Here is a 57,671-nt window from a genome sequence, read left to right as displayed (position 1 = left end):
CAAAGCCTTGCGGATAACCGGTTTCATCTCACCGTTGCGGCGCTCCATGTTGAGCATCATGGTAATGGGCACTCCGCCGGCCTCCCACTCTTCTGCCGGAGCAGAGAGGTTCCGGACGATAGCCATGTAGCCTGTCTTGCCATTGGCAATGAGGTTGGCTGCACTCACACCCAGAGCATAGCAGTAGTCGGCATCAAAATTAGATGGAGCCGCACAGCGACCTTCGTAGCCAAAGAAATGATGCAGGGTGGCAAACGAACCGTTATACTTGCCTTCAGCCTTCCACTTCTCAAGCTTGTCGGCCACCATGTCAGACAGCAACTTCTCGGTTTCGATAAGCGATACCTGAACGTTGCCGTGGGGGTCGCGCTCGAGTGAGAGCTGATGAGCCACAGAGTTGGGCAGCGTCTCGAAGGTTGCTGCATTCTCCTTGGAGAGATGTTCAAGAATATAGGCACGCTGGGCATCCTCGTCCAAATCCCTGTAGTCGGCACCATGGGCGGCCAACAAGTCGTTCAACTCGTCGATCAGGCGACCGATGGCCGGAACAAACTCGATGAGTCCTTCCGGAACAAGCACCACACCATAGTTGTTACCATCCTCGGCACGCTTGGCCACAACTGCAGCAAGCTGTTCCACAACCTGGTTCAGCGTCATGTCTTTAGCCTCAATCTCCTCGGAAATCAGACAAACGTTAGGCTGGGTTTGCAAAGCACATTCCAATGCGATGTGCGAAGCTGAGCGACCCATCACCTTGATAAAGTGCCAGTATTTGCGCGCAGAATTGGCATCGCGCTCAATGTTACCAATCAGTTCCGAGTAGACTTTCGTAGCCGTATCGAAACCGAAGCTGGTCTCTATCTGTTCGTTCTTCAGGTCGCCGTCAATGGTCTTGGGACAGCCGATAACCTGTATTCCGTATTTCTTAGCAGCGTAATATTCTGCCAGCACACAGGCGTTGGTGTTGGAATCGTCACCACCGATGATAATCAAAGCCTTGATATTCAGTTTCTCCAAAATCTCGCGACCCTTCTCGAACTGATCCTCTTTCTCCAGCTTGGTACGGCCGGATCCGATCATGTCAAAGCCACCCGTGTTGCGGTAGCTTTCCACATATTCCTCTGTGAGTTCCTTGTAATCGTGTTCAATCAGTCCACTGGGGCCCATGAGGAACCCATACACCTTGTTCTCAGGATTCTGAGCCTTGACAGCATCAAAAATACCGCATATCACATTGTGACCACCGGGAGCCTGTCCGCCGGACAAGATAACTCCCACGTTCATCTTCATGCCGATACGTTCCTCGCCCGGAACAAAATGAATAACGGGCAAACCGTATGTGTGGGGAAACAATTTCTTGATTTCATCCTGATCTCCCACACTCTGTGTTGTTTCACCCTCTCTTACCTTGACCGCTCCTACAAGAGCCTTGGGCAGCTTTGGCTGATAATGCGCACGCGCTTTCTGCAAAAGACTTGCTTTCATTTTCTATTGATTTTAAACATTAAAAATTTGCTATTTGCAAAATTACACTATTTTTTTAACGAAATGAAGAAAAACAGGCAGAAAACCTTTTTATGATTATTTTTTTAATATTATTGTTGCATTTATCTTTTTTTTTATAACTTTGAACGAAATATCCAGTGTGGAGCTATGATGCTTTGAAAAGAGAAAGACTTCAAGGCAACAAGGCGCAAATCACACGATATATCGAATGAGAATAGGGAGGGTTTTCGGGAACCCCGTCAAGTCAAATTAAATTACAGTAGCTCTATGGCTAAGAAAAGAGATCTGAAACAGAAAATTAACTACATCTGCGGCGAATTGTTTGCCGAAGTTATTGCTGCGTCGCTATACGGAACGGCAAACAACCCGGAAAACACGGAGTCGCTCCTGTCTACAATTATCCTAACGCGCAATGACTTTATCAAGCGCATCTCACATCCGGAACCTGGCATGTCGGCCAAGGAATACTACAAGCAGCTTATCAAGGATTTCGACGACAGGGTGTCTGAGATCATCGACCAGATAGTGAGCTTGGAATGATCAAACAATTCTGCAATTGGCTTTTATACAAGCAGTTGGGGTGGACGAAACACATTACAGTAAACCATCCCGACAAGTTCATTATTTGTCTGGCCCCCCACACCAGCAACTGGGACTTTCTCATTGGTCAGCTTTACATACGGGCTGAGGGACTGAAAATCAATTTCCTGATGAAGAAAGAGTGGTTTTTCTGGCCACTGGGACCAATTCTCAGATCCATGGGGGGCATACCTGTGTATCGGGCAAAGCACACCAGTATGACAGATACTCTGGCCGAGGCGGCAGCACAACGCAAGAGTTTTAAGCTGTGCATCACGCCGGAAGGTACCCGGTCGTTCAACCCGGAATGGAAAAAAGGATTCTATTTCATTGCGCTCAAGGCTCAAATTCCCATTTTGCTCTACGGCGTAGACTATGAAAAGAAGCTCATCGAATGTACCAGAAGTTTTGTTCCGACAGGCGATTTTGAAAAGGAAATGCGCGACACGAAATTGTATTTTAAGGATTTCAAGGGCAAGTACCCTGATAAATTTACGATTGGAGAGATATAGACAGCATGCGAAGAATAATACTGGCTTCTTGCTTTTTGGCTTGCACAACAGGTATGACAGCCCAGCTCCCCACCTTGAATCATAAGGCGGAGAAAGCGGTTGACCACTATCTGCAAACCTATTCTGCCAAGAATACAGAATTTGTGCAGCAACCAAGACTGCAAAAACTCATCATCAACAACCGAACACGGACAGTGGTTGTGAATACCACGGAATATTTTGCACAGCAGGAGTTTACCAACAAACGTGTTGGCAAGATATATAAAAAGGTTAAGAAGGCGCTACCCAAGCCTTATAATCACTACACCATTCAAATTGTGACCAACGGCATGCCCATTGAGCACTATGTACCCGGCTACATGAGACATCCTGCCGACGGACGTGCGCTCTGGGGCAAGACGGAATACAAGGGGAAACCATGGGTGAGCAACGTGTCGAGTCCGGCACGTATTACCAACGGACTGTACAACCGACACCTCACCGTATGGAATTCGCACGGTCGCTACTACGACAACAAGAAAGGCTTTTGGAAATGGCAACGCCCCAACCTCTTTGGTACAAATGAAGATTTGTTCACCCAGACTATCGTTGTGCCCTATCTCATTCCGATGCTTGAGCATGCGGGAGCCGTGGTGTTCACACCACGCGAAAGAGATTTGCAAACCGATGAATACATCATTGATGCCGACGGTTCGCTGGGCAACAACAAGCGGGGCTATGACGAGTATGCCGAAGGAAGACAGTGGAGCTCCACGGGCATACCGGGATTTGCACCGCACTACGGACATTACGTGGACAACGAGAATCCATTTACGGCCGGTTCGGCTCGCATGATCAAGAGCACGAAGAAGGCCGGCAAGGCCTACGTGAAATGGCAACCCAACTTCAGGAAAGAGGGGCGCTATGCTGTATATGTGAGTTATCAGACACTGAACAAGAGCATAGAGGACGCTCAATACACCGTGTTCCACAAAGGGCAGGCAACGGAGTTCCGGGTGAACCAACAGATGGGAGGTGGTACTTGGGTATATCTCGGTACATTCGAATTTGACCGGGGCGACAATATATATAACTGCGTGATGCTTACCAACCAGAGTAAGCACAGGGGTGTTGTAACCGCGGATGCCGTTCGCTTTGGCGGAGGCATGGGCAACATAGAACGAGGCGGATTCGTCAGTGGCTACCCGCGTGCGCTGGAGGGCTCACGCTATTATGCACAATGGTCGGGTGCTCCCTACACGGTATATGGTGGCAGGGGAGGCATGGACGACTATGCCGACGACATCAACACGCGTTCGCGCATGCTCAACTGGTTGGCCGGTGGCTCGACCTACGTTCCCAACCTTGGCGGTAAAAAAGTGCCCATGGAGCTGTCATTGGCCCTGCACAGCGATGCCGGATTTGCAACGAACGGACAAGACTTGGTAGGGTCGCTTGCCATTTGCACAACAGACTTCAACGATGGGCGCCTCGATGCGGGCATCTCACGCATGGCCTCCAAGAATTTTGCGGAGCAGCTGTTGTCCGGCGTGACACGCGATATCACCTTTGAATATGGAAAATGGGCAAGACGGTACCTGTGGGATCGAAACTATTCGGAGACGCGGCTGCCGGAAGTTCCTTCGGCCATACTTGAAACCATGTCACACCAAAACTTCCCGGATATGGTCATGGGACAGGACCCCAACTTCAAATTCTCGTTTGCGCGTTCTGTCTACAAAACCATCGTGCGGTATGTGAACGACATGCACGGGAGAGCTGCCGTTATCCAACCCCTTCCCCCCGAAAACATGAGGGTGGAACTGACAGGGAGCGATGAGGCCAAGGTGTCGTGGACCATGCAGGAAGACAAGCAAGAGCCGACGGCTCGTCCCACCTATTATATATTATATACGGCAACGGGAACCAGTGGATTTGACAATGGACGAAAGGTTAACGGAACATCAGCAACTGTAAAGCTGGAACCAGGGGTGCAATACAATTTCAAGGTCACGGCAGGCAACCGGGGCGGAGAAAGTTTTGCGTCGGAAGTGGTTTCTGTCGTGTCACAGCCCGGAGCGACAAAGACAGTTCTCGTGATCAATGGGTTTCACAGATTGTCGGCACCGGCTGTCATCAACAACAGTCTCCAGCAGGGCTTTGACTTAGACGCAGACCTTGGGGTGTCAAGAGGAGTTACGGCGGGCTGGTGCGGCAGGCAACTCAACTTCAACCGCTCGAAAATGGGGATAGAAAACGAGACCGGACTGGGCTATTCTGGTAACGAATTGGCCGGAACTGTCATTGCCGGCAACGACTTCAACTATATCAAGACACATACTGAAGCCATTGCATCGGCCGGGAAATACAATGTGGCCAGCTGTTCATCCAAAGCAGTGGAGACAGAAATGGTACAATTGGAAAAATATGCAGCCATAGACGTGATACTCGGACTGGAGCGTTACAGTCCGCAAAGTCTGAAATTCTACAAGGCTTTTCCATCGACTTTCAAGACCAAACTTAGTGCCTATGCACAAGGCGGTGGGCGCATCGTGGCCAGCGGAGCCTATATCGGAACCGACATGATGGTAGGTGATGATGCTGCGTGGCTGGCCCGGACGCTGAAAACAAACTATGCCGCAGCGGTGAAAACCGACACCATCAACGGCATTAGCGGACTGGGCATGAACTTCGACATTCATCGGAGACTCAATGCCGACCATTATGCTGCAACACATACCGATGTGCTGCAACCCGCGCCCGAAGCCATCTGCACTATGCAATACAGCAACGGTTATTCCGCAGCCACAGCCTACAACGGCAGTGATTACAAGACGTTCGTGATGGGATTCCCATTTGAATGTATCACAGACCGCGGAACACGCAACAGGCTCATGCAGGGAATCATGAACTATATTCTGAAATAAGAACACCAAATCAAGAAACCAATATGAAAATACAAGCCAATCCATCAGGTACAAGAAGTATTGAAGTAAGCGAGGAACATCTGCGCACAATTGACAAATATTCACTCCTGCGCAACCTCATCGACAGCAACGGCATTATTGACGAGTCTGTGCTCGACAAGCTGAAGTTTAATGTGCGCTCGATGCTCGGGTCGGAGACAGGCAAGGACAAGGCCTTGCTCGATCTTTGTCTTGATGTCATTTATCACAGCAACATGAAAGCTTTCGGACTTCATCAACTCGTGTTGCTTTACATTGAGTGGAAAAGCAAACAAGTAGCCGGTCAGGATGAAAGCCGGCAGGAGGTGAACAACTAACAGATGCCGCAATATCAACTGACCGATTTCCTACCCACCACACGCAAGGAATGCAAGCTGCGCGGATGGGACGAGCTTGATGTCATCATCTTCTCAGGCGATGCATACGTAGACCACCCCTCGTTCGGGGCTGCCGTTATCGGACGCATGCTTGAGCATCAGGGCTATCGTGTAGCGATTGTTCCACAACCCGACTGGCATGGTGACTTCCGCGACTTCAAGAAGCTGGGGCGGCCGCGACTATTCTTCGGGGTCTCCCCCGGGGCCATGGACTCTATGGTCAACCACTACACGGCCAACCGCCGTCTGAGACACGATGACGCCTACAGTCCCGATGCACGACACGACTTGCGTCCCGACTATCCATCCATCACTTACACCAAGATACTGAAACAACTCTTCCCCGATGTGCCCGTGGCATTGGGGGGCATCGAGGCTTCGCTACGTCGGCTTACCCATTATGACTATTGGAAAGACGAGTTGCGAAAGTGTATACTCTGCGACAGTGGAGCAGACATGATTCTATATGGCATGGGCGAAAAGAACACGCTGCAGTTGTGCCATGAATTAGAGGCGGGGAAATCGATGAAAGACATTCGCGACATTCCACAAACTGTTTATCTGTGTAAGGAGAGAGAGATACCCGATGGTATCAGTGACAGCGACATCGTGCTTCATTCGCATGAGGAATGCTTGCGGAACAAAAAGGCCGAGGCAGAGAATTTCAGGCATATTGAGGAAGAATCCAACAAGATTCATGCCCAAAGGCTGCTTCAAGCCGTGGACAATGTATATGCAGTGGTCAATCCGCCCTATCCACCCATGACCACGGAAGAGCTTGATGCTGCCTTCGACCTGCCCTATACACGTCTACCCCACCCCAAGTACAAGGATAAAACCATTCCGGCATACGAGATGATCAAGTTCTCCATCAACATGCACCGAGGCTGTTTTGGGGGCTGCTCATTCTGCACCATATCAGCCCATCAGGGGAAGTTTGTCTCCTGTCGCTCCAAGCAGAGTATTCTGAGGGAGGCTCGGCAGATTATCGACATGCCCGGTTTCAAGGGGTATATCTCCGACCTTGGCGGTCCCTCGGCCAACATGTATGGTATGCGGGGAAAGAACTTGAAAATCTGCGAGAAATGCAAACGTCCGTCGTGCATCAATCCGGCTATCTGTCCCAACCTCAACACCGATCACTCCGACTTGCTCGAGATATACCGGGCTGTGGATGCCTTGCCCGGCGTGAAGAAGAGTTTCATCGGGAGCGGAGTAAGATATGACCTTATCCTGCATAAGAGCAAGGATGAGAAGGTGAATCAGGCAGCCGGTAAGTATGCTCACGAACTGATCAAAAACCATGTGAGTGGACGACTCAAGGTGGCTCCGGAGCACACATCACAGCATGTGCTCGCATATATGCGCAAACCTGCATTCGACCAGTTCTACGAGTTCAAGCGTATATTTGACAAGGTAAACAAAGAAGAAGGGCTCAACCAGCAGATTATCCCCTACTTCATCAGCAGTCATCCCGGGTGCCGGGAAGAGGATATGGCAGAGCTGGCCGTGATCACCAAGAACCTGAACTTCCATTTGGAGCAGGTGCAAGACTTCACACCCACCCCGATGACCGTAAGCACGGAAACATGGTACAGCGGACACGACCCATACACGATGGAGCCGGTGTTCTGTGCCAAAACGCCACGTGAGAAATTGGCACAGCGGCAATATTTCTTCTGGTATAAGCCCGAGGAACGACGTAACATCGAGCAAAGCCTGAAAAAAATCGGGCGGCCAGACCTTATCAAAAAATTATACGATGGACAGCGGTTCCGAGGGAAGGTGAACTATGATGATAAGGCCATAGGTAGCACGCCCAAGCCAGAAAGGCAAGCAGGCGGGCGAAGAAACAGGAGACAGGAGCAACCCAAAGGCCGGCAAGACAAATACGATTCAGCCAAAGGGCAAAAATCATTTAATCCTAATTTTCAAAGCAGGGGACGCGGAAAACGGAGAAAGTAGTATGGAACTCATCATCCAATACAAATGAAAATCATCGAACAACAGCTTAGGGGAAAGCATTCGCAAGAGAAATGTGAGGATGGAATCGTTGTAACGCCCGACTTCGTTGCGGTGATAGACGGGAGCACAAGCAAAACCCGACACCGCATCAATCCGGATATGGAAAACGGTCGATATGGCATGATGCTTATCGCGGAGTTTATTCGAAAAGTAAGCCCTGAGGTTTCGTTGGACGAGTTTTGCCGGGGAGTAACTGCACATATCTTTAATAAGTATCCAACAGATAGTCAGGGGAGCCCGACCACTATCCCACCCCAAGATCGCCTTTGCGCCAGCGCCATTGTCTACAGTCGTCACCTTCATCAAATATGGATGATTGGCGATTGCCAATGTTTGATAAACGGCAGGCTGTATGAAAACCACAAACCCTATGAGGAACAATTGGCAACCGTGCGCGCGCAAGTTTTCGAGCGTTGTTGTCACGAGCACCAGGACATGATCGACGGCAGGACCATTGTCCACGACTACGCACGCGATATGATCTTGCCCGACCTTATTGAAGCCATGCAAAATCAAAACAAGACATATGCCGTGATTGACGGCTACCCCATCTTTAGGGATGGCATAAAAAAGATAGAAATTGAAGATGCCGATTGCGAAGTCGTACAGGCATCTGATGGCTATCCGTTTCTCATGCCAACCTTAGATGAGAGTGAGGAGGCTTTGCGTCTGCAACTGACCACGGATCCTTTTAATATCAAGACATTCAAGGCCACCAAGGGCTTGATGAAGGGAAACTGTTCTTTTGACGATAGGGCATATATTCGTTTTCGCTGTTGAGAGACGGCCTGTTTAATAAGTTTTGTTTTAAAATCAGAGGGATAGAATATGCGATATTTTGTTTGGATAAGTTTTGATGGCACGGCCTATCATGGTTGGCAGATTCAGCCCAACGGCATGTCGGTACAAGAAAAACTACAGCAAGGACTGACCACCCTGCTCCGGCAACCCATTGAGGTGACGGGGGCAGGACGAACAGATGCCGGCGTGCACGCACGACGAATGGCTGCACATTTTGACATAGACCGCGAGTTGAACTGTGAACAGTTGGCCTACAGACTCAATCGAATCCTGCCCAGAGACATCAGTTGTGAAAAGGTGGTGCGGGTGAACGATGAGATGCATGCAAGGTTTTCAGCCACCAAGCGTACATATCGGTATTTTATTCATACGCAACGCAATCCGTTTGAACGTTTTTTCTCGGTAGAGATGAATTGGCAACTCGACTTTGAACAGATGAATCAAGCTGCAGCAATCTTGCTCGAGACAGACGATTTCAAGGCCTTCTGCAAGGCTCATGCTGACAATAAAACCACCCTGTGCAAAGTCACAACGGCTCGTTGGGTGCAAACCGGCCCTGCAACGTATTACTTTGAAATATCAGCCAACAGATTCTTACGCAACATGGTCAGAGCTGTGGTTGGAACATTGATTGACGTCGGACGTCATAACATAACGCTTCAGCAATTTAGCGAAATCGTAGAAAAGGGAAGTCGTTCGGATGCCGGTCAGTCCATGCCACCACATGGACTGTTCTTATGGGATATAGAATATGAAGCGTAGCGTATAAAGAAAAACGATTCATCCGACATTTCGAGTGATACGACACTCATGTAGTGCATATTCTTCCCTTTTCATTCTTCATTCTTCATTCTACACTTTATAAAATATTATTACCGTTTCCGGCCAATTTCTTTCGTCGCATCTGGGCAGAAATGCGCCATGTTTTTGCGGATAACTTTATTCCTGAAAAATATCAAAAACACAAGACCGATGCGGTTACAGCCTTGTGGCACCGCGATTCGAGCTTTTCGATTGCGCGACCGAACCTTTGTCGTATCGTGATTAGAGTTTAACCGCAGTGGCGTTTGACATCTAATCGTAGACGACAAAAATCGAATCGTAAAATCATATTTGTTAAAACTCTGATTGTCAATACACTACAAATTATCTCAAATTTTTCGAATTTCAAACCGATGGATTGTTTTTTTTTAAATTCGCAAAATATAGAGAGATGATTGTAAGAAAAAATATTAGTATCTGTTGTCTCTGGACTCATCTTGGACATCTGTTGATGAGAACAAAACTGCATGAATGAACGACGAATCATTTTAGTTGATGTAATAGGACACAGGAGGCACCCTCGTCAGGAATAATCTTGCATCTGGTGTTAAATTAGGGTTATCACTCCTAATGTCGGATGAACCAGAATGAAGAGGGAAGAGGGAAGAATGAAGAATGAAGAGGGAAGAATGAAGAATTAAGAGGGAAGAATGAAGAATTAAGAGGGAAGAATATGCATTACATGATTGTCGTATCACTCGAAAAGTCGGATGAACAAAAAAAAATAACTCAAAATGATTCGGTTTTAAAATAAATATTGTAACTTTACCACCAATTAATTACTCGATTAACTAACAACTCTACTTTTGATATGAAGAAAATCAATAACCTATTGCTTGGAGCAGGACTGGGAGTCTTGGCTTTAGCATCTTGTAATGGCGGCAAAGAAGCCGCTTCCCTAACAGTATCCGGACTAAATCCTACAGCATTTGACACCACGCTCAATGGGAAGAGTGTGGAGCTGGTTACACTTAAAAATGCCAATGGCATGGAAGTGTGCCTCACGAACTATGGTGGTCGTGTGGTGTCTATCAGTGTGCCTGACAAAGAAGGAAAACTTACCGATGTGGTCTTAGGCTATGACAACATCAAGCAGTATGCAGACACCCTGAACTCTCCTTCCGACTACGGTTCAAGTGTTGGGCGCTATGCCAACCGCATCAAGGGTGCCAAGATTACTGTGGATGGCCAAGAATACAAACTCCGTGCAAATGATAATGAGAACTGTCTCCATGGAGGTGGGAATTCAGGATGGCTGAACAAAGTATATGATATCCAGGAAAAGACAGACAGCACCGTTATATTCGCCATAGAGGCTCCCGACGGCGAGAATGGTTTCCCCGGTAACGTTAAGGCCACTGCCACATATTGGGTAAAGGCTGACAACACGCTTGACATCTGCTTTAGTGCCATCACAGACAAGGAAACTGTAGTGAACATGACCAACCACAGCTATTTTAACTTGGGCGGTGACTTGTCCAAGACAGCTGATGACCAGGTGATGTATGTCAATGCTGACAAATTTACACCGTCTGATGCCCAGTATATCCCAACTGGTGAAATTAAAGATGTAACAGGCACCCCGATGGACTTCCGCAAGGAGCACGCATTGTCGGAAACCATTAATGATACAAGTTTCGATCAAATCAAAAATGCCACTGGCTATGATCACAATTGGTGCCTGAATACTTTCAAAGATGGTAAGGGCGACGACACGCAAGTAGCTGCAAGTCTTTACTCCCCCACCACCGGCATTTTCCTCGAAGTGTTTACCAATGAGCCAGGATTGCAGGTTTATACCGGCAACTTTCAGGGAACCGGCATCCCCGGCAAGCATGGAGTGCTCTATCCCAAGCATGCCAGTGTATGCTTCGAAAGCCAGAAGTATCCGGACAGCCCCACAAAGTTTGTGGCTAAAACTCCAGGATGGGAAATTTCCAACCCATTCCTGAAACCGGGAGAAACTTACTCGAGCCATTTGGTTTATAAATTCTCGGTGAAGTAAAGTTATCAGAAACAACTCAATCAACTACAATAAATTATATTTAGCAATGAACAGTATTTCTGAGGCTTTAGCCTCATCAGGCTTTAAAACAATCGACTTTGTAATCCTAATAGCCTATCTTATTCTGCTTGTAAGCTTGGGACTGTTCCTGAGTCGCAATAAAGATGGTAAGGAGAAAACAGCAAACGACTATTTCCTTGCCGGCAACACATTGACATGGTGGGCCGTGGGCGCTTCGCTCATTGCAGCCAACATCTCGGCAGAACAGTTTATCGGAATGTCCGGAACCGGATTCCGCGACGGCATCGCCATTGCAGCCTATGAAGTGATGGCAGCCATTACATTGGTTGTAATCGGAAAATTCCTCCTGCCTGTGATGCTCAATCGGAAGATCTTCACCATTCCACAGTTCCTTCGCGAACGATATAATGATGGTGTGGGCTTGGCCTTCTCTATTCTATGGCTGTTCCTCTATGTCTTTGTCAACCTCACTTCTGTGGCATGGCTCGGTGCCTTGGCCATTGAACAAATTCTTGGACTCCAAGGTCTTGCCGTCTCTGTTGGCCCCATGACCATCTCGATAAGAATGATTATTATTCTCTTCTTGTTTGTCGTTGCAGGAATTTATTCCATTTATGGTGGTTTGGCTTCCGTGGCCTGGACCGATGTCATGCAAGTCACATTCCTCATTGGAGGTGGTTTAATTACAGCATACGTAGCCCTCTCTGAGATGGGAGGCGTATTCGGAACAGACGCACTCGGAGCTTTGGGCAAAGTCTATACTGACTTGACAACGGGAACACATGCACAGGACGTACATTTCCACTTGGTGATTCAAGAGAGTCATAATGCCAGTGCCTTTGCCAATGTTCCAGGTATCGCTGCTGTCGTCGGTGGTGTTTGGCTCACCAACTTGGGCTACTGGGGATTCAACCAATATATTATCCAGAAGGGACTTGCTGCCAAGAGCGTGGACGAGGCACAGAAAGGTCTCGTTTTTGCGGGCTTCCTGAAAATCCTCATCCCTTTCATCGTGGTTCTTCCCGGTATATGTGCCTATTACATCTCTCAAGATCCTCAAGCATTTGAGAATATGAACTTGGCCGGAAAAATAAACGTTGCAGACGATGCCTACCCTTGGCTGATTCGCAACTTCACTCCTACCGGTATCAAGGGGTTGAGCTTTGCCGCACTTGCCGCAGCAATTATATCCTCTCTGGCTTCGATGTTCAATTCCACCTCCACACTGTTCACGATGGACATCTACAAGAAATATATTAACAAGAATGCCAAGGACAAGGCATTGGTTAATGTTGGTCGTATGGTGTCTGTATCGGCTTTGGTTATCGCACTGATTGCTGTTGAACCGTTGTTGGGCGGACTCGACCAAGCCTTCCAATACATTCAGGAATATAGTGGATTTATCTATCCGGGTATCATCACCGTATTTGGACTCGGATTGCTTTGGAAAAGAGCATCTTCCACGGCAGCAGTATGGACAGCTATACTCACCATCCCAATGGGCGTACTATTCAAAGTCACCATGCCGGATGTAGCCTTCCAGTTCCGTGCCGGATATATATTCATCATTCTGGTTACTTTCTTCATCATTGTTTCTTACTTCAGCAAGAAGACGGAAAGTGCAGAACTTCCTTCACAGGAAGACCGTGCCATGATGTTGCGTTGGGGCAAAATCCTGGGTATCTCGGGTATAGTGATGATTATTGCAGCTGCAATTGTTACCATTCTTGGCATGATGAACCCAGCGGCTAATCCGGACAGCAACTTGATTGCCTATCTCAATGATATCGGCTTCCAGGCCTTCTTCTTCTTTGGAGTACTTGTCGGCCACTGTGGTATCTGGCTTTACAGCAACTCCAAGGACAAAGTGAAGGATCCCAAGGCACTGCCTATCAATCTCAACCTTTTCTCCACAACTAAGGGTTACACATATGGCACGATTGGAATTGCTGTGATCACCATGCTGCTTTATGTTATTCTGTGGTAAACATAACAACCTGTGAAATTGAATTAACTATACATCGGGAGACGCCACAACGACCACAAATGTGGCACTCCCCATGTTCTTACACTAAAACATTTAAATAGAATATGACTGGATATTATGGTGAACACTCCAAGGTTTGGGTTTCAGTAGACTGCATAGTTTTCGGCTTTGAGGAGAATTGTTTAAAAGTTTTGATCGGAAGACGAGAGATGGATCCTGGTCGTGGTGAGTGGTCATTGTACGGCGGCTTTGTAGGTTCTGACGAAAGTCTGCACAATGCTGCCAACCGTGTACTCAAAAATCTAACCGGGTTGGATAATTTGTACATGAAGCAAGTAGGTGCTTTCGGCGAAATAGACCGCGACCCCGGTGAACGCGTGATCTCCATAGCCTACTGTGCGCTTATCAACGTAAAAGACTACGACGATGCCTTGCGTCAAAAGCATCATTTGGAATGGGTTGCTCTTGAAAATTTGCCCAAGCTCTACTCCGACCACAACAAAATGGTGACCGATGCCATTACTTTGCTTCGTCGGCGACTCAAGACAGAGCCCCTAAGCTTCAACCTCTTGCCCGAGTTGTTCACGCTGACTCAACTTCAACATGTGTACGAAGCTATCATTAACGAAGAAATAGACAAGCGCAACTTCCGCAAGCGCATCAAGCAAATTGAATATATTGAGAAAACAGAGTATATCGATAAACTCACCTCTAAGCGTGGTGCAGCTCTATACAGATTCAACCGGAAAGCCTACGAAGAGGATCCCTCCTTCAGGCTGTAATTCCAAGCCGGTGTGCTTTGAACCATGTTTATATAACCCATTAAAAAGTCCTTTTTAGGTTGTCGTCATCGAGAAGTCCATATGAAGATTAACGGACAGACTAAAAAAGGCATCATAACTATGTTAGAAGAATTAAAAGAAACAGTATTCCATGCCAACCTCGACTTGGTGAAGCATCATCTCGTTCTCTTTACTTGGGGAAACGTATCAGCTATTAACCGAGAAAAGGGACTTGTTGTCATCAAGCCTTCGGGTGTTGATTACGACACCATGAAAGCCAGCGACATGGTAGTGGTCGACTTGGAGACAGGAAAGGTTGTGGAAGGCGACCTGAATCCCTCGTCGGACACCCCCACCCACTTGGTACTCTACCGAAATTTCCCGGAAATAGGCGGTGTGGTACACACACACTCCACCTACGCAACGGCATGGGCTCAGGCAGGAATCGACATCCCCAATATCGGTACTACACATGCCGACTATTTCCACGATTCCATTCCATGCACGGATGCCATGACCAAGGAGCAAATGGGTGAATACGAACTCAATACCGGCATCGTCATTGTGGACAAGTTCAAGAAAGACGGACTCAACCCTGTGCACACTCCGGGCGTGTTGGTTAAAAACCACGGCCCATTCACATGGGGCAAGGATGCCAATGAGGCTGTATATCATGCCGTTGTTGCCGAACAGGTGGCCAAGATGGCATTCATATCCTTCTCCGTGAATCCCCGGACAACGATGAATCCCTTGCTCATAGAAAAACATTTCTCACGCAAACATGGCCCGAACGCTTACTATGGCCAAAAGAAAAAAGCATGAATCTCTCCCTGCAAGGAGATTTTCGAAACAGACATTTAAACATTAACCAATCTACCCCTAAGGCTGCTCACAACAGAGAGCCACGATGGGACAATAAACTTATTTAACTATGATTGAAGCATTCAAAGATTATGAAATTTGGTTTGTAACAGGTGCACAGCTCCTTTACGGAGGTGATGCAGTTGTGCAGGTAAACGGACATTCAAAGGAAATGGTGGAGGGTATGAACAACTCAGGGTCTCTCCCCATCAAAGTGGTATATGCAGGAACGGCCAACAGTTCTGTGGAAGTAGCCGACATCATGTCTCGCGCCAATAATGACAAGAAATGTGTTGGCGTCATCTGCTGGATGCATACATTCTCGCCGGCAAAGATGTGGATCAAGGGAATGCAAATACTCCGCAAGCCATTACTCCACTTCCATACACAGTATAATGAAAAGATTCCGTTCGAAACCATCGACATGGACTTCATGAACTTGAATCAAAGTGCACATGGCGACCGCGAATATGCCCATATCCTCACCCGTCTGCGCAAACCCCGCAAGACGGTTATCGGCTATTGGAAAGACAAGAAGACCTTGGAGCGCATTGCCGTCTGGTCTCGCGTTTGTGCCGGTGTTGCCGATGCACAAGACTGTCTCATCATTCGTTTCGGTGACCAAATGAACAACGTAGCCGTTACAGATGGCGACAAGGTTGCCTTCGAGCAGGTTCTTGGATACCATGTAGACTATGTGCAGTTCTCCACCGTCCTCACTTTCTTCAACAAGGTCAAGGATGAGGATGTTACCGCCCTCGTCAAGGATGTCTATTTCAAGGAATACAGCGTTACCGACGACTTGAAGGATGAAAATTCAGAAGGCTACAGAAAAATTTGGAATGCAGCCAAGACCGAACTCACTCTTCGTGCCGTACTGAAACATTATGGTGCCAAAGGCTTCACGACGAACTTTGACGACCTCGGCGACGAGAATGTAGAAGAAACCGGCCATGGTTTTGACCAGATACCCGGACTTGCCTCACAGCGTCTCATGAGCGAGGGCTACGGCTTTGGTGCCGAAGGCGACTGGAAAGACGCAGCCTTGCTCCGCACAACCTGGTTCATGAGTCAGGGTCTTGAAGGTGGAACCTCGTTCGTTGAGGACTATACGCTAAACTTTGATGGCGACAACACTTCCATCATGGAGTCACACATGCTGGAAATCAACCCCGACATCGCAGAAGAGAAACCGCGTCTGGAGGTGCACTTCCTCGGCATTGGCATTCGGAAGACCCCAACCGCACGCTTGGTGTTTACCGCTAAGCAGGGACATGGCATCGCTGCAACCATTGTCGATCTTGGAAACCGTTTCCGACTGATAACCAACGATGTCAACTTAATCAAGAGCAAGCCTCTGCCCAAGCTTCCCGTTGCCTCTGCCCTGTGGATTCCCGAGCCCACTTTCGAGGTTGGCGTGGGATGCTGGATGAATGCCGGCGGCACCCACCACTCCTGTCTCAGCATGTCGCTGACCAGCGAGTATTGGCGTGATTTTGCAGAGATTGCTGACATTGAGGCCTGCATCATCAACAAGGATACCGACTATGAGCAGTTCCGCAAGGAGCTTCGTTGGAACGAGATATACTACATGCTCAACAAGTCTTTAAGATAACATCATAGGTGCGGGGGAAAGCCGTTGGCTTTCTCCCACCCCTGTTTTTTCACACTACCTAAAATAATTAAGGATAAGACTATGGATGCAAAAACAACCATCGAGACTGGCAGAGCTGTGCTGGGCATTGAGTTTGGCTCCACCCGTATCAAGGCTGTCCTGATCGACCAGGAAAACAAACCCATTGCACAAGGAAACCATACTTGGGAAAACCAATTGGTGGACGGACTTTGGACCTATAGCATCGAGGCGATCTGGGCAGGACTTCAAGATTGCTATGCTGCCCTTCGTGCAGATGTCAGAAAACAATACAACACCGAACTCGAAAACCTTGCTGCCATCGGGGTCAGTGCCATGATGCACGGCTACATGGCTTTCAACAAGAAGCAGGAAATTCTCGTCCCCTTCCGCACTTGGCGCAACACCAACACCGGCAAGGCCGCCGAAGAACTCTCCGAACTCTTCGCGTTCAACATTCCGTTGCGTTGGAGCATATCACATTTATATCAGGCTATTCTGAATGGCGAGAATCATGTCAAAGACATCGATTACCTCACCACGCTTGCCGGTTATATTCACTGGCAGCTCACAGGAGAGAAGGTACTGGGCATTGGCGATGCTTCGGGTATGATTCCAATCGACCCCGAGACCAAAAACTATGATGCAACCATGGTCGAAAAGTTCGATAACCTCGTTGAACCCAAGGGATACGGGTGGAAGTTGAACGACATTCTTCCCAAGGTTTTGGTTGCCGGTGAAAATGCCGGAACATTAACCGAGGACGGAGCCAAACGTCTTGATGTTTCCGGACATCTCAAGGCCGGCACACCCGTCTGTCCACCCGAGGGCGATGCCGGTACAGGCATGACCGCTACCAATGCTGTGAAACAGCGCACCGGCAACGTCTCTGCCGGAACATCTTCATTCTCCATGATTGTACTGGAGAAAAACCTGTCCCGACCTTATCGTGTTATTGATGTCGTCACTACGCCCGACGGCAGTGCCGTGGCCATGGTACACTGCAACAATTGCACATCGGAAATCAACGACTGGGTAAATCTATTCAAGCAGTTTCAGGAACTGATGGGCTGCAAGGTCGACCTCAACAAGTTATACACCAACCTCTTCGAAGCAGCCCTGAACGGGGATGCCGACTGTGGAGGCTTGCTGTCCTACAACTATGTATCGGGAGAACCTGTTACAGATATGGACGAGGGACGCCCGCTCTTTATCCGCGCTGCCAACGACAAATTTAACTTGGCAAACTTCATGCGCAGCCAACTCTATGCTGCCATCGCCGTACTGAAGATCGGCAACGACGTGTTGTTCAAGGAAGAGAAAGTCAATGTCGACCGCATCACCGGCCACGGCGGCTACTTCAAGACTGCAGGAGTAGGTCAACGTTTCCTGGCCGCAGCCCTCAACTCTCCCATTTCGGTCATGGAGACTGCCGGCGAGGGCGGTGCATGGGGAATAGCCCTGCTCGCCTCCTACTTGGTCAACAAGGACGACGGACAATCCCTGCCCGACTTCCTCGACCATCATGTCTTTGAGGGTAACACGGGGGTGGAAGTTAAACCCACCGCCGAAGATGTTGCAGGGTTCAACAAATATATCGAAAGTTACACGAAAGGCCTTGCCATCGAAAAGGCAGCCGTTCGGTTTAAGAATGCCAATTAATATTTATGCAAATGAAGAATCTTATCACAACGTTCATCTTGTCCGCAGCAGCCTTTCTGCCGGCGAATGCCCAAGACGCTACTGCCACGATTCATGTCAACGAAGGAAAGAACAAGATCAACAAGGAAATCTACGGTCAGTTTGCCGAACACCTCGGTACGTGTATATACGGTGGACTGTGGGTTGGTCCACAGTCCAACATCCCCAACACCCAAGGCTATCGCAATGATGTTCTTCAGGCGCTCAAAGCCCTGAAGATACCCGTGCTGCGCTGGCCCGGTGGCTGCTTTGCCGACGAATATCACTGGATGGACGGTATCGGCCCTGCCGAGAAGCGACCCAAAATGCAAAACAACAACTGGGGAGGCACCATTGAGGACAATTCCTTTGGCACACATGAATTCCTAAACCTTTGCGAACTTCTTGGCACGCAGCCCTATATCAGCGGAAATATTGGCAGCGGTTCGGTTGAGGAATTGGCCAAATGGGTGGAATACATGACCAGCGACGGTGAAACGCCCATGGCCAAGCTGCGTCGGCAGAATGGACGCGAGAAAGCATGGAAAGTGAAATACCTCGGTGTGGGCAACGAGAGTTGGGGATGCGGTGGCAACATGCGCCCCGAATACTATGCCGACCTCTTCCGCCGCTACGCTGTGTATTGCCGGAATTACGACGGCAACCACCTCTACAAGATTGCGTCGGGCGCAAGCGACTACGACTACAACTGGACACAGGTCCTGATGGACAACGTGGGACACCACATGAACGGACTTTCCCTCCACTATTACACCGTGAAAAGCTGGAGTAGCAGCAAAGGCTCTGCCACCAATTTCAATGAAAAGGAATACTATTGGACCATCGGAAAATGTCTCCAAATAGAGGATGTCATCAAGAAACACAGCGACATCATGGACAAGAAAGACCCGGACAAACGTATTGGTCTGCTTGTTGACGAATGGGGAACATGGTGGGACGAGGAACCGGGAACCATCCGCGGGCATCTCTACCAGCAGAATACCATGCGCGATGCTATGGTGGCTGCACTCTCACTCAACGTTTTCCAAAGACACGCTGACCGCATCAAGATGGCCAACATCGCACAGATCGCCAACGTTCTGCAAAGCATGATTCTAACCGATACCAAGGGACAGGGCCACATGGTACTCACCCCCACCTACTATGTTTTCAAAATGTATCAGGACTTCCAGGAAGCCACCCATTTGCCAATGGATGTCAAGGTGGACTCGATGAGCGTAGAGGGTGGACACATGCACAACATGACTGACGGCAAGATACCCATGGTATCTATTTCGGCAGCGAAGAAAGCCGACGGCTCTGTCTTCGTGTCCTTGGCAAACACCAGTTTAGACAAAACCCAGGAAGTGGTGCTGAACCTTGATGGCGCTCAAGCAAAAACTGCCGTTGGCAACATATTGACAAGCAAGAAGGTTGACGATTACAACGACTTCGACAATCCGAACAAAATACAACTGGCCGATTTCAAGGGCGCCAAGGTGAAAAAGAACAAGGTAACCGTCAAACTTCCGGCCATGTCTATCGTCACCCTAAACATCAGGTAGTCGCCCTGCTTCACACGCAAAATGCGAGACAAACTCGCCGGAGAAGTCAGACTTCTGAACCTTGACATATCACATAATCAAAAACCAATTAACAGTATAAAAATGAACGATATTAAAATAATGAACCGTGCAGCCGACAACATTCGCATTCTGGCTGCTTCTATGGTTGAAAAAGCTAAATCAGGTCACCCCGGTGGTGCAATGGGAGGAGCCGACTTTATCAATGTGCTCTTCTCTGAATACCTTGTCTACGATCCCGAAGATCCCAAGTGGACCGGCCGCGACCGCTTCTTCCTCGACCCGGGACACATGAGCCCCATGCTCTATGCCGGTCTGACGCTTCGCGGCTTCTTCTCCATGGACGACCTGAAGCAGTTCCGCCAGTGGGATTCTATCACGCCCGGACACCCGGAGCTTGACATTATGCATGGCATCGAAAACTCGTCAGGCCCTCTCGGTCAGGGACATGCCATGGCCGCCGGTGCTGCGATTGCTGAGAAATTCTTAGAGGCACGCTTGGGCAAGACCATGATGCAGCATAAGATCTATGCCTATATCAGCGACGGTGGTGTTCAGGAGGAAATCTCCCAAGGTGTAGGCCGCATTGCCGGCAACCTTGGTTTGAACAACCTCATCATGTTCTATGACTCCAACGACATCCAGCTGTCTACAGAGACCAAGGTTGTCATGAACGAAAACACCAAGGCAAAATACGAAGCTTGGAACTGGCATGTCATTGAAATCAACGGCAACGACGTAGCCGAAATCCGCAAGGCTCTGGATGCCGCACTCAAGGAAGAATCGCGTCCTACCCTCATCATCGGCAAAACGATAATGGCCAAGGGTGCCCTGATGGCCGACGGCGCAAGCTACGAAGGCAACCTCAAGACTCATGGCGCACCGCTTGGTGGCGACGCCTATATCAAGACCGTCACAAGTCTTGGTGGCAATCATGAGGATGCCTTTGTCATTTTCGACGAAGTCGAGGATCTCTATTGTGCCCGTCGTGAAGAACTCAAAAAGATTGTTGCCGCCCGCAAGGCTGAAGAGGCAGAATGGCGCAAGAACAATGCCGAAAAGTCGGCACTGATGGACGAGTGGTTCTCGGGCAAGGCTCCCAAGATTGACTGGAGCAAAGTGACACAGAAGCCGAACGATGCCACACGTTCTGCAAGCGCTGCTTGTCTCGGCGTATTGGCTGAGCAGGTACCCAATATGATTTGTGCCTCTGCCGACCTTTCCAACTCCGACAAGACCGACGGATTCCTAAAGAAAACCCACAACCTGACAAGAGGAGACTTCAGCGGTGCATTCTTCCAAGCCGGCGTGAGCGAGCTGACCATGGCTGATATGTGTATCGGCATGATGCTCCATGGTGGAGTGATTGCTGCCTGCGGCACCTTCTTCGTGTTCTCCGACTATATGAAGCCTGCCGTTCGTCTGGCTGCCCTGATGCAGGTTCCCGTCAAGTTTATCTGGACCCATGATGCGTTCCGTGTAGGCGAGGATGGCCCGACCCATGAACCCGTTGAGCAGGAGGCACAAATCCGCCTGATGGAGAAGATGAAAAACCATGCCGGTCAAGACAGTGTACGCGTGTTCCGCCCTGCCGACGCAGAGGAAACAACGGTTTGCTGGAAGCTCGCCATGGAAAACACAGATACTCCTACAGCCCTGATCTTCTCACGCCAGGCTATTGCCAACCTTCCTGAAGGCAACGACTATGAGCAGGCCGCCAAGGGCGCCTACATCGTGGCTGGATCCGATGAAAATCCCGATGTCATCCTCGTGGCAAGCGGTTCAGAGGTGTCCACGCTGGAGTCCGGCACCGAGGCTTTGCGCAAGGACGGCATCAAGGTGCGCGTTGTCAGTGCCCCGTCAGAGGGATTGTTCCGTTCACAGAGCGAAGCCTACCAGGAGAGTGTACTGCCGTTTGCCGTTAAGAAGTTCGGCATGACGGCCGGCTTGCCCGTCACGTTAGAGGGCTTGGTGGGCATCGGCCCCAACAGCAAGATTTTCGGCATGCCAAGTTTTGGTTTCTCGGCTCCTTACAAGGTGCTTGACGAAAAACTTGGATATACCGGAGAGAATGTGTACAACCAAGTAAAAGATTTTTTGAAGAAATAAATTCATGTGGGCAGGAGCATACACACCCCATACTCCTGCCCGTAAACAATACCCAACCATGGAAGTCAAAACAATAGGATTGGCAAGCGATCATGCTGGCTTTGCCTTGAAACAATTTGTGAAAGACTATCTCGACGAGAAAGGCATACCCTACAAGGATTTTGGAGCTTACACCGACGAGAGTTGCGACTATGCTGACTTTGCCCATCCATTGGCGCGAGCCGTCGAGGCCAACGAAGTGTATCCGGGTATTGCCATTTGTGGCTCCGGCGAAGGAATCAGCATCACGCTTAACAAGCATCAGGGAATACGTGCGGCCTTGGCATGGATTCCAGACATTGCCCATCTCGCACGCCAACACAACAATGCCAACGTGCTTGTTATGCCCGGTCGTTTCATCGACAACGACACGGCACGCAAAGTGATGGACGAGTTCCTCTCCACCGATTTTGATGGTGGCCGTCATCAACGCCGCATCGATAAAATACCGATGGATTCTTGTCAGAAAAAGGATTGATTCTATCTATTCGGCATCAGGTGTGCCAAGTATGATTGATTGGAGACGGGCGCTTCACTCGTCTCCTTTTTTGTCATTGCAGATTTATATTTCCAGTTAAGACAAACTGTACTTATCGGTGATACACAAAACTTGAAGCGGGTGCCTTGTTGTGACTTGACGCGGTACCCCACGGAGATAATCACATCGAGGTTGTAGTACTTTAAAGACTTGTTTGAATTTGCAATGTGCAATTTTTGCACATTATTATTTTCATCGAGTTCTCCTTCCTCGAAAATGTTATTCCAACGAAGCCTAAACGCTGTTGGGTCAGGTTACATGTTTATTTACAAAAATACAACATTGTCATGTTGTATCCAAAACAACAAATGGATATTTTGGGCAAATCTGGTAAATTAGTTTCAACAAGCCATGTACATGATTCTTTTGTTTTTTTGCTAACTTTGCTCTCGTATCAGCCCAACCGACAAAACCCACTTAAAAAATGAACAAATATTCTGTCATCCTATGCCTTGGCTCTAATGTTGACCAAGCTGACCATATCGACTATGCCCGAAGAATTTTATCCGAAAGGTTCGACAACGTGCGTTTAACACGCAACCTGTGGACCGAACCTGTCGGGCCATCGCCGGCCCGATATCTCAACTGTTTGGCAGCTTTTGACACCAAACTTTCTTACTCAGACCTGAACAGCATGCTCAAAGGCATTGAACGGGAAATGGGGCGCAACGCGGAAGATAAGGCCGAGCATCTGGTGAAGATCGATATCGACATCCTGAAATATGACCACACCCCGTATCACTTGCAGGACTGGGAACGCAGCTATGTAAAACAACTCATGAAAGAGATAAGAGGGAACTATAATTCGTAATTCATAATTCAAAATTCACAATTTGGCTGCGCGTTGAGCAAGTTGATGCAAAGGAAACGGTGGATGGTTAATTGTGAAAAATGAAGAGTGAAAAGTGAAGAGATAAGAGTGAAGAATCACCGCGCAGCTAATTGTGAATTTTGAATTATGAATTTTGAATTGTAATTACATTTGTTGCTCCATATTTCGTTTATTTGGAAAACAATTCCCCCGTGCTCTGAAATTTGAGAAATTTGCGTAATTCGTAGTTTGCTATTAATCAGCCGTTTAGCAGAGTAATCTTTGAGAGCCTCATTTTTACTTCCATGGTTGCATATGGAATCGCAACGCGGTTAGGTCCCCGTTGCACGGCGACAAGGCCCGCGTCGCACCGCCACCAAGTTCTAATCGCATGGCCACGAGACTGCAATCGCAAAGCCTTCAGTATTTTTCGCTCATGCCGTCACTTTTTGGTCATGAAAACATGGCGCATTTCTCGCTGGATGATCAAAAAACAAACACTGAAATTTGGTAATTCTATTTTACATGATCAGCCCTTGAAAGAAGAACACTGCAAATGCTTGGCCCAATAAAAAAGCCCCTCAATCGAGGAGCTTTTCTTTTTATCGGCCATAGCCATGGCAAAACATAGTGTCCAAATTATTTCACCACAACCTTACGAACCGCTGTCTTGCCTTGGGCATCGACTGTCTTCACGATGTAGAGTCCCTTAGGCATGGTATCGAGTGACGTGCCGACCTGAATGCCGTCGAGCGTATAGACCGCAACTACCCGGGCATCGTTTCCGGCCACAGTGTTGATGCCAGTGGCAATCTGCATGGTCACAGGGGCCGACGGGGAAGACTCACCAAGCGAGCTGACCGCAGTCACAGTGTAGACATTGTCACCCTTGGCCGGAGCTTCATCAACGAAAGATGGAGTCTTTGTCGTGCCGAGCAACTTCCCGTTGCGGTAGACATTGTAGCCCGTGAGTTGCAGCGCACCGGCACCATAGATTTCGATGTTGTCGACCATCCAGTCGTAAGACAGACCCAACGGGTTTGCCGGATCGAGAGGCTTGTCGAACGCGTGGAAGCGAATCCTCATGCGGTCGGAAGCATATTCGGTCAGGTCGAACACCACCTCCATATATTTGTTTCTCACCTCACTGCCACCGAGACTGCGCACCTCGGCCAACACTTTCCATGTTGCACCGTCGTCCGAACTTACCTCCACATTATATTCCTGTGGGTTTTTCGCAGCGTAGAGCCCCATGCCCTTGTGACACGACTGGAACACGAGCGTGGTGGCATTGTTGAGCGTGGGCGACGTGAGTGTCTCGTCCTGATGCGCGTCATCCCATGCCGACCACAGTGCGGCACTGTAATTGCCCTCATAGGCCTTGTAAGCATTAGATTTCGGTTGCCAGTGCCAACCACGGGTACCTAAGTTTTTCAGTTCCCAGCCGTTGGGGTTGGCCGTGTTCTCGAAGTCCTCGGTGAGAATCTTTTTGCCCACCGGCACAGGACTCCAGGTAAGGCTGACGCCCTGACTGCTCTGCTCGGCCTTGAGTCCACTTGGTTCAGAGAGCACGCTCGACTTCTGAACAACGGAAAACTGTTTCGACAGTCCGCTGCCTCCCTTGTCTGAAATGGTGATGACGGCCGTGCGGCTCTGTGTGGCCGTATTGTTGCTGTTGGCCACAAGCGAGAGTGTTGCCGAACCGGCTGTCCCCTCTGTCATTGACGGCGTGATCCATTCGGGCACACCGCTCACCGTCCAGTCCACATCGGATGCCACCGTAATGCTGCCCGCACTGCCCTCTGCTCCGCCAAGCGTAATGGCCGTCTCGGACAAGACAATGCGGTTGCCGGTCTCTTCGAGGGTGAACGAGATTGTCTCGCCACAGGCCGACACATTGCTGATGGCAAAGTTAGCCTCCGTTCCATCGGAATAAAACGGCTTCAGTTCCGCAGTGCCGCCAAACTTGGTGCGGCCGCTCTCCTGGCTGAAAGCAGCCTTGTTGATATCGCCGTCGGCTGTCATGGTTCCGCCGGGACGGAACACATAGGTCTCGTCGAACACCGTCTTGCCGTTATAGTTCACGTTGCCGCCCGTGGCTTTCGGGTTAATGCGGTACACAATCAATCCGCTCTCGGGAATGGCAGTGTCGAACAGTCCCTTCTTTCTGTACTCCACCACAAAATACTCGTCGTTGCCGACAGGCTGAATCTTGTAGGCAATGTTCTCACGTGTCGGACCGTTCACAGGGTTCAGGGTGTAGGTGCCCGGCTTGGAGATTGTGGGAATTTCGTCCACCCACTTACAATATTTCATTTTGGTGAAGACAGTCATCTGCTGGGGCTCGTTGCCCTGGTTGGACATCAGGTCCCACGAACCCACGGGATTGTTATTGTCGTTGACATGATAGAGGTCGTAGGTTCCCAACGAATGGGAGCTTTCATGACAAATCAAACCCAGACTGAGAGGCAATGGCCGGAACCCGGAACCATAGCCATTGGCCTCGTCGAACACCATGAGATAGCCCACGAAGCGCTTGCCGCGGATATAAATCTCCTTGCCGGGGCCGGTGATCAGATCCATACGCTTGGGCCAGAACAGTTTTTTGGCACTGATGTCTGAGTTGCCGCTGAACACGATAGCGAGATTGTCGACAAACCCATCGCCGTCGGCATCGATCACCATGTCTTCCGGAATATTCTCGTCTAAGTAGCCTGCCACCTCCTTGGCCAAAGCCTGCAGGCGGGCGGCAGCCTCGATATCAGTCTTATAGCCGTAATCGTTGATGTTGGCAACATATGGCTCGTACCACTCACGTGGGAACTTCGAGCGATACGACATCACCTTGTCACCCTTCGGAGTCGGAAAGAACTGACTGCGCCAGGAGAGTTGTCCGTAGGACGACACCTTGAAATAGTTGAACATCGAGACAGCGCCCTCTCTATCATCGTTGAATATCTGCTGATATTCGGAGAAAGGCTTGTTGAACACATCGTCCGCGCTTTCATCATTAAAGCGAACAAAACACACCAAATTGGATAAATCGCCCTTGTTTGTCGTTCCTGCCGTCAACCTCGCAGAGGGCAGTAAAAACAGTAAGGCGAAAAAGAACAGAAAGTAAGTTTTCTTCATAAATAGTTGTTTAGAATATGATAAAATTTTCACTACACTTACATAATCGTGATAAAATTATCATTTATTTTTCAAAATCCGTACTTTATTTCGAAATATTTAATATATTTGCAGAAATCATTCAGTGATTATTCATTTATTACCTTTTTAAAAACATTGAATATGAGAAAACTATTACTTTCATTCGCAGCCATGGTATGTTGCATCAGCGCTTCGGCCCAAGACACACCCAGCATCACCCTCAAAGCGCCAGTAAACATCAAACCGCTCAAACTGGGCATTGCCACCAGTGTTGACGTAGACAACCTCATGATAGACTGGGGTGACGGCAACATGCAAAAAGCTCCCGCCATCGCCGCCGATGATGGCTGGCAGACGACCACTCCGGTTTACGGCTTCGCTGTGGGCACTGGCGAAGTGAAAATTTACTGCGACAAAATCACCGTATTCGATTGCGGCTACAGTAAGTACGTAAAACTGCCCACCGGTGAAACGGAGGGTGCTAAAATAACCGATCTGGATGTGTCCAACCTGCCCACCCTGCAATATCTTTATGCGCCTACCAACGAACTGACGACCATTGATCTCTCCAAGAACACAGAATTGGTGGAAGTGGAGTTGAGCAACAATATGTTTGAAAATATTGACCTTTCAGGCAATACCAAACTAAAAACCCTCACGTTAACCAACAACAAGATCTCCTCCATAGACCTGAGCAAGAACACAGAGCTTACCAAAATCAATATTAACCAGAATCCTATCCATGTTGTGGATTTCACAGCCAACAACAACTTGAAATCCATCTATGTGCTGAACTGTGGTTTGACTGACGTGAAGTTTGGCAACAACAGCACTCCGAGATTGTATCTCAGCCTGAACAACAACAAACTCGCCACATTGGATGTCTCCATGCTGACCGGACTCGAGACGCTGAATGTAAACAATAACCAGCTCACCAAAGTGATATTCAGCGCATCCACCGCCAGGCTTAAGACTTTCAACGTCATGAACAACCGGTTTACGCTCGCCACCCTTCCCGTGCCCGGCAACGTTTCCCGTTTCAACTACGCTCCGCAGCAACCCATAGAGGTGGAAAAGACGTATAAAACCGGTGACGTGCTCGACCTCTCGGCACAAAACAACATCAAGGGTATTCTCGATGCTCCCGTGCCTACCCAATACACGCTTAAACCCTTATCAGGGGATGATCTTGTAGAAGGAACTGACTACACTATCAATGAGGGTAAGATTACCTTCCTCACCACGTCGACCGACTCGGTGTATGTGAGTATGTCTACCGAGGCTTTCCCAAAGTTCAGTAGCGTCAAGGCCATGAAAACCACACCGTTTGTTATCACCACCACACAGGGCATCAAGACCCTGGGCGAGGATGCCGTGACGGTAACGGCCAACAATGGCGTGCTCTGCGTGAAGGGCATGAATGGCGCAACGGTGACCGTATTCGATGTTACCGGCAAGACTACAGCCACGCTGAAAGTCAATGGCAACGAGGCTTCTGTCCGGCTGCCACGTGGTCTCTACCTTGTTAAGACTGGAGACAAGACCGTGAAGGTGATGCTGTAAGGCATCGCCGGATGATCTTTAACATCGTATGATTCCCGTCAGGGAACGAACTGTTTTATAATTGAGTAGGAGATAAACACAAATTGTGGGTGTTCATCTCCTACTCGATTACGTTTGGTCGGGGCGTGCTTTCGATGTGAAAGTATAAAAATTTCATTCAGATACAAAAAATGCAAGAATATTTATTACCTTTGCAACAGATTATATAAAGTGGAGAAAGTATATGTTGATGACCGTTTCTACAGGCGGAAACTTGTTACCTTTTCTAATGATATGATGATTCAGAAAAAGTTAAATATAGTATGAAGTATTTTTTATCTGCAATGATATTGATGACCCTCACAATGGGTTATACACAACCGACGTTTGCAAAGAAAAAGAAGAAAGCGCTCAAGTCCCTGATGCAAAACAAAGACTCGCTGTCTAAGAACGACTATTCCAAGATTGTGAAAGACGGTGTGAAGAAAAAGGGACTGTTCACCGTTATCTATAAAGCCAAGGACAAAAAGCTCTACTTTGAGATTCCCGATTCGGCTTTCAGCAAGGTCTATATGCTCTCCAATCGCATTGCCTCGACGAGCAACACCAAAGACTATGTGGCCGGACAGATGGTGAACCGACCAATGGTGATCAAACTGAGCAAGGACGAACGCTCGGTGTATATGCATCTGGTACAGTCGAACAACATTGTTGACTCCGACGATCCCATATCGGCTTCGTTCGACCGCAACTTCGTAAACCCCATTCTCAAAGGCTTTAAGATTGTGGCCGAGAATGGAAAGAACGTGGTTATTGACGTAAGCGCCTTCTTCGGAACCAACGAGGCATCGCTCAGTCCCATCAAGAAAGATAGTCCCATAGCCAAACTTCTCGGCGGTGGCAACTCGCTCAAGGGCACCTACGTGGCTGATGCTTCGGGCCTGAACGAGGTAAAGGCTTTCGAGAAAAACATCGAAATCAAAACCACACTCTCGTTTACCCTCACAGGCGGATTGGTGTCGGAGCCTTATTCCGTACAGATGCACCGATCATTCTTCGTGCTGCCCGACGATCCGATGCCCAAGCGGTATCAGGACAACCGTGTTGGGTATTTCTCGGAACTGCAAAACATCTACAGCTCGAACAAGGATCGCGTGACCCAGCGCGAGTTTATTGACCGTTGGCGACTTGAGCCGAAAGATGAGGATCGCGCCAGCTACTTCAGTGGTAAATTGGTGGAGCCAAAGAAGAAAATCGTGTTCTACGTAGACTCAGCCTTTCCTGAGAAATGGCGTGAGACGATTAAGGAGGGTATCTTGGTATGGAATACAGCTTTCGAGGCTGCCGGGTTTAAAAATGCCGTGGAAGTGCGCGACTACCCCGCCAATGATTCTGTATTCGACCCCGACGACATGCGCTACAACTGTTTCAAATATGCCACCACGTCCGTTCCCAATGCTATGGGACCCAGCCACTGCGATCCCCGCACGGGCGAGATACTGTGTGCTGACGTGCTGTGGTATCACAATATCTTGTCACTGCTCCACAACTGGCGATTTATCCAGACAGGTGCCGTGGATCCCCGCGTGCGCAAGAGTGTGTTTGATGATGACGAGATGCGCGAGTCGATTAAGTATGCAGCCTCACACGAGATAGGCCACACGCTTGGACTGATGCACAACATGGGTGCCAGCTACGCTTTTCCCGTAGACTCCCTGCGCAGCCCGTCGTTCACGCAAAAATACGGCACGACACCAAGCATTATGGACTACGCGCGCAACAACTATGTGGCTCAGCCGGGCGACATGGAACGAGGCGTGCACTTGCTGCCGCCTGCCATCGGCGTATACGACATTTATGCCATCAACTGGGGCTATCGTCTGATCGAGGGCGCAAAGACTCCTAAGGACGAAAAGAAGATACTCGACCAATGGATTGCAGCCAAGGCAGGCGACCCGATGTATGAATTTGGCGCTCAGCAGTTCCTGGGTATCATCGACCCCACTGACCTCACCGAGGACCTCGGAGACGATCACGTGAAGGCTGGCAACTTGGGTATCAGCAATATGAAAATCGTGATGAAGAATCTCCTCGACTGGACGATGGAAAAGGGAGAGCGCTACGACCATACGGAGAGTGTATATAAAGAGGTAACCCGACAATACAGTCGTTACATTGGTCATGTTATCCCGCTCGTAGGAGGTATTGAATATAAAGAGGTAAGACAGGGAGACAACCAAGCGGCTGCTCGACGATTCATTCCCCGCAAACAACAGAAGGAAGCGATGCTATGGCTCCTCAACCAAGCCCGTACCTACGACTCATGGCTCACACCGGCCAACGTCATTAATAAGCTGGAGGTAGACATGAACGTCAATGACAAGATACGGAAAACCATCGTAGGCTCTTTGCTCAACGGAGCTACGCTCTATCGCATCAAAGACGGTGGACTTTACAACCCCTCCCTCAACTATCCCATTGATAACTATCTCAATGATTTAACCAATGCACTGTTCATCGCACCTAAGGGCGGACGACTGAGCATTGCCGAACAGAAACTACAGACAGCTGCCATTGAGCAAATGATTAAGGCTTCGGGATTGGAGAAAAGCTCAGCGAAGAGCTCTTCGTCTTCAAAGTTGGCCATCGACGAGTTCTGGAACGACGTTATGTCTCCTACCTCGGCATGTGGGCACAACCATGGGAATCAAAGTTTCTCACGCATTAACCTGGGCTCCGCCGCCCTCCCACAGAGTGAACTTGGAGCCATCATGTTTGGTCGTCTAAAGGTCGTGCTGGCCAAATACCGTGCCTACCGCGGCAGTGCCACTGGCAGCACACGCGATTTCTACAACTATCAGATATTCCTTATCGAACGACTGTTGTCTAACAAATAATTCATTCCAACATGAGAACCCATAAGATTGTAGCATCACTCCTCATCCTCCTGGCTCTTGCCATCAACGCCCTTGCACAGTCGGGCAACATGGTCAAGGGAACAGTGGTCGACAACGGCGGAGAACCGGTTATCGGCGCACAGGTAAGATGGAAAGATACGAAGATAATCACAGTGACGAATATTGATGGTGAGTTTTCCATCCCCCGCGATACCAAAGTCAAAACGTTGGTCATTTCCTACATTGGCTACAAGACGCAGGAACTGACCGTGAAGGGCTCCACCGTGCAGGTGACAATGGAAGACGATGCCCAAAGTCTCGACGAATTAGTGGTGGTGGGCTATGGCATACAGAAGAAGTCGTCTATCACCGGATCGGTTGAAACCGTGAAGGCCGAAGACCTGCTCATGGTGCCCACAACCAACCTCGACCAGTCTCTCCAAGGTCAGGTAGCCGGATTGCAGGTGATGCAGTCTACCGGAGACCCGAGTACGGCACGCGAGGCTGCCATGAGTATCCGTGGTATCAACAGTGCCCCATTGCTTGTTATCGATGGTGTGCCTCGTTTTGGCACCAATACCTCTGACGGTGAGACTCGCCTGTCGGATCTTAACCCCGACGACATTGAGAGCATCACAGTGCTCAAGGATGCCGCTGCAGCAGCCGTTTACGGTGCCCGTGCGGCAAATGGCGTAATTCTCGTGCAAACCAAGCGCGCCAAAGACAATGGCAAAATCAAGATAGACTATCGCGGACAGTACAACCTCCAGCAGGCTACGCGTCTGCCCGAGTTCCTCGATGCCTACGAGTTTGCCAAATTGCGCAATACAGCTGTCGCCAACTCCCCGGCCACAACGGTGGAACCCTATACTGACGAGCAGCTTGAGCAGATACGCACCCACTCCAACCCCAATGTTTACGGGAACGAGAGTATTCTCGACTATCTTGACAAGACCGGATTTTCTACCACACACAGTATGTCGGCATCAGGTGGTAATGAGTTTGTGAGGTATTATTTATCATTTGGCTATGCCGACAGCAAAGGACTCTACAGTGGGGTTAAGCGCGACCGACTGAACTACAGTGGGAAGCTTGACGCGACCCTCGCCAAGGGACTCACACTCTCGCTCGACTACATTGGCTCAAACTCTACGAGCAAAAACAGCAGCTACACCACCGTTGATGCGGCCTACGCCTTCTCCCCCGTGCAAGTACTGCGCTTTACCGATGGCAGCTTAGCCAGCGCCAACGGCAATAACCCGCTCATCAATATCTATGGATTAGGAGGCTATATCAAGGACAACAGCCGAAACTCTACCATTAATGCACGGCTTACCTACGAAGTGCCGTTCCTCAAAGGACTTTCCGTATACGCAAGCGGTACGTTCGACGACAACCACCGCATCGAAACGAAGTTCGACAAACCTGTAACGCTGTACTTGTATGACGAGAAGGCCAATACATTCTCCGCAGACCGTAACACGCTATACCCTTCAGCCAAGGTAACACAGGGACAGACCGATCGATTCTTCACAAGTCAGCTCTATGAATTAGGGCTCAACTTTAACAAGACCTTTGCAAAGAAACACGATGTCGGTGCTACGCTGGTCGCCAACTATCAGAGGCTGCACAACCAAGTAATGGAAGGTGTGAACCTTGATAAGAGTAGTTTCCCGGAGACCATTGGTGTGGCAAAAGATGCCAAACTCAACGGCGACGAAAGCATCAACGAGCGTGCGTCGCTCATTGGGCGTCTGAGTTACGGCTATGGCTACAAGTATTTTGCCGAGTTTAGTTTTCGCCTTGATGGCTCCACCAACTTTTCCCCCGACAACCGCTGGGGATTCTTCCCCTCACTGTCGGCCTCTTGGGTACTCTCCAATGAGGAATTCTTCAAGAAATGGAATCAGAAGGCTCTTTCCAACGTGAAGTTCCGTGCCTCTACCGGATGGCTCGGCAACGACGGATGGGTAGGTTCCTACTCTTATCTGACCAACTATATGGAGACGTCCAACTATGGCTACAGTTTCGGAGGCTCCTACCGTCCGGGGCTCGTACTCAACGGATTTCCCAACGCAGACCTAACATGGGGCAAGACCCACGATTACAACTTCGGCACCGACCTGGGGTTCTGGGATGGTCGCATTGGTCTGACCTTTGAATATTACATTCGCTATGAGACTGACAAGATAACCGCAGCCCCCGAATATCTCTTCCCGCCATCGACGGGTGCCAACGGCAGCGTGCCCAGCATGAACTTCAGCAAACTCAAAGCTTGGGGCTGGGATCTCACACTCTCACACCGTAACACGATCCGGAAGTTTAAGTACAACATTGCCGCCTCATTAGCCAAGAACAATGACGAATACCTTGACTTCGGAGACGAGAGTGCACAGCTGCCCAACCTCCGACGCAAGGGTATGAGCAGCATGGTGTGGACCATGTACCAGGCCGACGGACTCTTCCAATCGGAAGAAGAGATCAGAAATCACAAGCTCGACCAAGACGGTCAGGGCAACGTTACACTCGCTCCGGGCGATATCAGATACGTCGATCTGAATGACGATGGTAAGCTCGACAGTAACGACAAGACCTATGTGAAGAACTCGTCGCTGCCCGACTTCGACTTCAGCGTACGTCTCGGCGCCTCCTACAAGGGATTCTTCATCAATGCCATGTTCCAAGGTGAAAGCGGATACAAGCAAAACCTGCGCGACATGTACACCTTGGACAACGGTACACTGCAGAAGTTCCAACGCTATCACCTCACCGACTCGTGGACTCCTGAAAATCCCAACGCCAAGTATCCTCGTATCAAGTTTGCAACCACCAATGACAACAACCGATTGCCATCCACATTCTGGATACAGAACTGTAACTTCCTCCGCTTAAAAATGCTCAACATGGGCTACCAGTTCCCTGCATCTATGCTGAAAAAGCTCTCTGTCAGGTCGATGAGCATAGCTCTCCAAGGCAGCAACCTGTTCACTTGGTCTACACTCAAGAACATGGACCCCGAATCGCTGCGCGGATACCCCATCCAGCGAAGCTACGGTGTAACTCTGAATGTTGGATTTTAAATGATGAAAAATATGACACTCAACAATCTTAAGAAATATATCTTCGGTGGACTGATTGCCGTCTCGATGTCTGCCCTATTGTCTTGCGACAACATTTTTAAGGATGCACCGATCAACAAGATCTCCGAGACCGAAGTTTGGCAAAATCCCATGATGCTCGACGAATATGTCAACTCGTGGTATCGTGACATAGGCTCGGGCTTCAAAACCTTTGTGCCCAGCATAGGCTTGGTGAAAAGCGCATCCAAATACTATCTGCCCTGGTTTGGCGACCAGATTAGCGTAGGCAAAACAGACTGGTTCAATGCCGGCTACGGCGACCTGCTCAAAGGCAGCGAACTCGAAATAACCAATTGGGCAAGATACAACTGGAACTCGTATTTCACGCAGATACAAGCCATTAACAAGTTGTTTGAAAACAAAGCAAACATTGCAGACGGAGAACAAAAGACACGCATACTGGGTGAGGCTCATTTCCTCCGTGGATACTACTATTATATCCTCTGGCGTCTCCATGGTGGCGTGATGATCATTGACCACACCTACAACCCACTGATCAAAGCCGAGAAGTTCCCGCGCGCCTCCTATCAGCAGATGGTGGACTTCATCGTCAGCGAGGCTGATGAGGCCGCCCGATCACTGCCGGAGAAAAATGTGTCCGCCAATGCGGGAAGAGCCACCAAGGGAACTGCACTCATGCTCAAGGCCAAGGCTTACCTCTGGGCTTCGAGCGAAGTGTTCCAAAACAAGCCCGACTCACTCAACTACCTTGGATTCACCGGCGATAACTCTCGCGAAATGTTGGGTAAGGCCAAGGCCGCCTATGAAGAACTCATGGCTTTGGGAGTATATAAGCTCCTCCCCATTGCAGCTACTACACAGGACGGCATACGCGATGAGTACCGTCAAATCTTCCTTACGAAAAACAGCGACGAATCTATCTTCGAGATTCAACACTCTGATGACGGCGACTATGCCACAAAATATGGGCATACCCTCGACCGCGATGCTGCATCGCCGTTCTTCACCGGAATCACTGCCGCCTATACGCCCACGCAAAACCACGTCGACGAATATGGAATGCGCAACGGTGCTGTCTATAATCCCAAACAACCCTACGACAACCGCGACTACCGCTTCTATGCCAACGTACTCTATGACGGGTGCACCTATCGCAACCACGTCATGGACATCCACTATACCAACAATGTAGCAGGAGTTGACCTCACCAAATATGGCACCTCCACCAGTGCTTCCGTCACACGCACCGGCTATTACCTCGGAAAATTTGTCGACCCAACCCAGACGATTGACGACAACAAAACCAAAGCCAGCAATCAGAACTACATCATCTGGCGATATGCCGAAGTGCTGCTCGACTATGCTGAAGTGCTCTACCGTCTGGGCGACACCGCAGGAGCATTGAGTCAAGTGAACAAAATACGCAGCCGTGTACACATGGACGAGCTGGGAAGTCTCACGTGGGAACAATTGGTCAATGAGCGTCGCGTAGAGATGGCTTTCGAGGAGACTACCTACTGGGACTTCTTCCGCTGGGGCATCGCCGAGAAGAAACTCAACGGCAAAACCAATCCGCTCAAAGCCATGCGCGTGGATCTCAAGAGCAACGGCACCTACACCTACAAGGTGAGCAACCTTAATCGCTTCCCGGGGCGCATACGCAAGTTTGATGCCAAGCAGTATTACCTGCCCATCCCCTGGAACGAAGTGAAATATCATGGCGTAAAACAAAATCCAGATTGGACGGAAGTGTAATACTTTCGTCCGTCCATAGACATCAATAATAACACTATAAAAATAAAAGAATATGAAGCATATATTTACTTTAGCACTGATGGCCTTCTGCATGACAACAGGCCTGCACGCCCAAGAGTACAACATGTTCAATCCCTCCGACTGTGATGCCGAAGGTTGGTTGTGGTTCAACACCCAGGCCAAGGTAGACAAATACGTGGGACTCATCGATGAGGACGAGGCAGCCGTAAACACAGAGGGCGCACTCATACAGATGGTCTACTCCAACGTTTCACCCGAATTCCCACCTACAACTGTTGATGCTGATATCATGGGTTATGGCACCGATGGCGAACTCGGCACCGAAGGTGCCCTCAAAGGTGCCATCATTCTGCCACCCGCTACTGGCTTCATGAACTACAACGGTGGTGCTGTGTTGGTACGTATGCCGTCATGCTCCTCATTTGCCGTATGTGTGTCATCTCCGGGCCAAGTTTCCATGAAACTTTTCGCCTCCACCGATATCCAAATTGACAAGTTTGGTTTAGTCGTAGGCTACGCCGCCGGGTTTAATCCTTTCGCACGTGCCGGCGTGACCAAAGTAACAGGATTGGAAAACAAGGCCAATGCCGATACAGGCAACTCTTTTAAGAGCGACACACCGAAATACGCCTTGTTGCGCAACGGTACCAGCAAAACCATCTTCGTTCACGGCTTCAAGATTACCACTCCGAGACCTGAATCCACAGGCATCCAGGAGGTATCCACTAACAGTAACATGAAAGCTGATGTTTACACCGCAGATGGAACATTGGTAGCCACAAAGGTGTCGAACGCCCAACTCTCCACGCTGAAAAAAGGACTCTACGTGGTTAGACGTGGCAAAGACGTCAAGAAGATGATCGTAAAATAACAGATGGTTTAAAAACAATATCAATTCAGACAAAAGTCCGGGCAGCACTGCACGGACTTTTTTTTAATCTTAAGTCATGCTATCGCAACAATAGGCAGGTATCCAGCAGCCACGGTGTCACATTGTTCCATACCACTCGTAGGGTCATGATTGTTCGCGGTCCATCATGATGGATGTATGGGCGGAGCGTGATGAATCACGCCCCTACGGTTGCCGCCCCTATCCCCATCCCCGCTTCTTAAGCATGAAGATAAGATAAATATATTGACAAAACACCTTCTCATTTTCGATGATTTGAAAATCAGGTTGCGTTCGTTCAAAATACGTAAGATTAGCAGCGTTTTGTAAATGCCTGACCGTCAGTCTCTTTAAAAAACCAGCACTTCATCTCCTGTTTTTTCACTCGCGATTACATATCGAACGGCATGACGGAAAGGCCACAATCGCAGTGCGACTGAGGCTTTTCCACATTGCCACTAAGGCCTAATCGGACGATGAAAAGGCAGCCATCGCGACAGCCTTACACTTTTTTTTCAGAACAGGCTCTGTCGTGCCAAAAAAAGATGGCGCTTTTCTCTCTATATGACTAAAAAACAATGTTCCAAAATCAGTAATTATATTTTACGGTTTTGAATAGGACAAATACTCAAAGTCGTATCCTCACAACTTCCTGTCGTGATCGTCAGGATACTTGTCGGACGGTAGCATCGTCTTGGCCGATAGCTGAGAAGTTATTTTTTTTAGTATCCAAAGTTAAAGGCCAGGCAGTTGCATGTGAACACACCTCACTTGATTTTCTGCAGAAAGTCCACCTCCACGATTCTCAGTTCTGTTTTTCCTTTAGCAGTAATCATTCGGTCGAGCTCACCGGTGGCACCACCGGCCAACTCCTTCACCTCCCCAAATTTGTTGCTGTTCTGGCTTGGTCCGAGCATTTTGATGGTGATCCGGCCACTCTTAACCGCCTTGGGGATATCGATGTGCACATAGCCAAGCGTAGCATAGGTGATGCCTTCCCACACTTTTTGATGGTCTGCATAGATGGCCAAGGGATAAACCTTGTTTCTCCATCCCGTCAGTTTGATTGCGATTTCATCTACTCGTGCATTCTCCGTCAGGTTGAATGTGGCCCATGCATTTTCCTTGCTACCATCACTCTTCCACTCCGTACGCTCGTTGTCGTTAATGGCTTTTCCTGCATCGGCCTTGTTGGAACCCACCTGAACCGACTTCACTTGGATCGTGCGGCGGACGTCCTGGTACGACGGTGTGAGTGGTGTTTCGCCACGATCAAGATTAAGTGGGAGCCTCATACCCGGTGCGTAGGTGCTCAGTCCGTCTTTGCAATCGACGACAGCTGTCGTCAACTCCGTAACAACAGGGCGCAACCCATCTGCCACAGCTGTCAATGAGATAGTTCCCGGCGTTACGGTTGACCGCACCAAAACGCGGTTGACACCACATTCCACAGGCAGGCTCAACGCCCGAATGTAGTTGTCGAAATTGGATGTCGTGGCAGGACCATGTTTGTTAGTCGTAAACTGCACCCGATATTCAATTGCCGTCGGGTTTGATAATCTCGTAAACCGGGGCATCGTACCATTTGAAGGTTCTCCAGTCGTCGGGTTGTGCCGGGCTGTAATCCCTCCAGTCGCTGCGAAGGTTGTGAACCATCGGCAAACCAAGCTCCTTCATGCCCATCACAACCATCTTGCTGATCTCGTAGGCACCATAGGGATTAAAATGGGTGTTGTCGGCCAACGCCTTGTCCTGTCCCGGAAAAGTGTTGGCAGGATAGTGAACCAGTGCCCGCTTGCTGTCTTCACTGCCGAGTGTTTCAAAAAAAGTGCGGGTCATGTCGTGGAGTTCGATCAGCGGCACGCGCTCACGACGGGCAACCGTACGCATGGCATCGGGGTAATCGCCATGGGTTTCGACAATCTTGCCGTTCTCAAAACGGCGACGCTGGGTCGGGGTGACGAATACAATGTGTCCACCTCGGCGACGAACCTGGTCGATAAACTTCTTCAAGTTATACGAGAAGTTGTACCAAGCACCGGCGCCGGCGCTTTTTTCCTTTTGGTCATTATGGCCAAATTCACAAAACACATAGTCGCCCTCCTTCATCATGGCCAGCACCTTGTCCAAACGGTTGGAGGCCAGGAAAGAGCCTGCCGTGAGTCCACTTTCCGCATGATTGGATATAGCCACGCCGCTGTCAAACCACCGGGGAATCATCTGCCCCCAGCTGGCCCATGGCTCCCGATTCTGGTCCACAACCGTGGAGTTGCCACAGAGAAAGATCGTCAGTGCCTTGTCGTCCCGTTCTATTTTGATATTCCTTACGGCAGGAGCAGGTCCGTTAAACTCGAGTGTCAAGCGGTCGTCCCAATTCATGTAGTCCTTCTCACGCTCCTTGATTCTCACGTTTTGTTTCTCCGAAATATAGGGCGTACGCTTGTTCACAATAAAGGTGTAGGTCCTGTACTCTCCCTTCCGTGTGGGCGTGGCTTCAACAAAAAGTCTTCGGTTTTCCGCACGCACAACCGTGTTGGCTACTTTTCGCTTGCTGCCAAGGGTCACCGTCACCTTATAATTACCGTCGGGCACTTTGACAGAGAAAAATGCCGGACCCGCAAACACGGTCTTCAGTTCTTTGGCCGTAGGCGCTTTTGCATAGGCAAGCATGTCCCAACCATATCTTTTGCCCTCTTCGTATTTGGGTTGGGGCTGTGTCAAGTCGAAATCAAAGTCTTGAGCGTTGGCTGCAAGCAGACCCGTGATGAAGAATACAAATAATAGAAAACGTTTCATCGTTGATATATGAATAGGTATGATGACATGATAGTCCTGCGATGACTCCTTGCTGGAAGCAAGCGATCAATTTACTTTTTCTTTGGCGTGTTCTTCTGCTTCACTCCGTTGATCACAACATTCTTGACGGACGTGTTTTCAATCACTTCTGGATTAAACGCATTTTTCTTGTCTTGCACATCAATGTTCTCAAAAGTGAAATCCTTTAGGGCATATTTGTCCGATGTACCTACATCAAAGAAGTTGCGGCAAGTCATGTTGATATTCCTCATCACAATGTTATTGCCTTGCGACAGGGTCATATCCTCGCGCTCTTGCTTGTTATAAAACTGAGTCCATGGACGTATGACAAGGAAGGAGTTGGTCTTTCCCGTGATGTTTTCCACGGTGACATATTCATAGTGCTGGGGAGTGTCCGGTCGCATCTTGAGCCACAACACACGGTTGACATCGTCGCAAACAATGTCTCGAAGGATAATGTTGTGGTCTTTCAGACTTTCAGAACCCAAGGTGAGACAGCCGTGCACCCGACCATAATGACAATTCTGGATAATCACGTTAGCGTTGGGACCGTTGTTGGGATCCTTGTCAGCAAACGTTCCCTTGCCACCTTTCATGGCGATGGCGTCGTCGTTCACGTTCATATAGCAACCATGAATCAGCACGTCATGGCAGACGTCGATGTCTATGGCATCCGTGCTGGGGCCCTTCACACCCTCTGTAGACGAGTAAATGAAACAGTTGAGGTATTTCACCCGTTCGCTCTTGTAGAGATGGTTGGTCCAGAACGGACTGTTCATGAGTTTGACGTTTTGCACGGTCACATTCTTGGAGTTGGAAATATAGACCAGCCGGGGGCGCTGTTCATCCTTGTTGGTGCATGCCCTGTTCCACTCCCTTCTTATCCAGAACTGTCGCCAATAATGGTATCCATTGCCATCGATGGTGCCCGGTCCGGCGATCACGAAGCCATCAAAGTTGTCCACATTCACCAAGGCCGTAAAATATTTGCAAGTCTCACCTTCTATCCGCGTCTCCTTGATAGCAAAGTTCTCCACGCGGTCGGAGCCCTTCAGTTTGCCTCCTTCCTCGACGAGAAGGTTGGTTCCCTGTTTGAAAAACAAACTTCCGGAAAGAAAAGTGCCACGCGGAATGACAATCACGCCTCCACCCTCTTGCGCACATCTGTCAATAACAGCCTGCAAAGCTTTAGTCTGAACAATTGTGGAATCTGACTTGACTCCATATTCGGTCACTACGTATCGCTTACCCAACGAGGTCACATCGACATAACTTGTGTCAGCAAACCACGCATCGATCTGGGTGCCATCAGGCCACAACTGCTGCTTGGGTTTGGCTTCAATACTCAGGCATAGCATGAGCAACAGGGTTAGCGAAAACATTCGTCTCATTTTACTCCATAAGTTTTCATCAGTTGATAGGAGTGTCAACTGTTGTTTAGAATTAGGTTTCATAAGTATAAATTCATCATGATATGTGGCAAAATTACGGATAATATACCTATCAGGCCTTGTTAATTTTGATTTAAGGCCTGCGATTTTTGACCATTCACCCGTTTTTTTACCACCATCTCCAACTGACAACAATATTTAAAACATGTTGGGGATGTGTCGATGGGCTTCGTGTGCACGTATGCTACATGCCGTCCTTTGCGCCGGTCAGCCGCAGCCTTCGCCAAACAAAAGAGGGCAGCAACCGCCACAGCTTCACCACGATACGCCAGCGCCAATCGATGATTCTCACGTGCATACCATGAGTGATGGCTGCCATCATTTCGTCTGCCACCTCGTCTACAGAAAGTGTCATTGGAAAATGACTTCCCCGGATAAGGTCGGTATCCACAAAGCCCGGCCTTAGGTCGGTGAACCTGATGTTTAGTTTTCTGTTGTTGGACAGCTGTTCCAGGGCCTGAATATATGTGCCTTGAAACGATTTAGTTGCACTGTAGCTGGCTGCCGGCCCCAGTCCCTTGGTACCCGCAATGCTTGATATCACAGCGATGTGGCCTCCACCATGCGTGGCCATCCACCTGAACACCTCACCCACCATCCGTGCAAAGCCGAAGCCGTTGGTTTGGATGGTGTTTTGCTCGATGTCAGCATCGAGTTCAGGATTTTGCTTTCCGATGCCCGAGGCATGGAAATACAGGTCTACTCCACCAAGTTTTTCAATCAGGGCGCGCATCTTTTCTGCTGCGTCGTCAGCCGTTACGTCTATCCGGGCAACAACGGGTCGGTCGGCATGTGTCTCCCCGAGCGTCTCCAAAATCTCCACGCGGCGTGCAGCAAGTCCCACCTGCCAGCCATCCCTGATCAGGCGCTTGGCTACCTCCATACCCAAACCGGAACTGGCGCCCATCACAATTGCTTTCTGTTTCATAATACAAAAATAACAATTTGTAAAACAAAACAGTGTTAAATGCACGGAACTTTCAGAAAATTACAGTATATTTGCATCTATCATATCATTTCTCACATAAGCATTAACAACACAGATGAAAGACTTTTTAAAATACGTTGGAGCTACAATCGTTGGTTTGATTATTTTTGGTGTAGCCCTGTCTGTCCTTGGAGTGATGAGCATTGCAGGCATGATTGCCTCTTCTGAGGCGACACAGAAAATAAAGGAGAACAGCGTGCTGGTCATCGATCTCAACGGTGTGATGCAAGAACAGGCCGACGAGAGCATCAGTACCCAACTGAGCGGCAACACCAATCTTGGATTGCGCGAAATCCTTTTGGCCATAAAAAAAGCAAAAAACAACGAGAACATCAAGGGTATCTACCTCAATGCAGGAGCCTTGCAAGCTGACATGGCTCAGTTGGAGGAAATACGCAACGCCCTCGAGGGTTTCAGGAAAACGGGCAAGTGGATTGTGGCCTACGGCGAAACCTACTCACAGCCATGCTACTATCTGGCTTCCGCAGCCAACAAAATATACATGAATCCACAGGGTGCCATAGACTGGACCGGCATCGGAGGACAGGTGGTGTTCCTCAAAGACACCTACGCGAAGATCGGTATCAAGATGATTCCCTTCAAATGTGGCAAGTACAAGAGTGCAACCGAAATATACACCGAAGACCACATGAGCGAGCCCAGTCGGCAGCAAACTGAACGCTATATCGGTGGGTGGTGGCAGACGATATGTCAGGCCGTATCCAAGAGTCGCGGCATTAGCACAGACACGCTCAATGCATACGCCGACCGGGTGATTACATTGGAAGACCCGAAAAACATGGTGAAGTACAAGATGGTGGACGGTCTGCTGTACAACGACCAAGTGAAAAATACCGTCAAGAAGCTCCTGAAATTAGACGAGGATGACGCCATCAACCAAATTTCAGTCAACGGAATGGCCAATGTCCAGGAGGATACGGACGGTGATGCCATTGCCGTGTATTATGCATATGGCAACATTGTCAATGAGGATGTGCCTCAAAACTCGTTTCTGACCCCAAACCTCATTGTGGCCAAAGATGTTTGTAAAGACTTGGCCGAACTGGCCGACAACGATGATGTCAAAGCTGTGGTTCTCCGAGTGAACTCGGGTGGAGGGTCGGCCTACGCCTCCGAGCAGATATGGCGACAGGTGGAACTGCTCAAGGCCAAGAAGCCCGTCGTGGTGTCTATGGGCGGTGCGGCAGCTTCGGGTGGCTACTATATCAGTGCGGGTGCCAACTACATCTATGCCGAACCGACAACCATTACCGGCAGTATCGGCATCTTCGGCATAGCCAGAGACCGCTCCGACCTGATGACTCGAATGCTCGGCGTGAAATACGATGAGGTGAAAACCAATCGCAACTCGACCATGGGCTCAGAAGTAAAACCCATGACGGCAGAGCAATTCGGATATATTCAAAGCTCGATAGACCGCGGGTACATGCTTTTCAAAAACCGTGTGGCAAAAGGACGACGCATGTCTATGGACAAGGTGGAGGCTTATGCACAGGGGCACGTCTATCTGGGAAGCGATGCCCTGAAGTTGGGACTGGTGGATGGCTTGGGTGGTTTGGACAAGGCTGTGGCCAAAGCTGCCCAACTGGCCAAGGTTGAAACGTATTACACCACCAACTACCCGGCCCCTGCCAGTCTGTTCGATCAGATTATGAAGAGCACCGAGGGGCGCGAGGATGGCATTCTCGATGAAAAGCTGCGAATCGCACTCGGCAACTTCTACGAACCGTTCATGCTGATTCGAACCACCGAGGCACACACCGGATTGCAGGCCAGAATGCCCTTTATGATTCAACTAAGATAAACGAAAAGCTTTCCCCGCAAAACTGATGAAGGACGCATGCGAACAGAAGGAGATCTCATCAAAATAAACGAATGGCTGCTACCTCTCAGCTGGTTATATGGCATCGGAGTGGGCATACGGAATCAACTCTTTGAGCTTGGTGTGCTTGAACAGAGGCCGTTCGACATTCCTGTGATCTCCGTGGGAAACATCACGGTCGGCGGTTCGGGCAAAACCCCGCATGTGGAATATTTGGTTAGACTGCTGAAAGACAAGGTCAGGGTTGCTGTATTGTCACGGGGATATAAGCGCAAAAGCCGTGGCTATGTGCTGGCCAAGGACAATTCTGACATGCGCGACATCGGCGACGAACCCTGTCAAATGAAGCAAAAGTTCAAGGATATTTATGTGGCCGTCGATAAGAACAGACGCAACGGAATTGAACGCCTTACCTCTGACCCTGAAACCAACGACGTCGATGTTGTCCTGCTCGACGATGCATTCCAGCATCGCTACGTGAAACCGGGCATCAACATCCTGTTGGTGGATTATCACCGGCTCATTATCTACGACAAACTCCTGCCGGCAGGACATCTGCGCGAACCCATGAAAGGGAAAAACCGTGCCGATATCGTGATCGTCACCAAATGCCCCAAAGACTTGAAGCCCATGGAGTTCAGAGTTCTGACCAAAGCCATGGACCTGTTCCCCTATCAGGAATTGTTTTTCACCTGCGTTGACTACGACACGCCCCAGCCCGTGTTTCAGCAGGAAGCGCCAGTCTTGGGCACAGGCAGCAAGAAACCCCTGTCGGTTCTCTCCGGAAAGAATGTGCTGCTGCTCACAGGCATTGCCTCGCCCGAGCAGATGAAAAACGACCTGCGTTCGAAATGTAGGACCATCGAGTCACTGGCTTTTGCCGACCATCATCTGTTTAAAGCCAAGGACGCCGAAAAGATCAACCGAGCCTTTGCCAATCTTCCATCACCGAAGATTATGATTACCACAGAGAAAGATGCCACACGCCTCATCAAGCTCAACGGACTTTCGGAAGAGGTGCGGGCAAACCTATTCGCCCTGCCCATCAAGGTAAAATTCCTATTGGAACAAGAAGAAAAGTTTAAATCTAAAATCATTAGCTATGTACAAAAAAATTCAAGAAACAGCATCCTGGTTAAAAGAAAGGATGACGACAAGCCCAAAGACGGCCATCATTCTGGGAACAGGCCTGGGACAATTAGCTTCAGAGATAACTGATTCGTACGCTTTTTCATACAAGGATATCCCCAACTTCCCCGTTTCAACCGTTGAGGGACATGCCGGACGACTGATTTTCGGCAAGCTGGGAGGCAAAGACATCATGGCCATGGAAGGACGCTTCCATTATTACGAAGGCTATACCATGAAAGAGGTTACCTTTCCAGAGCGCGTGATGTACGAATTGGGCATCGAAACACTTTTCGTCAGCAACGCAGCCGGAGGAATGAACCCGGAGTTCGGCATCGGTGACCTGATGGTCATTACAGACCATATCAATTTCTTCCCCGAGCATCCACTGCATGGCCCTAACTTCCCAACAGGTCCCCGTTTCCCCGACATGCACCAGCCCTACGACTGCAAACTCATCGCCTTGGCTGATGAGCTGGCCAAGGAAAAGAATCTCAAACTCCAACACGGTGTATATGTTGGCGTTCAAGGACCTACCTTTGAGACGCCGGCAGAATACCGTATGTTTCGCACCATAGGCGGAGATGCCGTCGGCATGTCCACCGTTCCTGAGGTCATCGTGGCACGGCATTGTGGCATCAAGGTATTTGGCATGAGTATCATCACGGACCTGGGAGGATTCGACACCCCAGTACAGGTGAGCCATGAGGAAGTGCAGCAAGCGGCCAATGCAGCCCAACCGAAAATGACAGAAATCATGAGAGCCATGATACAACGGTCGTAACATGATTAATAGATTATAAAAACACAGGTGCTTATAGCCGACAACCAACAGCTATAAGCACTCCTTTAATTTCCCAACTCCCCATCATTCAATCCCATGGAAATTTCCAAGCTCGGAGAATTTGGTCTCATAGACCACATCACCAAAGACATCCAACTCAACAACGCTTCTTCCATTTTTGGCATCGGCGATGATTGTGCCGTGATGCACTACCCCAACACCGAAGTGCTCATCACAACCGACATGCTTATGGAGGGCATCCATTTTGACCTGACCTACGTCACCATGCAAGAACTTGGCTACAAGGCGGCTATGGAAAACATATCCGACATATTCGCCATGAACGGCACACCACGTCAAATGACTGTATCCATGGCCATCGGCAAAAGGTTCAAGGTCGAAGATATCGAAGCTTTCTACAAAGGGTTGCGCAGTGCATGCGACAAATGGAGCATTGATATTGTGGGAGGCGACACCACCTCCTCTTACACAGGACTGGCCATCAGTATCACCTGCATTGGGGAAGCGCGCAAGGAGGATATTGTTTATCGAAATGGCGCAAAGGAAACCGACCTGGTTTGTGTAACCGGAGACCTGGGGGCTGCCTATATGGGACTGCAACTCCTCGAGCGCGAAAAGGAGGTTTACTATCAGCAAATTGACGATATCAACCGGAAAATCAAGGAAGCCCAAAAGGCGGGTAACGAAGAGGCAGTCAAGCACTTCCAGGAGCAAGGCTCCCACATCGCCAATTTCCAACCCGACTTTGCCGGCAAGGAATATTTATTGGAACGACAGCTCAAACCCGAAGCACGCGGTGACATGATCCAACTCCTAAGAGAACACAACATCCGTCCCACAGCCATGATGGATATCTCTGATGGGTTGAGTTCCGAACTGCTTCACATTTGCAAAAGGAGCAATTGCGGTTGCCGGATATACGAAAAAAACATTCCAATCGACTACCAAACGGCAATTATGGCCGAAGAACTGAACATCAACGTAACCACCGCTGCCATGAATGGTGGCGAGGATTACGAACTCCTTTTCACCTGTCCGATTGGCGATCACGACAAATTACAAGACTTAGAAGAAGCCGGGGTTAAGCAGATTGGCTATATCACCAAGCCCGAACTCGGCGTACGTCTCATTTCTCGAGACCAACAGGAGTTTGATATCACCGCACAGGGCTGGAACCCGCTGCAATAAGAAGCCCAGCCCTTGGAATCATCGCCTGCAAAGACGAACTTAGGCGGAAGCCCCCTGATAAATCGGGGCTGTCCGCCATATTATTTTGCATTCTACCTCGAATGCCTATTCTTCCACCGCTACCTGCACCGCTCCTAACGATCAGCGAACGTCCGTATTTTCGTTTGTCATCAAATACGAGCAATATTTATGAAGCAGATTCGACAGAGGTAAGTCGCCCTTTTGATAACGCTCTGCATCGAGTGGCAATATTCTTTCACAAATTTTTCTTTGCCCTTTGAACAGGGCATTGAAATAGGGTTTGCCATTCTCTGAGGTAATATGTACATCGGTAAAGAACGGAGTGAGGTCTTCTGCATCAAAGACAATAGAATAGCTTGGGCGCTTGGCTCCGGGAATGTCTTCTATCAATACGTTCTTGCTGACAAGATCCTGTATGTCACGTATGGCTGTATCCTTCGAACACTTCGCCAACGATGCCCAGGTCTTGGATGTTATCTTTGCCTCATAGCCATCGAGGAAGCGATTAAGCACCTGTGTTTGTCGCTCGGTCATAGGCACGGCTGCTGCCTTTTGCCAGAAAAAACTCTTGTTCAAGATGGTTGTAACCAAGGCATCTGCCTCGTCCAGCGCATCAATCAATTTCTGCATATACCACACCAACCATTCCGTGATGTCACCCTCCCCACGTTGCATGCGCTCCAGTATGTCGTAATAGCGGTTTTTGTCTTTATTGATTTGAGACGAAACATTATAGAAACGCAGGTCTATCTTCTCTCCACGTGCCAGAAGCATGTCAGAAAGAATGCGAGCCAATCGTCCATTGCCATCTTCGAAAGGATGAATGCTGACAAACCAAAAATGAGCTATAGCCGAACGGATTACACTACCAACCGAGTCATCGCCATCAAACCAGGCTATAAACTTTTGCATCTCGCCTTCTATCAGGTCAGGAGATGGGGCTACATAATGAATCTTCTCACGACCAAACATCCCACTGACAATATGCTCCTCGCTTGTGCGATACTGTCCAATCTCGATTGGAGTGCCCTCGCTGAACCCGGTTGGAAAAAACGCTGATTGCCAAGCGCACAGCTTCTCTTTACTGAGAGGTTGGTCATAGTTCTTTACAGCTTCGAGCATCACACCCACCACAGAGTCAACATAGTGAGAAGGGGCAGTGTATTTCACATTCTCTATTCCTAATTTTCGGGCGATTGAAGAGCGTACCTGCTCCTCGTTCAGACGTATGCCCTCAATCTCAGAAGAATACACAACGTCATGTGTCAGGTTCTCTGCCATGGCTCTGAGTTTACTGTCAAAGCCAAGCGAACTTAATCGACCGTAAAGCAGACCTTGTTTACGGCAGACTGTCTCCTGAAGGACGGATACCTCGGAGGCATCCCAATGGAAGTTTGTCCAATCCTCTCTTTCGTGTATATACATCCGGTTCTCTTTCTATGTGCAACAAAGTTCGACGCTAAACGTCGCAGATTCTGCGACAAAAATAAAGAAAAGATGTCGAACCGTCAAATAAAACCCCAAAAAAAATCACATCGTTGGCATCTTGGGGATATTGCTTAGTGAAGAGTGCGGTAATGTCATAGTGATGTCGAAGTTTATTCGGTTGGTGACGTGTTCAGAAACATTGCCACTCAAAACCTTAATGTTGGCTCCTCCATCTTTTTGACCTTCTACCGATAGGTCGAAATGCACCGTGCATGAAAGTCCGACCTTGCCAGTTGTTGGACTGACCAAGTAATCTTTACCATCTGACTGGTCAATGGCGTTCTGCACGCCCTCTGCTATCTGAGTAAGGGTGTCATTGATAAACTCTTTCAATTCCATAGAGCTACTGCTTTTTTCTCTTGATCGTATGCTTGAGTTTCAGCACGGCAAAATTAAGTTCAATCTCTGTCTCAGTCTCATCAGTTTGAAAATCGTCACCAAAAAGATCATCCACAATCTCGCCACTGCGCTGCATGAGCGACTTCTGCTTGAACTCGTCCGGATTCTTAGCCATCTCGCCAATCGTACGCGACAGCTCGCGCAACTTGGCGTAGGCTTCAATAATCGTAATTGTCGTTTGCGTTGCCTTGTCACCCTTTAAGATCGTAGCGAGCATATACAGTCCTTTTTCTGTGAAAGCCTTCGGCATCACACGACTCTTGTTCAAGTTTGTGGCCAAAAATTTTGACCGCAAATGCGCAAGTTCTTCTTTGTCAACCTCGAAGACGTACCCCTCAGGGAATTTGTCTGGGTTGTTCCTCACGGGTTGGTTCACCTCCTTGGTCTGCACACCGTACAGTTCCGCCACCGCAAAATCGGGAATGACATCCTTCCCTCTGAGGCGAACAATCTTGTCGATCACCGTATCGTATCTTATCCTGCCAGAAGCCATCCTTTCTTGGTCTCCTTACTATAGTGCCATAATATATTTTTAATTCTGTTGGTAAACATTTGGTAAACACATTTGCTGCGAATGGTGTAAGAATTGGTAAACAAATCGCTTCAAAAGTACACGGAAAGTGTGTACAAATGCACATCTGCTCCTTTACCAAATTAGGCTGTAACCCCTGTTTTATCAAAGGGTTACAGCCTAATTGACTGTGTATTAGAGAAATGCGTTCTACTCCTCTACTGCTGCCTGCGCCGCGGCGAGGCGGGCGATTGGCACGCGGAATGGAGAGCAGCTCACGTAGTTGAGGCCGGCACGATGGCAGAATTTAACCGATGAAGGCTCACCGCCATGCTCGCCGCAGATGCCGCACTTCAAGTCCTTGCGAACCGAGCGACCCTTGTTCACGGCCATCTGCACCAGCTGACCCACACCGTTAACATCGAGCACCTGGAACGGGTCCACATCCAGAATTTTCTTTTCCAAATACGAGGGCAAGAAGCTGGCGATGTCGTCACGGCTGTAGCCGAAGGTCATCTGTGTCAGGTCGTTGGTACCGAAGCTGAAGTATTCTGCTCGCTCAGCAATCTTGTCGGCTGTCAGGGCGGCACGCGGAATCTCGATCATCGTTCCCACTTTGAACGGAATCTCCACACCCTCTTCCTCAAAGAGCTTCTGTGCGGTTTCGCGAATCACTTTTTCCTGAGCATCCAACTCATTGACCATACCCACCAAGGGCACCATAATCTCCGGACGGGGGTCGTAGCCCTCCTTCTTCAGCTGCACGGCCGCACCCAAGATGGCACGTGTCTGCATGGCCGTAATCTCGGGGAAGGTATTGCCCAAGCGACATCCGCGGAGTCCCAGCATCGGGTTACTCTCGCTCAGCGCCTGCACGCGGTTCTGTATTTTCTTCACATTCACACCCATATCCTCGGCCATGGCCTCCTGACCGGCAAGGTCGTGGGGCACAAATTCGTGCAAGGGGGGGTCGAGCAGACGAATGTTCACAGGCAGTCCGTCCATGCATTTCAGGATGCCATAAAAGTCCTGTTTCTGATAGGGCAACAACTTTTCAAGTGCTTTTTCACGACCCTCGGTGCTGTCTGCAAGTATCATTTCGTGCATGGCCTTGATCTTCTCGTTCTCAAAGAACATGTGCTCCGTACGGCAGAGTCCGATGCCCACGGCCCCAAACGTTCTAGCCACTTCGGCATCGCGCGGGGTGTCGGCATTCGTGCGAACCACCAACTTGCTGTATTTCTCACAGAGCTTCATCAGTTCAGCAAAATCGCCGGTCACCTCTGCAGGGCGCGTGTTGACTTCTCCGAAATACACCTCCCCGGTCGTACCATTCAGCGAGATGTAGTCGCCCTCTTTCAATACGGTACCGTCGATGTCCACTGTGCGTGTCTTATAGTCCACGATGATGGCTCCGGCTCCACTCACACAGCATTTGCCCATGCCTCGGGCCACCACGGCCGCATGCGAGGTCATTCCGCCACGTGCCGTGAGGATTCCCTCGGCCGCACTCATCCCGGCCAAGTCTTCGGGCGATGTCTCGATACGAACCATCACCACGCGCTTGCCGTCGGCATGCCAAGCCTCGGCGTCATCGGCAAAGAACACAATCTGACCACAGGCCGCACCGGGCGAAGCGGGCAATCCGCGAGTCAGCACACGAGCCAGTTTCCGAGCCGTCTTGTCAAACACGGGGTGCAGCAGTTCGTCGAGCTTGTTGGGCTCACAGCGCAGCAACGCCGTCTTCTCGTCTATCTGTCCCTCGTGCAACAAGTCCATGGCAATCTTCACCATTGCCGTTCCGGTGCGCTTGCCGCTGCGGGTTTGCAAGAACCACAGCTTGCCCTCCTGAACGGTAAACTCCATATCCTGCATGTCGTGGTAGTGCTCCTCCAACTTGGCCTGCAGGGCGTCCAGCTCCGCATAGATCTCGGGCATGGCCTCCTCCATCGACGGATATTCATTCGCACGCACATCCTCGTCGATGTTTTGCAGTTTGGCCCAGCGCAGCGAACCCTCCTTGGTGATCTGCTGCGGGGTACGTATGCCGGCCACAACGTCCTCACCCTGTGCATTGACCAAGTATTCGCCGTTGAAACGGTTCTCGCCCGTCGCAGCATCCCGGGTGAAGCACACGCCCGTGGCAGACGTGTCGCCCATGTTGCCAAACACCATGGCCATCACATTCACGGCCGTTCCCCACTCCTGGGGTATACCCTCCATCTTGCGGTAGAGAATGGCGCGGTCGTTCATCCAACTGTCAAACACGGCACAGATGGCTCCCCAGAGTTGCTCCATGGGATCGTCGGGGAAATCCTTTCCGGTTTGCTTCTTGATGGCCTCCTTGAACAGCACCACCAATTTTTTCAGCTCGTCCACCGTCATCTCGTTGTCCAACTGAATGCCGCGTTCGGCCTTCACTTGCTGGATAATGGCCTCAAACGGATCGATGTCTTCCTTGTTCACGGGTTTCATATCCAACACCACGTCGCCATACATCTGTACAAAGCGGCGGTAACTGTCATATGCAAAGCGCTCGTTGCCGGTCTTCTCAACCAGTCCTCTCACCACCTCATCGTTCAGTCCGAGGTTCAGAATGGTATCCATCATACCGGGCATCGAGGCGCGCGCACCCGAGCGCACACTCAGCAGCAGCGGATTAGTCACGTCACCAAACTTCAAGCCCATCAGTTCCTCGGTGTGCTTCACCCCGTTCTCCACATGCGCTTTCAACAGGGCGACCACTTTCTCCCGACCCTTTTCAAAATATTCATTACATACATCCGTGGTAATGGTAAAGCCCGGAGGCACCGGCACTCCAATCAGGTTCATCTCGGCCAAGTTGGCACCCTTGCCACCCAGCAGATTCTTCATATCTGCCTTGCCCTCGGCCTTTCCATTTCCAAAAAGGTAGACTCTTTTCTTATCCATAAGTTTTTGATTGATAAATAGTTACTTTTGTTATTTTAAAATCTATTGCAAAGATAACGATTTTAAATGATTTCCAACAAGTTTTTAGTCGAAAATGTAAGCCCAAGGTTACAATTCTTTCATCATCATGCCTGTGCTGTCCTCCAAGCAAACCGAAAGACATGGGTCACGGCGCGGCAAAGACGTCGTCCACACGTGCTGTCGACTATGGTATCGCCGCACTGAAATCATCATGAAAAGATCGAACAAAACCCTTCTGAATTTTCGCTTATTCTCGACCGGACGTCCCCTCGTGCGCCAATTCGTCCGTTTTTAGGTTTTTTCCATTTCTCGCTGTTTATCAGAACATTGTATCACTTCCCCTCTTGCGACACATCAATGTTCATCCTCCCGTCGTGCGATTCGGCTGTTTTGGCCGTGCGGTTAGGCCTTCGTCGCCCCGCGGGTAAGCCCGAACCCTCGTGCCGCTATTGTCCCACGGTAGCGCAAGTAGACCCTAACCGCAGGATGTCAGTGCCTTTTCGCCTCATTCTCCGCACTCCCATCCACCGAAAACATGGCGCTTTTCGCACTGGAATACCCTGTGCCCGAGCATCTGTTTTTTTGATAATTTTATTACAACTAAGCAATTCATAATTCACAATTCATAATTCATAATTATTCGCAAGCTCATCAACTCGTCAAAATTAGGCTGCGCGTTTGCAATTCACAATCTGTAGGGGCGTGATTTATCACGTTCCGCCAACACAACTATGCAGCACGGCGGAACGTGATAAATCACGCCCCTACGAAATTAAGGTTCAGGTTGATGAGGGTTGTAGGGATATTCTTATATGGTTTGCGCAGCAAACGTAATGATATTCTGCGATGAGCTTTGCGATTATGATAATATATTCTTCAGATATTCTAAGATTCGGCGAAGCCGAGAGGAGGAGTTTGCAATTCACAATTCATAATTCATAATTTATAATTAGCTGCGCGGTGACTCTTCACTCTTCACTCTTCACTCTTATCTCTTCACTCTTATCTCATGATTGGCGGAACGTGATAAATCACGCCCCTACGAATCCGCGCGTAAACATAACAGAAAATTAATAAAATATAATTTTTAATGTTTTTATTAACATTTTCTTGCGCGTTCTATATCATATGCGTACCTTTGCAGGGTAAATTGATATCAAATGCGAACAGGTAACGGACTTCTAAATTTTATTTTAGCCTATTTGCTCAAGGGTAAGTTTTTATTCCCTTTTATTCGTAAGTATAGGTTTATCATATATTTACTCATCATTATTTTGCAAAGATTAATAAGAAAGAAAGATGAAAAGAAAGTATCAAATCCCACACATTAGCGTCATCTCCATGAAGGTGGAGGACCAATTGCTCGCTATTAGTAATGTGACGACCACTGACCCCACAGATGGTGGAGACCCTACGGGTGGTAATGGCAATACTCCAAATCCGTTTAAAACATCTGGTGCCAAGGCTGTGCAGTTTGACGTAGAAGAAGACGTAGAAGAAGATTTTAAGGTGTGGTAATCACCACCCCCAGTATCAACCCTGAAAAAACAAAGCAATGAATACAAAAATGAAATGTTTTACGGCAGTCAGCTGCGCCATGGTAGCACTGTCCGTAGTCACATCATGCCAAAACGATGACCTCAGCCAACCGGCAGAGCTGGCAACCAACGGGCACACGTACCGTATTGAGGCTGGTGTTCAAGCCGCACCTGATGGAGAAGGCACACGCGCGTTGACGGAAGATGCATCAAGCGTCATTCACTCGGCTTGGCTGCAAAGCGACAAAATGATAGCCTATTGCCTCAATGACCAAGACCAAAGCAAAGAAAAACAGTACAACTTGCTGCAGAGTGCTAATGCAGGACAAGGAAGCAAGTTCGATGGTACGTTCAAAGCCGTGAACACCATCACCACCAATGATGAAATTTGTTTCTTCTATCCTGGGGCAGCATCGCAAGGCAAAGGTGCCACAATTAACTCGACTATGAGACAGACTGGCGATGGAAAGAAAGCTCCTTTGGTTTACTACGAACAACAGCCAACGATTAAGCAAACAGTTGAACTGAACCTCACAGAACAGGACGGTACTGCCGAAACTATCGGCAAGAAGTTCGACTATCAATGGGCGAAAGCCAAACCCACCACTGTCAACGGTACTGACGTCAAGGTTAAATCAGTCAAAATGCAACGGCAGATTGCTATTTGGGGACTTCGATTTGCCAGCGATGAAGGTAAGATATTGACCAGCATTGACTCGGTTTATATTTCAGGTGCGAAGTCGGTCGACGTGTTCGACCTTGGTACGGGTAAGTTCATAGAAGACAATGTTAACGACGAGAGCGACAACATTGTACTGAAGCCAGCTAATGGTAAGTTCACCTCTGCTAATGGTAAATATACCTACGCTGCCATACTGCCAGGCACTTACCCAAGAGTGCTGATTACAGCCTTTGTAGGCGACAAATGTTATGCGCTCGAATATAACAACATCAAATTAGAGGCCGACAAGGTGTACCGCACCGATGTAATCAATATGCCACAGACCGTAGCTAATCCATACGTTGAGGTGCAGGGTGTGAAATGGGCGACGGGTAACTTCATCCACTATGTTCAGGGCAGTACAGGCGAAGAGTATTGGGGCGTCGCACCCACACAATGGTGGATATCGCAACACTATATTCAAGATAAAACAACTAATCTATGGATAACCTCGCAGTTTGTGCATGATGGACTTGAGTCCGATATCAACGACCTTGACCTATTTAGATACGGTGATATAGACAAAGCTCTCGATCTGACAGTTGATAATAATAAAGTAGGAGCGCAGAATATTCTTAAAAAGTTTTATAAGCGTGAAGGACTTTTAGGCAATAAACAGGTAGAGATGACGGAAGATGAATTTAAAAACAATCCTAAACTTGCAGCTTGGGGTGATATTGTATGGTATTATACCCGGAATAACAACCAAAAGTATCGCATGCCGACTGATGCCGACATGAGCTCGCTCTACAACGATGCCAACGTGATACCTGCTTACTGCTACTCTAACCATAGTCGGCGGATATATGGTGCTTTCTTCTACACCAACACTGGCGGGCAACGCAAGAAGACATTCCCCACGCGCGTCAATGCCTTGTACAAATATACTAATGTGACAGCACTGGTACGTGCCAACAAAGGACTGTTCTTGCCTATCACAGGAAGGCGGACATCTAGTAATTCTAAAATAGGTTATAGGGACATGACCTACTCCGCTGGGGCATATGGGCAGTACATGACATCGGAAACAACAGCGAGCACAACAGTTCATGCTTTCCACTTTGGCCCAACTGAGTGGAACTACCCAGGCGCGAGCAGGACATTTCAAGCCCAGGCGATCCGCCCAGTATGGGATCCAACGAGTAGCACCACGCCGAATGAAGTTTTCCCTGCCTTCAAGGATATTCACTAAGCTGAAGGCAATACCCTAACAAAAAAGCTGAACCCCCTGCCGGAGGTTCAGCTTTTTTTGTTAGGGGCTGGGCTCATGGGCATGCGCGCAGCCTAAAAACCATATTTTATGACCGTGCGGCAGGCTATTGTCGGGATTATTCGTTACCTTTGCAGCCAAATTATTGTATAATGAGTAGGAAACGAAAGACGCTGCCGCTGCTCCAAGGCGTGACCATAGAGGCCGTGGCGGCTGAGGGCAAATGTATTTTTCATCATGAAGACCAAGTGGTGTTTGTACCGTTCTGCGTGCCCGGCGACGTAGTGGATGTGCAAATCATCAAGAAGAAGCATCGCTACTGCGAGGGTCGGGTGGAACGGTTTGTGAAGCTGAGCGAGGTGCGCGCCAAACCCGCATGCGAGCATTTCGGCATTTGTGGGGGCTGCAAATGGCAGAACCTGCCCTATGCAGAGCAACTCAAAGCCAAGCAACAGCAAGTGGAAGACCAGCTGAGGCGCATCGGCAAGGTGGAGCTGCCGCAACTGAATCCTATCATGGGGTCGGAGAAAATCTATGAATACCGCAACAAGTTGGAGTTCGGATGCTGTAGCAAACGATGGTTCACACGCGAGGAACTCGACAATGCCGAACTCAACTTGGACAGCGGAAACCATGCCGCCATCGGGTTCCACATCGCAGGCGCTTTTGACAAGATCTACCCCATCAGGAAGTGCTGGCTCATGGACGATGTGCACAACGAGATACGCAATGAGATTGAACGCTACGCCAAGGCTACGAACATGACCTTTTATGACGTGAGGGCGCAGCGGGGATTACTGCGCTCGCTGATGTTCCGCACATCGAACACGGGTGGGTGGATGGTGCTCGTGCAGTTTCATTATGACGAGCCTCAAGACGAGGAGAAAGCGCAAGCGCTGCTGCAACACATCGCCGACCGTTTCCCGCAGATCACCTCTTTAATCTATGTAGACAACCAAAAGGGCAACGACACCTTTGGCGATTTGGACCTCATCACCTATCAAGGCACCGACTGTATCTACGAGACGATGGAAGACCTGAAGTTCAAGGTGGGACCGAAGAGCTTCTACCAGACCAACACCGACCAGGCCTACCATCTGTATAGCGTGGTGCGCAACATGTGCTTCAAGGGTAGCGATTCGGGTGATGGAGACGAGTCGGGCACCGAGCGCCGCCCGCTGATCTACGACTTATACACCGGTACGGGCACCATTGCCAACTTTGTTGCCAAAAAGGCAAGCCAAGTGATTGGCATAGAGTTTGTACCAGAGGCTATTGAAGATGCCCAGGTGAACAGCCGCATCAATGGCATTGAGAACACCCAGTTCTTTGCGGGCGACATGAAAAATGTGCTGACCGATGATTTTATCAGCGAGCACGGATGTCCCGACATCATCATCACCGACCCACCGCGGGCCGGCATGCACGAGGATGTGGTGCGCGTCATTCTGAATGCCGCACCGGCCTGCATCGTCTACGTGAGCTGCAATCCGGCCACTCAGGCCCGCGATTTAGCACTGCTCGACCAGGACTACAGGGTGGAGGAAGTGCAACCGGTGGACATGTTCCCCCACACGCCACACGTGGAGAACGTGGTGAAATTGACCAGAAGGCGGAAGTAAAAGCCCAGATAACCC

The 57,671-nt window shown here is 49.3% G+C and carries 40 protein-coding genes (1 of these 40 cut by a window edge); 29 read left to right on the top strand and 11 right to left on the bottom strand.

All coding sequences use genetic code 11. The features are described from left to right. Positions 1-1,485, bottom strand: the 5' portion of a protein-coding gene (locus HMPREF0645_RS00975) for a diphosphate--fructose-6-phosphate 1-phosphotransferase (protein WP_007172919.1). It extends 165 nt beyond the left edge of the window; only the first 1,485 of its 1,650 coding nucleotides appear in the window; its start codon is at positions 1,483-1,485; the stop codon falls past the left edge of the window. Between the two features lie 288 nt (positions 1,486-1,773). Here HMPREF0645_RS00975 and HMPREF0645_RS00970 point away from each other — a divergent pair, with 288 nt between their 5' ends. The 16 genes from HMPREF0645_RS00970 (at position 1,774) to rpiB (ending at position 22,745) form a co-directional block, all read left to right on the top strand. Next, on the top strand, positions 1,774-2,046 hold the full coding sequence (locus HMPREF0645_RS00970) for a hypothetical protein (protein ID WP_007172917.1): 273 nt from the start codon (positions 1,774-1,776) through the stop codon (positions 2,044-2,046). Next, positions 2,043-2,597: a 1-acyl-sn-glycerol-3-phosphate acyltransferase gene (locus HMPREF0645_RS00965; protein ID WP_007172916.1), complete on the top strand. Its 555-nt coding sequence runs from the start codon at positions 2,043-2,045 to the stop codon at positions 2,595-2,597. The genes HMPREF0645_RS00970 and HMPREF0645_RS00965 overlap by 4 nt, the downstream gene beginning before the upstream one ends. A gap of 5 nt (positions 2,598-2,602) precedes the next feature. Continuing rightward, positions 2,603-5,503, top strand: a complete 2,901-nt coding sequence (locus tag HMPREF0645_RS00960; RefSeq protein WP_044123114.1) for a golvesin C-terminal-like domain-containing protein — start codon at positions 2,603-2,605, stop codon at positions 5,501-5,503. 23 nt (positions 5,504-5,526) lie between these two features. Next, positions 5,527-5,859, top strand: coding sequence for a hypothetical protein (locus HMPREF0645_RS00955; protein WP_007172914.1), 333 nt, complete (start codon positions 5,527-5,529; stop codon positions 5,857-5,859). 3 nt (positions 5,860-5,862) lie between these two features. Then, on the top strand, positions 5,863-7,884 hold the full coding sequence (locus HMPREF0645_RS00950) for a YgiQ family radical SAM protein (protein WP_007172913.1): 2,022 nt from the start codon (positions 5,863-5,865) through the stop codon (positions 7,882-7,884). 24 nt (positions 7,885-7,908) lie between these two features. Next, positions 7,909-8,724 carry a hypothetical protein gene (locus HMPREF0645_RS00945; RefSeq protein ID WP_007172912.1) on the top strand — a complete coding sequence of 272 codons (816 nt, stop codon included), beginning with the start codon at positions 7,909-7,911 and terminating at the stop codon, positions 8,722-8,724. A gap of 48 nt (positions 8,725-8,772) precedes the next feature. Beyond that, positions 8,773-9,507 carry a tRNA pseudouridine(38-40) synthase TruA gene (truA, locus tag HMPREF0645_RS00940; RefSeq protein WP_007172911.1) on the top strand — a complete coding sequence of 245 codons (735 nt, stop codon included), beginning with the start codon at positions 8,773-8,775 and terminating at the stop codon, positions 9,505-9,507. Positions 9,508-10,378: 871 nt separating this feature from the next. Next, positions 10,379-11,572, top strand: coding sequence for an aldose epimerase family protein (locus tag HMPREF0645_RS00935; protein WP_007172909.1), 1,194 nt, complete (start codon positions 10,379-10,381; stop codon positions 11,570-11,572). Between the two features lie 46 nt (positions 11,573-11,618). Then, a complete protein-coding gene (locus tag HMPREF0645_RS00930; protein WP_007172908.1) occupies positions 11,619-13,580 on the top strand; it encodes a sodium/sugar symporter in 1,962 nt (653 codons plus the stop codon). Between the two features lie 104 nt (positions 13,581-13,684). Continuing rightward, a complete protein-coding gene (locus tag HMPREF0645_RS00925) occupies positions 13,685-14,362 on the top strand; it encodes an NUDIX hydrolase (RefSeq protein ID WP_007172907.1) in 678 nt (225 codons plus the stop codon). A 120-nt stretch (positions 14,363-14,482) separates the two neighbouring features. Beyond that, entirely contained in the window at positions 14,483-15,184 is a 702-nt protein-coding gene (locus tag HMPREF0645_RS00920; protein ID WP_044123204.1) for an L-ribulose-5-phosphate 4-epimerase, read from the top strand. Positions 15,185-15,293: 109 nt separating this feature from the next. Further along, positions 15,294-16,838, top strand: a complete 1,545-nt coding sequence (araA, locus tag HMPREF0645_RS00915) for an L-arabinose isomerase (protein WP_007172905.1) — start codon at positions 15,294-15,296, stop codon at positions 16,836-16,838. An 81-nt stretch (positions 16,839-16,919) separates the two neighbouring features. After that, a complete protein-coding gene (locus HMPREF0645_RS00910; protein WP_007172904.1) occupies positions 16,920-18,518 on the top strand; it encodes a xylulokinase in 1,599 nt (532 codons plus the stop codon). Positions 18,519-18,523: 5 nt separating this feature from the next. Continuing rightward, a complete protein-coding gene (locus HMPREF0645_RS00905; RefSeq protein ID WP_007172903.1) occupies positions 18,524-20,101 on the top strand; it encodes an alpha-N-arabinofuranosidase in 1,578 nt (525 codons plus the stop codon). 102 nt (positions 20,102-20,203) lie between these two features. Further along, complete coding sequence (locus HMPREF0645_RS00900) at positions 20,204-22,228, top strand: transketolase family protein (protein WP_044123112.1); 2,025 nt, start codon at positions 20,204-20,206, stop codon at positions 22,226-22,228. A gap of 58 nt (positions 22,229-22,286) precedes the next feature. Beyond that, positions 22,287-22,745 (top strand): ribose 5-phosphate isomerase B, encoded by a 459-nt coding sequence (gene rpiB / locus HMPREF0645_RS00895; RefSeq protein ID WP_007172901.1) that lies wholly within the window; start codon positions 22,287-22,289, stop codon positions 22,743-22,745. A 2-nt stretch (positions 22,746-22,747) separates the two neighbouring features. Here rpiB and rhuM read toward each other — a convergent pair whose 3' ends face one another. Next, the gene (gene rhuM / locus HMPREF0645_RS14300) at positions 22,748-22,987 is read right to left on the bottom strand and encodes a RhuM family protein (protein ID WP_272866887.1); all 240 of its coding nucleotides are present in this window, start codon (positions 22,985-22,987) and stop codon (positions 22,748-22,750) included. A gap of 242 nt (positions 22,988-23,229) precedes the next feature. On the opposite strand from rhuM, the gene HMPREF0645_RS00885 reads away from it, so the two are divergent. After that, complete coding sequence (locus tag HMPREF0645_RS00885) at positions 23,230-23,616, top strand: 2-amino-4-hydroxy-6-hydroxymethyldihydropteridine diphosphokinase (RefSeq protein ID WP_007172899.1); 387 nt, start codon at positions 23,230-23,232, stop codon at positions 23,614-23,616. Positions 23,617-24,255: 639 nt separating this feature from the next. Here the strand turns inward: HMPREF0645_RS00885 and HMPREF0645_RS00880 are convergent. Continuing rightward, positions 24,256-26,748, bottom strand: a complete 2,493-nt coding sequence (locus tag HMPREF0645_RS00880) for a BACON domain-containing protein (protein ID WP_007172898.1) — start codon at positions 26,746-26,748, stop codon at positions 24,256-24,258. A gap of 162 nt (positions 26,749-26,910) precedes the next feature. Here HMPREF0645_RS00880 and HMPREF0645_RS00875 point away from each other — a divergent pair, with 162 nt between their 5' ends. From HMPREF0645_RS00875 to HMPREF0645_RS00855, 5 genes are all read left to right on the top strand, one after another. Continuing rightward, positions 26,911-28,332, top strand: a complete 1,422-nt coding sequence (locus tag HMPREF0645_RS00875) for a DUF6383 domain-containing protein (RefSeq protein ID WP_007172897.1) — start codon at positions 26,911-26,913, stop codon at positions 28,330-28,332. A gap of 302 nt (positions 28,333-28,634) precedes the next feature. Continuing rightward, positions 28,635-31,208, top strand: a complete 2,574-nt coding sequence (locus HMPREF0645_RS00870; RefSeq protein ID WP_007172896.1) for a zinc-dependent metalloprotease — start codon at positions 28,635-28,637, stop codon at positions 31,206-31,208. An 11-nt stretch (positions 31,209-31,219) separates the two neighbouring features. Further along, positions 31,220-34,288 (top strand): SusC/RagA family TonB-linked outer membrane protein, encoded by a 3,069-nt coding sequence (locus tag HMPREF0645_RS00865; protein WP_007172895.1) that lies wholly within the window; start codon positions 31,220-31,222, stop codon positions 34,286-34,288. 12 nt (positions 34,289-34,300) lie between these two features. Then, positions 34,301-36,064, top strand: a complete 1,764-nt coding sequence (locus HMPREF0645_RS00860; protein WP_044123203.1) for a RagB/SusD family nutrient uptake outer membrane protein — start codon at positions 34,301-34,303, stop codon at positions 36,062-36,064. Between the two features lie 52 nt (positions 36,065-36,116). Then, positions 36,117-36,956 (top strand): T9SS type A sorting domain-containing protein, encoded by an 840-nt coding sequence (locus HMPREF0645_RS00855; protein ID WP_007172893.1) that lies wholly within the window; start codon positions 36,117-36,119, stop codon positions 36,954-36,956. Positions 36,957-37,741: 785 nt separating this feature from the next. Here the strand turns inward: HMPREF0645_RS00855 and HMPREF0645_RS00850 are convergent. The 4 genes from HMPREF0645_RS00850 to HMPREF0645_RS00835 form a co-directional block, all read right to left on the bottom strand. Next, on the bottom strand, positions 37,742-38,503 hold the full coding sequence (locus HMPREF0645_RS00850) for a hypothetical protein (protein WP_044123109.1): 762 nt from the start codon (positions 38,501-38,503) through the stop codon (positions 37,742-37,744). 7 nt (positions 38,504-38,510) lie between these two features. Further along, on the bottom strand, positions 38,511-39,770 hold the full coding sequence (locus HMPREF0645_RS00845; protein ID WP_007172891.1) for a rhamnogalacturonan acetylesterase: 1,260 nt from the start codon (positions 39,768-39,770) through the stop codon (positions 38,511-38,513). A gap of 71 nt (positions 39,771-39,841) precedes the next feature. Continuing rightward, positions 39,842-41,182 (bottom strand): rhamnogalacturonidase, encoded by a 1,341-nt coding sequence (locus tag HMPREF0645_RS00840; protein ID WP_044123108.1) that lies wholly within the window; start codon positions 41,180-41,182, stop codon positions 39,842-39,844. Positions 41,183-41,426: 244 nt separating this feature from the next. Continuing rightward, positions 41,427-42,170: an SDR family NAD(P)-dependent oxidoreductase gene (locus HMPREF0645_RS00835; RefSeq protein WP_007172889.1), complete on the bottom strand. Its 744-nt coding sequence runs from the start codon at positions 42,168-42,170 to the stop codon at positions 41,427-41,429. 115 nt (positions 42,171-42,285) lie between these two features. Here HMPREF0645_RS00835 and sppA point away from each other — a divergent pair, with 115 nt between their 5' ends. From sppA to thiL, 4 genes are all read left to right on the top strand, one after another. Then, entirely contained in the window at positions 42,286-44,055 is a 1,770-nt protein-coding gene (sppA, locus tag HMPREF0645_RS00830) for a signal peptide peptidase SppA (protein WP_007172888.1), read from the top strand. Positions 44,056-44,091: 36 nt separating this feature from the next. Continuing rightward, the gene (gene lpxK, locus HMPREF0645_RS00825; protein ID WP_007172887.1) at positions 44,092-45,291 is read left to right on the top strand and encodes a tetraacyldisaccharide 4'-kinase; all 1,200 of its coding nucleotides are present in this window, start codon (positions 44,092-44,094) and stop codon (positions 45,289-45,291) included. Beyond that, entirely contained in the window at positions 45,176-45,985 is an 810-nt protein-coding gene (locus HMPREF0645_RS00820) for a purine-nucleoside phosphorylase (RefSeq protein WP_083793788.1), read from the top strand. The genes lpxK and HMPREF0645_RS00820 overlap by 116 nt, the downstream gene beginning before the upstream one ends. A gap of 96 nt (positions 45,986-46,081) precedes the next feature. After that, positions 46,082-47,194: a thiamine-phosphate kinase gene (gene thiL / locus HMPREF0645_RS00815; protein WP_007172885.1), complete on the top strand. Its 1,113-nt coding sequence runs from the start codon at positions 46,082-46,084 to the stop codon at positions 47,192-47,194. Between the two features lie 141 nt (positions 47,195-47,335). Here thiL and HMPREF0645_RS00810 read toward each other — a convergent pair whose 3' ends face one another. The 4 genes from HMPREF0645_RS00810 to ppdK all read right to left on the bottom strand — a co-directional run bounded on the left by HMPREF0645_RS00810 (position 47,336) and on the right by ppdK (position 52,544). Continuing rightward, entirely contained in the window at positions 47,336-48,640 is a 1,305-nt protein-coding gene (locus HMPREF0645_RS00810; protein WP_007172884.1) for a Fic family protein, read from the bottom strand. 105 nt (positions 48,641-48,745) lie between these two features. Continuing rightward, the gene (locus HMPREF0645_RS00805; RefSeq protein ID WP_007172883.1) at positions 48,746-49,042 is read right to left on the bottom strand and encodes a hypothetical protein; all 297 of its coding nucleotides are present in this window, start codon (positions 49,040-49,042) and stop codon (positions 48,746-48,748) included. A 4-nt stretch (positions 49,043-49,046) separates the two neighbouring features. After that, a complete protein-coding gene (locus HMPREF0645_RS00800; RefSeq protein ID WP_007172882.1) occupies positions 49,047-49,595 on the bottom strand; it encodes an ORF6N domain-containing protein in 549 nt (182 codons plus the stop codon). A 228-nt stretch (positions 49,596-49,823) separates the two neighbouring features. Continuing rightward, positions 49,824-52,544 carry a pyruvate, phosphate dikinase gene (ppdK, locus tag HMPREF0645_RS00795; RefSeq protein WP_007172880.1) on the bottom strand — a complete coding sequence of 907 codons (2,721 nt, stop codon included), beginning with the start codon at positions 52,542-52,544 and terminating at the stop codon, positions 49,824-49,826. Positions 52,545-53,864: 1,320 nt separating this feature from the next. On the opposite strand from ppdK, the gene HMPREF0645_RS00790 reads away from it, so the two are divergent. The 3 genes from HMPREF0645_RS00790 to rlmD all read left to right on the top strand — a co-directional run bounded on the left by HMPREF0645_RS00790 (position 53,865) and on the right by rlmD (position 57,656). Next, positions 53,865-54,083 carry a hypothetical protein gene (locus HMPREF0645_RS00790; protein WP_007172878.1) on the top strand — a complete coding sequence of 73 codons (219 nt, stop codon included), beginning with the start codon at positions 53,865-53,867 and terminating at the stop codon, positions 54,081-54,083. Between the two features lie 37 nt (positions 54,084-54,120). Continuing rightward, a complete protein-coding gene (locus HMPREF0645_RS00785) occupies positions 54,121-56,016 on the top strand; it encodes a hypothetical protein (protein WP_007172877.1) in 1,896 nt (631 codons plus the stop codon). A gap of 170 nt (positions 56,017-56,186) precedes the next feature. Further along, the gene (gene rlmD / locus HMPREF0645_RS00780) at positions 56,187-57,656 is read left to right on the top strand and encodes a 23S rRNA (uracil(1939)-C(5))-methyltransferase RlmD (RefSeq protein WP_007172876.1); all 1,470 of its coding nucleotides are present in this window, start codon (positions 56,187-56,189) and stop codon (positions 57,654-57,656) included. Positions 57,657-57,671 lie beyond the last annotated feature (15 nt).

The sequence above is a fragment of the Hallella bergensis DSM 17361 genome (genome assembly GCF_000160535.1).
GTDB lineage: Bacteria > Bacteroidota > Bacteroidia > Bacteroidales > Bacteroidaceae > Prevotella > Prevotella bergensis.
This window is presented reverse-complemented; position numbering and strand designations above follow the sequence as displayed.

Bases quoted from the DNA above. Each gene is read 5' to 3' on its own strand.
- HMPREF0645_RS00805 (WP_007172883.1), bottom strand. From the start codon at position 49,042: ATGGAATTGAAAGAGTTTATCAATGACACCCTTACTCAGATAGCAGAG.
- thiL (WP_007172885.1), top strand. From the start codon at position 46,082: ATGGAAATTTCCAAGCTCGGAGAATTTGGTCTCATAGACCACATCACC.
- HMPREF0645_RS00905 (WP_007172903.1), top strand. From the start codon at position 18,524: ATGCAAATGAAGAATCTTATCACAACGTTCATCTTGTCCGCAGCAGCC.
- HMPREF0645_RS00925 (WP_007172907.1), top strand. From the start codon at position 13,685: ATGACTGGATATTATGGTGAACACTCCAAGGTTTGGGTTTCAGTAGAC.
- araA (WP_007172905.1), top strand. From the start codon at position 15,294: ATGATTGAAGCATTCAAAGATTATGAAATTTGGTTTGTAACAGGTGCA.
- HMPREF0645_RS00960 (WP_044123114.1), top strand. From the start codon at position 2,603: ATGCGAAGAATAATACTGGCTTCTTGCTTTTTGGCTTGCACAACAGGT.
- HMPREF0645_RS00880 (WP_007172898.1), bottom strand. From the start codon at position 26,748: ATGAAGAAAACTTACTTTCTGTTCTTTTTCGCCTTACTGTTTTTACTG.
- HMPREF0645_RS00870 (WP_007172896.1), top strand. From the start codon at position 28,635: ATGAAGTATTTTTTATCTGCAATGATATTGATGACCCTCACAATGGGT.
- HMPREF0645_RS00855 (WP_007172893.1), top strand. From the start codon at position 36,117: ATGAAGCATATATTTACTTTAGCACTGATGGCCTTCTGCATGACAACA.
- sppA (WP_007172888.1), top strand. From the start codon at position 42,286: ATGAAAGACTTTTTAAAATACGTTGGAGCTACAATCGTTGGTTTGATT.
- HMPREF0645_RS00800 (WP_007172882.1), bottom strand. From the start codon at position 49,595: ATGGCTTCTGGCAGGATAAGATACGATACGGTGATCGACAAGATTGTT.
- HMPREF0645_RS00910 (WP_007172904.1), top strand. From the start codon at position 16,920: ATGGATGCAAAAACAACCATCGAGACTGGCAGAGCTGTGCTGGGCATT.
- HMPREF0645_RS00935 (WP_007172909.1), top strand. From the start codon at position 10,379: ATGAAGAAAATCAATAACCTATTGCTTGGAGCAGGACTGGGAGTCTTG.
- HMPREF0645_RS00930 (WP_007172908.1), top strand. From the start codon at position 11,619: ATGAACAGTATTTCTGAGGCTTTAGCCTCATCAGGCTTTAAAACAATC.
- HMPREF0645_RS00920 (WP_044123204.1), top strand. From the start codon at position 14,483: ATGTTAGAAGAATTAAAAGAAACAGTATTCCATGCCAACCTCGACTTG.
- truA (WP_007172911.1), top strand. From the start codon at position 8,773: ATGCGATATTTTGTTTGGATAAGTTTTGATGGCACGGCCTATCATGGT.
- HMPREF0645_RS00785 (WP_007172877.1), top strand. From the start codon at position 54,121: ATGAATACAAAAATGAAATGTTTTACGGCAGTCAGCTGCGCCATGGTA.
- lpxK (WP_007172887.1), top strand. From the start codon at position 44,092: ATGCGAACAGAAGGAGATCTCATCAAAATAAACGAATGGCTGCTACCT.
- HMPREF0645_RS00790 (WP_007172878.1), top strand. From the start codon at position 53,865: ATGAAAAGAAAGTATCAAATCCCACACATTAGCGTCATCTCCATGAAG.
- HMPREF0645_RS00860 (WP_044123203.1), top strand. From the start codon at position 34,301: ATGACACTCAACAATCTTAAGAAATATATCTTCGGTGGACTGATTGCC.
- HMPREF0645_RS00835 (WP_007172889.1), bottom strand. From the start codon at position 42,170: ATGAAACAGAAAGCAATTGTGATGGGCGCCAGTTCCGGTTTGGGTATG.
- HMPREF0645_RS00885 (WP_007172899.1), top strand. From the start codon at position 23,230: ATGAACAAATATTCTGTCATCCTATGCCTTGGCTCTAATGTTGACCAA.
- rpiB (WP_007172901.1), top strand. From the start codon at position 22,287: ATGGAAGTCAAAACAATAGGATTGGCAAGCGATCATGCTGGCTTTGCC.
- HMPREF0645_RS00900 (WP_044123112.1), top strand. From the start codon at position 20,204: ATGAACGATATTAAAATAATGAACCGTGCAGCCGACAACATTCGCATT.
- HMPREF0645_RS00955 (WP_007172914.1), top strand. From the start codon at position 5,527: ATGAAAATACAAGCCAATCCATCAGGTACAAGAAGTATTGAAGTAAGC.
- ppdK (WP_007172880.1), bottom strand. From the start codon at position 52,544: ATGGATAAGAAAAGAGTCTACCTTTTTGGAAATGGAAAGGCCGAGGGC.
- HMPREF0645_RS00820 (WP_083793788.1), top strand. From the start codon at position 45,176: ATGTACAAAAAAATTCAAGAAACAGCATCCTGGTTAAAAGAAAGGATG.
- HMPREF0645_RS00845 (WP_007172891.1), bottom strand. From the start codon at position 39,770: ATGAAACGTTTTCTATTATTTGTATTCTTCATCACGGGTCTGCTTGCA.
- HMPREF0645_RS00950 (WP_007172913.1), top strand. From the start codon at position 5,863: ATGCCGCAATATCAACTGACCGATTTCCTACCCACCACACGCAAGGAA.
- HMPREF0645_RS00840 (WP_044123108.1), bottom strand. From the start codon at position 41,182: ATGAGACGAATGTTTTCGCTAACCCTGTTGCTCATGCTATGCCTGAGT.
- HMPREF0645_RS00875 (WP_007172897.1), top strand. From the start codon at position 26,911: ATGAGAAAACTATTACTTTCATTCGCAGCCATGGTATGTTGCATCAGC.
- rlmD (WP_007172876.1), top strand. From the start codon at position 56,187: ATGAGTAGGAAACGAAAGACGCTGCCGCTGCTCCAAGGCGTGACCATA.
- HMPREF0645_RS00865 (WP_007172895.1), top strand. From the start codon at position 31,220: ATGAGAACCCATAAGATTGTAGCATCACTCCTCATCCTCCTGGCTCTT.
- HMPREF0645_RS00810 (WP_007172884.1), bottom strand. From the start codon at position 48,640: ATGTATATACACGAAAGAGAGGATTGGACAAACTTCCATTGGGATGCC.
- HMPREF0645_RS00965 (WP_007172916.1), top strand. From the start codon at position 2,043: ATGATCAAACAATTCTGCAATTGGCTTTTATACAAGCAGTTGGGGTGG.
- HMPREF0645_RS00945 (WP_007172912.1), top strand. From the start codon at position 7,909: ATGAAAATCATCGAACAACAGCTTAGGGGAAAGCATTCGCAAGAGAAA.
- HMPREF0645_RS00970 (WP_007172917.1), top strand. From the start codon at position 1,774: ATGGCTAAGAAAAGAGATCTGAAACAGAAAATTAACTACATCTGCGGC.